Here is a 55989-nt window from a genome sequence, read left to right on the forward strand (position 1 = left end):
TGGTGGACCGCACACCGGTCCCCCGGCGAACGGTGAGCGAAGCATTGTCGCGGCTCGACCTGACCGGCAGGCAATTCGAATTCTTCGCCGACAAGGCGACCGGCCGGGCCCGTGTCGTCTACGCCAGGTACGACGGCCACTACGCCATGCTCAGTGCGGCTGTGCCCCTTTCTCAGCGGCGCTGAGGTTTCAGAGGGAGGATCATGATGAGGAACTATCCGATCCGGATCGAGGGCAACCTCGACCCGTCCGTCAGCCGTGGGCTCTGGCTCGTCAAGTGGTTGCTGGCGATACCGCACTACGTCGTGCTCGCCTTCCTCTGGCTCGCGTTCGGAGTACTGAGCATCGTGGCGTTCTTCGCGATCCTCTTCACCGGTCGCTACCCCCGGCCGATCTTCACCTTCACCACGGGCGTACTGCGGTGGAGCTGGCGGGTCGCGTTCTACGCGTACGGCGTCCTCGGCACGGACCGGTATCCCCCGTTCACGCTGGACGACGTACCGGACTACCCGGCGAGACTTCACGTCGACTATCCACCGCAACTGTCTCGGGGACTCGTCCTGGTGAAGTGGTTGCTGGCAGTACCGCATCTCCTCGTGGCCACCATCCTGCTGGGCGGCGGGACCTACCTGAGCTACCACATCGGTGACTCGGCCTGGTCCTTCGAGGGCGGCGGCCTGATCGGGCTGCTCGTGCTGATCGCCGGTTTCACCCTGCTGTTCACCGGTCGCTACCCCCGCGATCTGTTCGACCTCGTCGTCGGCTTGAACCGCTGGGTCTGCCGGGTCGCCGGCTACTTCCTTCTGATGACCGACGAGTACCCGCCGTTCCGGCTGGACACCGGCAGTGGGAGGGGTGAGGACGAGCGGCAGATCGATTCCACGGACAGTCCTCGACCGACCGCGACACTCGAGCACGGCCAACCAGACCCCGCACCCGTGGTCCTGGCCCGGCCTCTCGCCCCGAGCCCTGCCACTCCCACGGCCCACCGCTGGACAGCTGGTCGAGTGATCAGTGTCGTCGCCGGAGCAGTACTCGTCCTCGCCGGCATGGTTGCCTTGCCGGCCGGCGGGACGGCGCTCTGGTTCGACCAGGCGGGCCGCGACTCCGGTGGCTACGTCAGTACGGACCTCCAACAGTTCTCCAGCCCGGGGTACGCCCTCACCACCGAGGCAGGTGCCCTGCGCTTCGACGGACCCGGCTGGGTGATGAACCGGGTGCTCGGCGAGGTACGGCTCACCGGTACCAGCGCGACGGACGCTCCGCTGTTCATCGGGATCGCGGCTGACCGGGACGTCTCGGCGTACCTGTCGACCGTCGAGCACAGCGTGGTGTCGCGCCTCGCTGGCCGTCGAGTCGAGCCGGTGTACCGCCAGTACGCCGGTCAGGCGCCGGCCCAGTTGCCCAGCGACGAACAGTTCTGGGTGGCCAGCACCGCGGGCACCGGTACTCAGACCCTCGACTGGCGACCGCGAGCGGGCGACTGGAGTGTCGTGGTCCTGAACGCGGACGGGAGCCGCGCGGTACAGGCCGATCTCGCCGTCGGCGCCACGCTGCCCTGGCTGGACGATTTGGCCTACTCGCTGATCGGACTCGGGCTGATCTTCCTCCTGGCGGGCGCCCTGCTCATCTCCCTGGCGCTGCGTACGTCGCACCGCGGTACCGTCCCCCCGTCGGCGCCGCTGCCCGACGCGCACGCCGGAGCAGCACGATGAGCGCACCGGACCCCACCCGGCAGCAGGATCGGCTGCGAAGAGTGCGGCGCCTCTCGATCGCCGCAGCGATACTCGCCGTCCTCGCACTGGCCACCGTGATCGGCGTCATCGTCTTCAGCGACACCGACCAGGGTGCCAGTACCAGCCCGTTGCCGACGGCAAGCAAGCCGCCGGCCACCAGTACCGTTCCGTCGACCGGCACCAGCTCGCCTGTGTCGCCCACGACGACGAAACCGTCCTCCGCGCCGAGCGACCGGGTGTTCCGGTACCTGCCGATCTGGCCGTTCGGCTCAGAACAGGATGCCGCGGTGTGGCAGCAGGCCTACCGCACCGAAGGAAAGCAACCGTGGCATCTGGACGCCGGGCAGACGGCCCTGTCGTTCACGACCGGTTTCCTCGGCTTCGACGAGGTGAACACCATCGTCTCCAGGTCGGTACGTGGCGACGACGCGACAGTCGCGGTGGGTTACCGGACCGACTCCGCCACCCCGTCTGTCGCCGCGGTCGTCCACCTGCGGCGGATAGGTCAAGGTGACGACGCGCCCTGGGAGGTCGTCGGCACCCGGGACAGCACGTTCACTCTCGACCGTCCACGGTACGGCGCCGCCGCCACCTCACCGCTCGTGGTCGGAGGGCGGATCACCGGGGTCGACGAGTCGATCCGGGTCGACGTACGGCAGGTGTCGTCCGAGAACCCGCTCGGCACCTTCTGCTGCGTGCCGGCCGGCGGCGAGCGGAGTGCATGGTCCGCCCGGGTGTCCTTCCGCGGCGCGACCGACGGTGTCCTGGTGATCGTCGCCTCGACCGGCGGGCACTACCAGGGCGTCGAGCAGTTCACGGTCACCGCGGTCCGCCTGCGTGACTGATCGAAAGGTGGCCAGGTCAGCGATCGTCCTCCCAGCCGCGGCGGGGTGAATGGCTGGCGATCCGGTCATCCCTGCTGCGATAGACGATGTAGGGCCTCGTCAGGTAGCCGACCGGCGCGCTGAAGACATGGACGAGGCGGGTGAACGGCCAGAGGGCGAAGAGGGCGATCGCGGCCAGTCCGTGCAACTGGAAGCTGAGTGGTGCCTCCGCCATCAGCTCGGGATGCAGGTCGAAACGGAAGATGCCGCGGAACCAGACGGACACCCCGTCCCGGTAGTCGTAGTGACCGAAGATGTTGGCGACCACGGTGTTCACCAGTCCCAGCACGATCACCGTGGCGAGGAACAGGTACATCACCTTGTCCATCCTGGTCGTCGCGGAGAAGACCGGTCCCACCGTCCGCCGTCGGTAGATCAGGATCGCCAGGCCGACCACCGTGCCGAAGCCGGCGATCGCGCCGATCGACACGGCCAGGAAGTGGTAGAGCCCCTCGGAGATGCCGACCGCCTCGGTCCAGCTCTTCGGGATGCCGAGGCCCATCACATGGCCGAGGAAGACGGCCAGGATGCCGAAGTGGAACAGCGGACTACCCCAGCGCAGGAGCCTGTCCTCGTACAGCTGTGAGGAGCGTGTGGTCCACCCGAACTTGTCGTACCGGTACCGCCAGAAATGCCCGACCACGAACACCGTGAGGCAGATGTAAGGGAAGACCACCCACAGGATCTCGTTCATCGACGACCTCCCGGGAACGAGGGCATCGGCAACGGCTGTGGCGATCCGGGCGGCCGCGTGGCCGGGTCGAAAGCAGGAGTGGCGTACGGCGTCAGACCGACCTCTTCCTGCGGCGGACCTTCAGCCGCGAGCCGCCTGACAGCGGCCGACTCATCACCTCTCAGAGGCGGCAGGGTGGCAGTCACGGATTGCACCGCACCGAACCAGCGAGAGTCGGCGTCCCGCAGCGCCAGCCTCAGCAGTTCGAGGCCGGCACGATGATCGAGCAGGAGATTCCATCCGAGCCGCTGGTCGACCGTGGCGGCATACTCGAGCACTACGCAGAGGTGGTCGGGCAGTTCGGTGTCGTCCAGGACGAAACCTGATCGAAGATAGGTCTGCTTGAAGCGCAGGAGGGCGACTCCGCGACGCCGGGTGTCCCCGTGCGCGAAGTACGTCAGGAAGAGGTTGTGACGACGCCGGGTGTCGAAGGTGTCGACGTAATCCTCCTGCGCCGTCGACAGGCTCCCGGACTCCAGGCGGCCGATGCAGGCACGCAAGGGATCCCCCACTGTGCCGGTCAGAGTCTCAGAGAGCCGACGCAGCATTCCCAGCCGGGCCAGCAAACTCTCGTCCGGGTAATCGAGCAACAGCGAGGCGGTCTGCCACGCGATCGCGAGCTGCTCGCCGGGCAATGCCGGTGCCGGATGCCTGCCGCTCATCGATGATCAGCCTCCGGCTCCGAATCCTCCGGTTTGGGTGGGAAGAGACCACTCGGTGCTCCGCGGCCGTCCCAGTTCAGCAGATTCACGCGCGCTCTCTTGCCCGCTGGGGCAGCCGCCGTGTCCGCCGTCTGGCGGTCCTGCAGCATGTGGAAGTTCTCGACAGCAATCGGAGTGGTCGCTCCAGACCCTTCACCGAACGGCCCGGACCCACCCATTCCCGGGCCGCCTTCGTAATCGAGCGAGCACTCGGTGGCGAGCTCTTCCAGCGAGTGCGCCTGCTCCGCGTGAGCCGGCGGGATCACGTAGCGCTCGTCGTACTTCGCCAGCGCCAGCAGGCGGAACATGTCGTACAGCTCCTCCTCACTCATCCCGACCGCCTGCGGAATCGTCGGGTCCGGATCGCGGCCGAGGTTGATGTCGCGCATGTACGAGCGCATCGCGGCCAGCTTGCGCAGTACCAGGTCGACCGGAGCGACATCGCCGGCCGTGAACAGCTCCGCCAGGTACTCGATCGGGATCCGCAGGGCTTCGATCGCGGCGAACAGATTGGCCCGATCCTCGGGATCCTCGCCGGTCTCCTTGATCACGTCCACGACCGGCGACAGGGGCGGGATGTACCAGACCATCGGCATCGTGCGGTACTCCGGATGCAGCGGCAGCGCGACCTTGTACCGGTTGATCAACGCGTAGATCGGCGACCGCTGAGCCGCCTCCACCCAGTCGTGAGGGATGCCGGCCCGCTCAGCCTCTCGCCGCACCGCTGGGTCGGACGGATCGAGGAACACCTCGCGCTGCGCCTCGTACAGTCCCTGCTCGTCAGTCGTCGAGGCGGCTTCCAGCACCTTGTCCGCGTCGTACAGCATCAGGCCGATGTAGCGCAGCCGGCCGACGCAGGTCTCGGAGCAGACCGTCGGAAGACCCACTTCGACGCGTGGGAAGCAGAACGTGCACTTCTCCGCCTTGCCGGTCCGGTGGTTGAAGTACACCTTCTTGTAGGGGCATCCCGAGATGCACATCCGCCAGCCACGGCAACGGTCCTGGTCCACCAGAACGATGCCGTCCTCCGACCGCTTGTAGATCGCACCGCTGGGACATGACGCGGCACACGACGGGTTCAGGCAGTGCTCGCAGATCCGCGGCAGGTAGAACATGAAGGTCTGCTCGAACTCGAACCTGACCTTGTCGCCCACCTTCTTCAGGATCGGGTCGCGTTCCGCGGTGGCCGCCGAGCCGCCCAGGTCGTCGTCCCAGTTCGCCGACCAGGTCACCTTCATGTCCTGGCCGGAGATCAGCGACTTGGGCCGGGCCACCGGGGTGTGCTCCTGGGCCGGGGCGTCGGTCAAGGTCGAGTAGTCGTAGGTCCAGGGCTCGTAGTAGTCCTGGATCGACGGCATCTTGGGATTGGAGAAGATGGTCAGCAGCTTCTTGAGCCGGCCACCGCCCTTGAGCGTCAGGCGGCCGCGCCGGTTCAGCTGCCAGCCGCCCTTCCAGGTCTCCTGGTCCTCGTAGGTGCGCGGATACCCCTGCCCCGGCCGGGTCTCGACATTGTTGAACCACACGTACTCCGTGCCGCTGCGGTTGGTCCAGGCTTGCTTGCAGGTCACCGAGCAGGTGTGACACCCGATGCACTTGTCGAGGTTCATCACCATCGCCATCTGTGCCATCACTCGCATCAGTACCGCACCTCCTGGGACCGCTTACGGATGACGGTGACCTCGTCGCGCTGGTTGCCGGTGGGGCCGAGGTAGTTGAAGGCGAAGGACAGTTGCGCGTAGCCCCCAACCAGATGAGTCGGTTTGATCAGCAGCCGGGTCAACGAGTTGTGGATGCCGCCACGCTTCTTCGAGGCCTCCGCGATCGGAACGTCGATCAGCCGGTCCTGGGCGTGATGCATGTAGACGGTTCCCTCCGGCATCCGGTGGGACACGATCGCCCGGGCCACCACCACACCGTTGCGATTGACCGCCTCGATCCAGTCGTTGTCCACGACACCGACCTTGGCCGCGTCCTGGTCGCTCATCCAGATGGTCTGGCCACCGCGGGACAGCGACAGCATGAAGAGGTTGTCCTGGTACTCGGAGTGGATCGACCACTTGCTGTGCGGGGTGAGATAGCGAACGGTCACGCCGTGCTCTGTGACGGAGCCGATCTCCGGTTCGGCGAACAGCGCACCCATGTCCAGCGGTGGACGGTAGACAGGGAGGTTCTCGCCGAGCTCGGCGATCAGGTCGTGGTCGAGGAAGAAGTGCTGCCTCCCGGTCAGGGTGTGCCACGGTTTGAGGCGTTCGACGTTGATCGTGAAGGGCGAGTAGCGTCGGCCACCGGTCTCGGACCCGGACCACTCCGGCGAGGTGATGACCGGGGTCGGTGCTGCCTGGGTGTCGGCGAAGGTGATCCGCTTGCCCTCGTGCTCTGCTGCCAGATCGTGCAGCGGTTTGCCGACCCTCTTCTCCAGTGTCTTGAACCCCTCGGTGGCGAGCTGACCGTTCGTCGTACCGGACAACGCCAGGATCGCCTCGCAGGCGTGCACGTCGCGTTTCAGCGACGGCCTGCCGTCACCGGGGCCACCGCGGACGGCTCCGTTCTTCGCCCGCAGGTAGTCGACGGAATCCTTCACGTCGTAGGTGACACCCTTGGTCGTCGCGCCGAGCTTCTCCATCAGCGGTCCGAGGGCCGACATCTTGGCCGCGACCGCGCCGTAGTCCCGTTCGACCTCGACCAGCTTCGGCATCGTGACCCCTGGCACCGGCTCACACTCGCCGGCTTTCCAGTCCCGGACGACGCCGTGTGGATTCGCCATCTCGTCAGGAGTGTCGTGCAGCAGCGGTACGGCGACCACGTCGTACCGCGTGCCGAGGTGCTCGGCGGCGAGCTCGCTGAACTTCTCCGCGATCGTCTGCCAGGCGTCCCAGTCGGTCCGGGTCTGCCAAGGTGGCGCGATCGCCGGGTTGAACGAGTGGATGAACGGATGCATGTCGGTGGTGTTCAGGTCATGCTTCTCGTACCACGTCGCCGCGGGCAGCACGACATCGGAGAAGAGCGTCGTACTCGTCTGCCGGAAGTCCAGGGTCAGCAGCAGGTCCAGCTTTCCCTCCGGTGCCTGCTCGTGCCAGTCGACCTCGCTCGGCCGACGACCCTCGGGCGCCTCGCCGGCCCGCAGCGACGACCCTGCCCCGAGCAGATGCTTCAGGAAGTACTCGTTGCCCTTGGCCGAGGAGCCGAGCAGATTCGCCCGCCAGATCGACAGGATCCGCGGGAAGTTCTCCGGCGAGTCGGGATCCTCGCAGGCGAAGCGGAGCTCACCCGACTTGAGCTGGTCCACCACGTGGTCGGCCACCGGCCGACCGGACGCGCGCGCCTCGTCCGCGAGATCGTGTGGATTCCTGTTGAAGGTCGGGTACGACGGCATCCAGCCCAGCCGCGCGCTCAGGGCGATCAGATCCGCGGTCGTCTTCCCCGCTAGCCGTCCCTCGCCTGTCTTGGCGGCCAGCGTGTCAGCCCCGAAGTGGTCATAGCGGAACTGATCCGTGTGCAGGTACCAGTACGCCGTCTGGATCATCTGCCGCGGCGGGCGTGACCAGTCCAGCCCGAACGCCAACTGAGCCCAGCCGGTCACCGGCCGGCACTTCTCCTGGCCGACGTAGTGCGCCCAGCCGCCGCCGTTCACGCCCTGGCAACCGGTCAGCGTGGTGAGGGCCAGAAACGCCCGGTAGATCGTGTCTGAATGGAACCAATGGTTCGTGCCGGCTCCCATGATGATCATCGACCGGCCGTTGGAATCCTCCGCGTTCTGAGCGAACTCGCGGGCGATCCGGGCCGCGGCGGAGGCCGGCACACCGGTGATGCGCTCCTGCCAGGCCGGCGTGTACGGCGCGGTCGCGTCGTCGTATGACGTCGGCCAGTCCCCAGGGAGTCCTGACCTGGCGACGCCGTACTGCGCGAGCATCAGGTCGTACACGGTCGTCACGAGAAGTCCGCCCACGCGGCGAGCAGGCACCCCACGCGCCACGTTCCCGGCCGAGCCGTCGGCGGTGTCGAAACGCGGCAACCGGACGAGTACGGCGTCCGCCTCGTCACCGGCCATCGTCAGGGCGGGATCGACCTCCCCCAGATCCAGGTTCCAGCTGCCCGCTCCGGACGGCCCGAAGCGGTGACCGAGCGAACCGTTCGGCACCACGGGAAGGCCCGTCCGGGAGTCCATCACGACAGTCCTGAAGTGTGCGTTCTCCTCGCCCTCGAAGGCGGGAAGGTCGGCTGCGGTGAGGAACTTGCCCGGCTGGTAGGTGCCGCCGCCGTCTTCGTCGAGCTGGATCAGATACGGCAGATCCGTGTACGCCTTGCCGTACGCCGTGAAGTACGGCGTCTGCCGGTCGACGAAGAACTCCTTCAGGATCACGTGTCCCATCGCCATCGCCAGAGCGCCGTCGGTTCCCGGTGCCGCCGGCAACCACTCGTCGGCGAACTTCACGTTGTCCGCATAATCGGGGGCGACGGCAACGACCTTCTGGCCGCGGTACCGCGCCTCGGCCATCCAGTGCGCGTCGGGCGTCCGGGTGACCGGCAGGTTCGACCCCCACATGATCAGGTAGCCGGCGTCCCACCAGTCCCCCGACTCCGGGACATCCGTCTGGTCCCCGAAGACCTGCGGCGACGCGACCGGCAGATCGGCGTACCAGTCGTAGAACGACAGCATCGTGCCGCCGATCAGCGAGGTGAACCTGGCGCCGGAGGCGTGCGAGACCATCGACATCGCCGGAATCGGCGAGAACCCGGCGATCCGGTCCGGTCCCCACTTCCTCAGCGTGTGGACGTAGGCGGCGGCCACCATCTCGGTCGCTTCGTCCCAGCTCGCCCGTACCAGTCCGCCCTTGCCACGAGCCGACTTGTACTGCGCCGCGCGGGCCGGGTTGTCGACGATGTGCGCCCAGGCGGCCACCGGATCACCGTGCTGCGACTTGGCCTCCCGGTACATCTTCAGCAGCACACCCCGGATGTAGGGGTAGCGGATCCGCGTCGGCGAGTAGGTGTACCAGGAGAACGCCGCGCCACGGGGGCAACCGCGCGGCTCGTACTCCGGTTTGTCCGGGCCCACCGACGGATAGTCGGTCTGCTGGGTCTCCCAGGTGATGATGCCGTCCTTGACGTACACCTTCCAGGAGCAGGAGCCGGTGCAGTTCACACCATGGGTCGACCGCACCACCTTGTCGTGGCTCCATCGATCCCGGTAGAAGTCGTCGGCGCCGCGCCCTCCCTGCTTGTGCAACGTCCGCAGATCGTCCGAGACCACCCCTTTGGTGAAGTAGCGGCGGGTTCGGACGAGTGCCTCGCTCAGTCCTCCGTCCAGGCCGATCTCGCGGTCGGGCCGGTTCGGGTCCGGACGATCCCCAGTACTCATGCAGTGTCCCTCGCTGGTCGGGTAACGCTACGCGTGGTGAAGGGCGTCCTGAGTGGCGCGGTTCGCCGTGTTTCTCACAATCGTCAGGGTGAGCAGCAGCGTCAAGGCCGCGGTGACCGAGAGCAACACGAGGCCGATGCCGTACGAGTCGGTGCGTCCGTAGACGTAGCCCATGATCAGCGGCGGGACGAACCCGCCGAGGCCCCCGGCAGCGCCGACGAGGCCGGTCACTCCGCCGACCCGCGACGGATCGGTGACCTTGGCAACGAGCGCGAACGTCGCCCCGCTGCCGGCTCCGAGTGCGGCAGCCATCGCCAGGAAGGCCACCGTGCCCACGTGCTCGAGCAGCGGGGTGGTTGCTGCGACGGCCGCGCCCGCGACGACGACCGAGTACGAGGCGGCCAGCACCGGGACGGGTCCGAGCCGGTCGGACAACCATCCACCCAGCGGGCGCATCAGCACCGCCACCACGACGAAGCCTGCCATCCTGTTGGCCGCGTCCGCGGCATCCAGGCCGTAGGCCGTCTTCAAGTACGACGGAAGGTAGACGGAGAAGGCGACGTATCCGCCGAATGCGACGGCGTACAGGATGCAGGCCTGCCAGCTGATCGGCAGCTTCGCATTGGCGACGAGCCGGGTAAGCAACGAACCAACCGGCTGGGTCCGGCCGGGCGCGTCCCGAAGGAGCAACCAGGCCGCGACCGCGTAGAGCGTCAAGGCCAGGGCAGTGAGAAGGAACGGCGTCTGATGGCCCACCTTGCTGTACAGCTTGACCGTGGTCAGCGCGCTGATGGCCGTACCACCCATCCCCGCGCCGAAGATGCCGATCGCCAGCCCACGGCGCTCAGGCGGGAACCAGGCGTTCACGAACGGCACACCCACAGCGAACGCGGTACCGCCGATGCCGAGGAAGAAGCCGCCCAGCAGCAATGCGCCGAACGAGCGCAGACCGACGTACCCGATGAACAGGATCGGGATGATCGTGGCCGCCGAAACCAGCGGGAACATCACCCGGCCGCCGAACCGGTCCGTCAGTGCCCCGACCGGGATCCGGCCGAGCGACCCCACCAGGACGGGCACAGCCACCAGGAGCGCTACGTCGGACTCCGAGAGAGTCCCCAGCGTCCCCTCGGTCCGGAACAGCGGGCCGAGCGGGCTGAGCAGCGCCCACGCCCAGAAGTTCAGCGCGAATCCGAGGGTGGCGAGAGCCAGCATCAGCCAGGGCGATCTGGTAGCAGGTGATGCGGAACCAGTACCGTCACCGGCCCCGGCGACACTCGCTCGACTCACGCTCATCGTTTCCTCCGTCGTCTGCGGTCGTTCTGATCTGCCGTAGACCGAACCGTCCCAGCATCTGGCATTTCCGCATCGGCCGGGAGGGCCCAGAGGTCCTGGACCGGAATGCCCAAGGTCCCGGGCCGACGGGACCGATGCCTCCTGTACCGCCGGCGCCGCGGCGTCGACGCTGGTAACCAGGTCATCGAGTCCGCGAGTTCCAGGAGCATCAGTGCGCGAGCAGAAGCTTTCCCGGCACCAGATCGACGTCCTGGTCGGATCCGCCATCGCGGCGCCGAGCATGCACAACACGCAGCCCTGGCGGTTCGGGATCAACGGCCCGGACATCGAGGTCTTCCTGGATCGATCACGAGCGCTGCCGGCCGAGGACCCGACGGGGCGAGCGTTGCTGATCGCGGCCGGTGCAGCGGTCTTCAACCTCAGATGTGCGGCTGCGTCACTGGGCCTCGACAGCTGGTACCGCCTGGCCCCTGTACCCGAGGAGCCCGATCTGGTCGCCCGGATCATCGTCGCACCCACAGCGACACCGGACCCCGACCTCGCCGCGCTCCACCCGCAGGTCAGCCGACGTCATACCAGCCGTGAACCCGGGCGTCCGGCTGCTCTGACCGCGGAGGCCCGCGACAGCTTGATCCACGCCGCACTGAGTGAGGGTGCCGACCTCTCCTGGCTGGCTCCGCAGGGCGCTCAGGACGCCCTGAGATCAGGTGCGACCGCCCTGCTCCACGGCTGGGCGGACCACGCGCGGACGGCCGAACGCGCGCGCTGGATCGGGGGCGAGCGCAAAGAGGACGGCATCCCCATCAGCGCTCTCGGACCTCGTCCGACCGTCTTCCCTCCGCCGGTGCGGGACCTCGGCGCCGGCCTACCCGGACGCGGCAGGTCCCGGAAGACCTTCGAGGACGACCCGGTGCTAGCCGTGCTGTCGACTGCCGCAGACGGGACGGTTGACCGGTTGGTGGCGGGAATGGCGCTCGAGCGCGTCCTGCTCACGGTCACCCAGAATGACGTCCAGGCGTCGTTCCTCAACCAGGCTCTGGAGTACGACGACCCGCGCTCCGCGGTCCAGCAACTCACCGGCAGGCCGGGCTTCGCCCAGATGGTGATCCGTTTCAGCCACAGCCCGGTCAGCGCCGCCACTCCCAGACGCACCATCGCCGACGTCCTCGCCCCTGATTCCTGAAACAGGTGCCGCCGCCACCCCCCCCGCCGGCGAGCGAACTGATCCGCACTGTCCAGACTGCGGCAATCGGGCACCGCGGCTATCGTCTGATAGATCGGGCAGCCCGCAAGGCAGGAGGCCTTTCATGGATTTGGGCCGAGGGCCGGTCGCACGGACACAGTGGATCGTGCGAACGATCGTCGCCAGCCGCACCGTCCGGATCACAGCACTCCTGGCCGCAGTCGGACTCTCGCTGTGGAACGTCGACCGTGTTCCACACACCTCGGTCCTGCCTGCGATGGCCGGCTTGCTGCCGTTCGCGGTCGGCAAGTACTTGTTGTGCCCCTTGCGCTGGCACGCGCTGTCGAGAAGCGGCCGCTCGCGGCGCTGGCACCTCCGTGCTTATGCGGAGAGCGAGGTCCTCGGACTCGTCTCACCTTGGCACGCCGGCGCGGATCTGTGGCGGATCCACCGGCTGGAGCGCATCGGAGCACGGCGTCCAGCCGCTGTCTCCGAGGTCGCGCTCGATCGATTCGTCGGCGCCGTCGGGCTGGTGGTCGCCGTCGCGGTCTGTGGCGTGGCGATGCCCCGGGCCGTGCTCGCGGTCGCGCTGGGCGCCGCCGCCGTGGTCCTCGCGGCCGCCCTTGTCGTGAACCGCCGGCGGCCGGGTCTGGCCGGCCGCTGGCCGTGGCCGTCCCCAAAGATCTTCGCGATGGGCGTCCTGCTGTCGATCGGCTATCAGCTCACCATCCTCGGGTTGCTGATCGGGGCGATCAACGCGGTCGGCGACTCGGTGTCGGCGATGCAACTCGTCGCCATCTTCGGGGTCAGCCAGCTCGCCGGCGTGCTTCCCGGCGTCCACGGGGCAAGTCCTCGAGAGGGTGCTCTTGTCGCCGGTCTGGCCTCCATCGGTGTCTCGTGGACGGCGGCCTTCGGCGCGGTGGCGTTGACCGCGTTGCTCTATTGGATCCCGGCCCTGCTCCTGGGGGGCGGCGCGCTGCTCCTGCGGTGGCGTGGATGGTTCACCGAGCCGCGACCGGGTACTACGTGACCCGCTTCCGGGTCGTCGTCGCGCACCGGGCCGGCAATGACCTCGGCTCGCTGCGGGTCGCACTGGACGCAGGCGCCGACCTGGTCGAGGCCGACGTCCACGCGTTCCGGGGGCGCCTGGAGATACGGCATCTGAAGTCACTCGGACCGCGGTGGCTCTGGGATGAGGGCAGGTTCGTCCGCCGCCGCGACACACCATTGCTCGAGCTCACAGAACTGCTGACGGCACTGGACGGCGACCCTCGGCTCCTGCTCGACCTGAAGGGAATCCATCCCCTTCTCGCCGGCAGACTCGCAGCCGCACTACGCGAGGCACTGCCGAACGGCACAGTGATCGTATGCACGCAGCATTGGTGGATGCTCGACGCCTTCCGCGAACTGCCGCAGGTACGACTCGTGCTGTCAGCAGGCAGCCGTCACGGACTGCACCGGCTGCGAAGGCGTCTCCGCACACTTCCGGCGTACGGAGCGTGCGTCCACCGCCGGCTGCTCACTCCAGCACTCGTCACAGAACTCCGTCAGGGGGCCGAGTTCGTCTTCACCTGGCCGGTGGACACCGAAGACGCGCTCCGGCACGCAACCCACCTCGCCGTGGACGGCGTAATCGGAAAGAACCTCCCCCTACTCGGCGCCGCCGACTGACTCCAGCCTCCAGTGCCGCACGGCTGGGACCGACCCGGCAGTGCGGTTCAGGCCAGGGCGAGGAAGAGTTTCTCCAGTTTGGCCACGTCGATGTCGCTGTTTTCGTCGGCGAGACAGCGCTGCAGACCGGTGGCGACGATGGCATAGCCGGACCGGGACAGCGCCTTGTTCACGGCGGCGAGCTGGGTGAGGACCGACTCGCAGTCGGCCCCCTCCTCCATCATCCGGATCACGCTGGCCAGGTGCCCGTTCGCGCGCTTCATCCGGGTGATGATCGCCTTCATCTCGGTGGGTTCGAGGTCCATCGGTGTCCTGCCTTCTGATCGGGTCGCGTCGGGCAGTGTATCCCCCCAGGGGGATATGTTACCTTGATCAGCATCCCCCCGGGGGGATCAGAGACTCAACGTGCCGCAGCCAGGGAGGACGCATCGATGCGAGAGCCGGACCACGACGCCACCGTCGTCGGCATCCGCGAGTTGTCCGAGCAGGGGCCGGTCGAGGACGCGGACCGCCGCCCCCAGGGACCGGAGCTGACCGTCCGCGCCTTGGAGACTCCCTCGCTGGGTGACCGCAGCTACCTCGTCCACGATGGCGAGGTGGCGTTCGTCGTCGACCCCCAGCGTGACGTCGACCGCTTGCTGACGATCCTCGACAGCGACCAGGTCCGGCTGACCCACGTCTTCGAGACACACATCCACAACGACTACGTCACCGGCGGCTTGGCGCTGGCGCGAGCCACCGGAGCGCAGTACCTGGTCAACGGCGACGACGCGGTCTCCTTCGACCGCACGCCGATCCACGACGGCGAGACCGTCGAGGTCGGCCAACGCATACGTGTGCGGGCGATCCACACGCCCGGCCACACCTTCACCCACCTGTCCTACGCGTTGACGGACGCCGGGCGGGGCAACGAGCCGATCGGGGTCTTCACCGGCGGGTCACTGCTGTACGGCGCGACCGGGCGCCCAGACCTGCTGGGCACAGAGAACACCGACAAACTGGTGCGCCACCAGCATGCCTCGGCGCACCGGCTGGCCGGCGCGCTTCCCGACGGGACCCGGGTCTACCCGACCCACGGCTTCGGCTCCTTCTGCTCCGCCACCCAGACCAACGCCACCGAGTCCACGATCGGGCAGGAGAGACGGACCAACCCGGTCCTGACCCAGGACGAGGAGACCTATGTCCGCGAACTGCTCGACGGTCTGGGCGCCTGGCCTGCCTACTACATCCACATGGGCCCGGCCAACGCCGCAGGCCCCGCAGCCCCCGACCTGTCCCCACCCGAGCATGCCGATGCCACCGAGCTCCGCCGCCGGATCGAAGCCGGCGAGTGGGTCGTCGACCTGCGCAATCGCATCGCCTTCGCAGCCGGCCACGCTCGCGGCACCCTCAACTTCGGACTCGACGGCGCTTTCTCGACCTACCTCGGCTGGCTCATCGAGTGGGGCACGCCGGTGACCTTGCTCGGAGAGACTGCCGGCGACGTCGCCCAGGCGCAGCGTGAGCTGGTCCGCATCGGTGTCGACCGGCCGGTGGCACACGCCACCGGCGGTCCGGAGCGGTGGACCACCGGCCCACTGGCGGCGTTCCCGACCGGCACCTTCGCCGACCTCGAGCAGGTCCGTCACCACCGCGACGTGGTCGTCCTGGACGTCCGCCGCACAGACGAGCATCGCTCCGCGCGGATCTCGGGTGCGGTCAACATCCCGATCCACGAACTGCCGCGCCGGCTGAACGAGGTCCCCGCCGGCGAGGTGTGGGTGCACTGCGCCGCCGGCTACCGCGCCTCGATCGCCGCGTCGTTCCTCGACGCCGCCGGACGCACGCCCGTCGCGATCGACGACGACTTCCAGAACGCCGAGCAAGCCGGACTCCAGTTGCTGCGACCCGAGGCCTGACCAACTCCGCCAAGCCCTGAACGATCCCTGAAACAGGAGAACACCGTGTGCCGACCTGTCATCTGCAAGACCTGCGCCAAGACCACCTGGGCCGGTTGCGGCCAGCACGTCGGACAGGTCAAGGCAATGGTCCCCGCCGACCAGTGGTGTCCCGGACACCCCAAGACCGAACGCCAGGGCAGCCTGCTCCACAAACTTTTCGGCCGCTGACGCCATCAGCGGCAACCGCGGTCGCGGAACGGCAGGAAGGCTTTCATCTGCTCAACCGCTCCTACAGCAGGTCGTACCTGAGCCGGCACTTCGCCGCGATCGTGGCCGCACGCCTCAGCTGTGCAGACGGACGTGCTCCTTGGTGATCTGCTCGATGTCGCCAGCCGCGGCGTGGATCAACTCGTGGGACAGATTCGACAGCGCCCGCGCCACCGCGAGTTCGTCGCCGATCTCCGCGACCTCCGCGTCGTCCGGGTGCCGGTGTGCGGTGCCCCGTCCGACCAGGTGCGTCTCGTCGTTCGTGTGCAGCCGAGCCTCCGCATGGGTGATCCGCTCGTCCTCGTGCTCGTCGATGAAGATCTCGACGTTCCAGCGTCTGGTCGCAGTCATGGTCCTCGGCCTTTCTCGCTCGGCAGACCTACTTCTTGCCATCGTCGGGCCGCCGCGGCGATCCGGCCTAGGGCCATCCGGTCCGTAACACCAGGGGACTTCAGCCCTTTTCGCCACCCGCCGGGTGCGGTGGCCGCAGCATCACTCACCCGCAGCAGGGGTCGAAGGTCCCGGTTCGCAGGGACCGATCGGCCGGTGCGGGCTGCAACGGCCAGGCACATGCTCGAAGCAGACAGGTTCGATCGGAGGTGGCGTCGTGCTTCAGCGGGGCTCGAAGGTCGTGCCGGTGCCCTGGGTCCGGCGGCTCGTCATGGACGCCGGCCGGGCGGCACACCGGCGGCACGCGGTCCACGGCCTGTTCGAGGTCGATGTGACCACGGCCCGCGAGGCGCTGCGCCGCCATCGGTCCGCGACCGGTGAGGAACTGTCCTTCACCGCGTTCGTGATCGCCTGCGTGGGACGCGCGGTGGCCGCCGAGCCGGCAGTCCAGGCGTATCGCGATCTCCACGGCCGGGAGGTCATCTTCGGCCAAGTCGACATCGGCCTCCCGATCGAGGCCACTCTGGACGGGGTTCCCTTCGCCTTCACCCACGTGATCCGCGACGCCGGCCGACGTTCGGTACGAGACATTCACCGCGAGATCCGTGCGGTCAAGGCCGACCCGAACCGAAGCCCCTCGGTCCGCAAGGCTGCCTGGGCACGCGCCTACCTGCTCCTGCCCGGGATCGTGCGCACCGGGTTGCTCGGGGCCCTTCACCGGCTGCCGGAACGCCAGCGCGCTCTGGCCGGCACCGTAGGTGTCACCGCCGTCGGCATGTTCGGCGCGGGTGGCGGGTGGGGCATCGCCTTCCAGTTGCACACCCTCGGCATCGTCATCGGCGGCATCACCGTTCGGCCCGCGCTCCGCGCGGGGCAGTTGGTCGAACGAGAGTGGCTGCAGCTGACCGTCAGCGTCGACCACGACATCGTCGACGGCGCGCCGACCGCGCGGTTCATCAGCCGTCTGCGCAGCCTCCTCACGTTCGCCGACGGATTGCCGGCCGCCCCACCACCAGCCGCGTCAACGGAAGCCGGAGGACAGAACCATGACTGACATCGACAAAGCTCGCGCCCAGCGAGAGGCACTGGCGAACGCGGCCGGTCGGCGCACCGCGGGCCCATCACGGACCGCGCAAGCAACCGAGCGGTACCTCGGCGCCGCCCTCTACGAAGCCCGGCACGGTCATCACGAGAAGGCGGCCGACGAGCAGGACACAGAACAGCCGCCCGACGCTCCGCCGACCACCCAGGAGCCACCCCACAGCCAGACGACATGACCGGCGCACCGCAGCGCCTGCTCGCCGTACTGCTGGCCGAACACGACGAGGACCTGGCACCAGGAGATGCGCAGCGAGGTGCCCGACCGGGATCTTCCCTGGCCGGGCACCTGGGTTGAGAGCGTTACGGTGTGTGCTCGATCTTGATGGTCCGCGCCTCGGCCGTCATCGCCGTGATCGGCACCCTCACCTCGAGGATCCCGGCCGCGTACTTCGCCTCGACCTTGGCTTCGTCCGCGCCGTCGGGCAACAGCACCCGCCGGGTCAGCGAACCGTAGTGGAACTCCGAGCGAGCACCGTCGTGCTCCTCCTGCTGACGAGTCGCCGTGATGGTCATCATGCCGTTCGCGACCTCGACCTTGATGTCCTTCGCGGGGTCGAGCCCGGGCAGCTCCGCCCGGACGACGTACGCGTTGTCGTCGGCGAACTCCTCGATCCGGACACCGCGCATCGCTGCCGGCCAGGTGAACAGGCTCGGCAGGCTATCGGCCCAGTCGAACAGGTCGGCGAACTGACGTCGGCTGTCCTTGTGCTCCAACGAGGTCATCGTTTCCCCTTTCCGTAGTTCTTCCTTCACCTCCACAGCACTGCGGCGCACGGGCTCGCAGAAGGGGCGTAGGGACCGGGTGGCAGGGACCTTCGACCCTGATCGGCAACCTGTCCACCAACAGAGGACTGGCGGGTCTGACCGCCCAGGACTTGAGGGACTTACGCCTCTGCTGTCCCCCTCTCCGTCAAGTGATGCTGGAGGTCGAAGGCGCGTCACCGGGCGAGCGCCGTTGGTGGACGACATGGGTACGAACGTGGTCAGCCGAGCGTCATGCCGGCTGGGCAAAGCCTTGAGAGGGGCCTTGGCTGCGGGCCTCCTTCTTGGATCCGCCACGTCGATCGTCCCTCTCGGGTCGGCGCTACCTGCCTCCGCCGCCGACGCTCCGGCGACGGTGATCGCCCGGTACCAGGAGCTGATCCCTCAGCTCATGGCCGAGCAGGGAGTACCGGGTCTGGCCGTCGCGCTCGTGGACCGCGAGCGGGCGCTGTGGGTCGAAGGATTCGGGTACCGGGACCACCAGGGCGGTGCCCCGGTCACCGCTGACACGATCTTCAGCATCCAGTCGATCTCGAAGTTGTTCACGGCAACGGCAGTCCTGCGGGCCGTCGCGGCCGGACGACTGGATCTCGACGAGCCGATCACGACCTACTTGCCCAGGTTCACTGTCCGCAGCGCGTTCGAGGCGCATCCCGAGCGGAAGATCACGCTCCGGATGCTGCTGAGCCACACCGCCGGCTTCATCCACGAGGCCCCGGTGGGCAACAACAACGACCTCGAACCCGGCGACTTCGACTCGCACGTTCGCAGCATCTCCGACACCTGGCTGCGCTTCCCCGTCGGCAGCGGGTACGCGTACTCGAACCTGGGGATCGACCTCGCCGGCTACATCTTGCAGGTAGTCGAGGGCAAGCCTTTCGCGGCGGCCATGCGCGACTCGCTGCTCGGTCCGCTCCGCATGGCCCACAGCACGTTCGATCGGGCGGTGATCCGGTCGAACGACAATCGCGCTGTAGGACACGTCCAGCCCTTTCCCGAGCCGATGCTCGACGTACCGATGACCGCGGCCGGTGGCCTGTACACGAGCGCCGAGGACATGACCCGCTTCCTTCGCTTCCAGCTGGACGACGGCTCCATCGACGGTCGCGCTGTCCTCGATCCGAAGCCGATGGAGGAGCTGCGCACCGTCCGTGCGCCCAAGGTCGGCGCACCGTCCGGCTATGCGCTCGGCGTGCTCCGCACCCGCTGGAATCGCTGGGACGAAAGGCCCGATCTCTTCACCCACGGCGGCGGTGGCTTCGGGTTCATCTCCGACCTGTGGTGGCTGCCGCAGCTCCGGCTTGGGATCGCCATCTTGACCAATTCCCAGGATCACCAGCTCCAGCAAGACCTCGCACTGTCGATTCTGCGTGACCTCCTCACGGAGCCGGGCGCGTATCGCGATCGGCTGCTTGCGCTGCCGCCGCGGCCACCGGTCGTCGATCCGGATCTGTCCGAGCCCCCGGCCGGGATGGCGAACTTCGTCGCCGACGCCGCCATGCCCACCACGGGTGATGAAGCCACCCGCTGGGCGACCTACTCGGGCTCCTACCGAACGCCGGCATGGGGCGTGCTCCCCCCGACTGGTCTGCCGGACCGGTTCGTCGTCGACGGGGGCGTCCCGTACTTCGAGGACAACGCGACGGGATCGCTCGTCCGGCACCGTCTCGTCGAAGTCGCACCCGGCGTGTTCCTCGCAGACAACGGTGAGACGCTCGACCTGCGAGACCCGGTCCCGAGGTGGCAGGGCCTCAGGCTCGTTCGAGTGGCAGGTGGTCCGGCTCTCTGGCAGTGGGGCGTTCTCGGGACCGCCGCCCTCCTTGGAGCCGCGTGGCTCGTCGGCGCCGCCGTTCGCGAGGTACGTCGCCACGTGTCACGCTCGGCATCAGACCAGCAGCCCTCCGCCTCGCGCCGCTGGCGCCGGATCGCCGCACTCGCGGCGCTCTTCACGGCGGTGCTGACGCTCGGAAACGCCGTCCGGATCGCGCGGATGCCTACTCTCGTGGATTCCGGCTTCCTCGGCTGGCTCGACCTCCCCGCAGCCGAGCGCTTGGCGGCGCACTTGCCGCTGGCGCTGGCCGCTCTGGGCGCGTGCACGCTTGTTCTTGTGGCGGCAGGGTGGGTACTCCACTGGTGGTCGAGGGCGCTCAGACTCCAGTACGCGGTACTAGCCATCGCCTCAGTTGCCGTGGTCGCTCAACTCGCCGCCTGGCAGCTCATCGGCTGGGGAGTCAGTTGACCGGTGCGCTCAGGTGGTCGGCACGCGGCCTCGCGCTACCGCTGGGTCGCGCATAGCCCTCAGCGACGTACCGATGCCGTAGGTCAGAAAGTATCCCTCGGGGAAGATCTCGACGATCCGGCAGTTGGCGAGCCGTTCTGCGGGCATCAGCGCGGCCAACTCTGATGCCGGTGATCCGTCGGCGAGCGAGCCCCGCGGATGGACGACGGCCCTGGCGTGGAAGCTGATTGTCGCGGGTGGAATCGGTAGCAGCAGCGACAGGAGTCCACCCCGCCGCACCGGAATCGTCACCGCGACCCGACCGGTGGCAGGTATGTGCAGGGCTTTCCAGCTCTCGGGCGCGACGGCAACGTAGAGGCGGTGCCGCGCGGCGGTGTACACGACACCACTCGACCGCGGCTCCCCCGCCGGGGTCACGTAGCTGAGCACCGCGAAGGACCTCTTCGCGATCTGCCGCCAGACTTGTTCGCCGGCCAGTCCGAAGTCGACCGCAGCCGGTCCGTGTGTCTCCACCATCGCTCTGCCTCCCGAGGTGTGGTCGTCTCTCGGCAGCGAGGGCGGCTGCCGGGTCAACTCAACCGTCCTTCGTGCTCCTTAGCCCGGGCAGAGGCGTCGTACCCCCGATCCACGGGACTTTCGCCCACTGCGTAGAAGGTCGGCCATCTGGCTCGCACATCGGCATCGACTACAGCCACAAGGCGACCCAACATCTGATCGCTCAAGCTGAGTCTGTTGATGTTCGGTGAATTCGGGACCCGCGTCACCACCCTGTTTCAAGACTTCGGTGGAGGGCCTGCGAGCTGAGTCGATCTCTTGAATCATTGAGAAGGGGCCGACCGCGGCGGCCGGCGATGTTGGCACCCGGCAGCGGCCCGTCGGCGACTCAGGTTGCGGACTCGGATTCGTCGTGCCAGCCGGCGCTCATCTGCCGCGGTGCGGGGATTCCCGCCGCCTTGCAAAAGTGCTCAGACGTGGCTAACGTACAACCACATGGTTGTACTTAGCGAAGAGAGCGAAGACGAGCTCAACCAGCTTTTCCGTGCCTTGGCCGATGGCACGCGACGTGACATCTTGGCGCGGTCGCTCACGGAGACGCCGTCGGTGTCCGATCTTGCTGCGCGCTACGAGATGAGCTTCGCCGCCGTGCAAAAGCACGTCGCCGTGCTCGAGCGCGCGGGTCTCATTCAGAAGCGTGCAAGCGGCCGCGAGCAGCTGGTCTCCACCAACCACGAGCGGCTCCAGCGCGCTGCCGAGGTCCTCGAATACTTCGAATCCATTTGGCGCCAGCGCATGGCGCAGCTCGACGATGTTCTTCTACCGAAAGGAAAATGATTATGCCGCTTACCTCGGTCACTAAAGACGCCGCAGAGCTCACCCTCACCGTCGTGGGCGACTATCCCGTTCCGCAAAAACGCCTTTGGGACGCCTTTGCCGACCCGCGCCAACTCGAGCGCTTTTGGGGGCCACCCGCCATGCCCGCCACCTTCACGCGTTATGACATGAAAGTCGGCGGTCGCGCCGAGTACTTCCTGACCGGGCCGACGGGAGAAAAGTGGAGCGGCTCCTGGAAGTTCACCGCGGTGAATCCAATAAGATCGTTCGAGGCGCAGGACGGCGAAGATAACGCCGAGGACGAGAACATGCCGTCGTCGATGAAGTTCGCCTTCGAAGCCACGCCGACGGGATCGCGCATGACCTGCGTCACGAAGTTTTCAAGCGTTGAAGCAATGGAGCAAACGATTCCCGGCATGGAAGAAGGGCTACGCGCAGCAATACCCCAACTCGACGCAGTGCTTGCCGAACGGAGCGCGTCCGCTGCGCATACTTAGGACTGACCACCCATCTCATAGCGATCGAGCTCTTCTTGAACACGGACGTAGTGGGTGATGTCAGCGATCGCCCGCTTTCGCTACGCGCGAGCATCCTGATGGGAAAGCGGTCACATAAGACTCAACCTGTCATCCGCGTGATGGGGTGGGGCCACGATGCGCACCCATGGACGCCGTGGACGGCCATCATCGTGGGCGCAAGTGGATGAGGCACAAGGCGTGTCCACCGAGGAGAGCGCTGGATGCCAAGGGTCAGATGGTCGGGTTTCCTACCCTTGCGAATCGGTCGAGGTGCGCTGGTTCGTCGCAATGCCAACAGAATAGAAACCCCAACCCCAGGACAAGGAGACTCAAATGAGAAAGCTCAAAATCATCGAACACATCTCGCTCGACGGCGTGATCCAGCACTCCGCCGATGATGACGATTTCCCCTACAGCGAATGGACCGTGCCCTATCGAACTCCCGCTGGCCGGGACGCAATGCTCGCCGCGCATGGCGAGAGCTTCGATCTCCTGCTCGGCCGTCGCACCTACGATGCCTGGTCGGGCTTCTGGCCAAAGGCACCGAGCAGTCCGATGGCGGACCGCCTCAATGCGGCAAAGAAATTTGTCGCTACCCACCGTCCGGAAAGTCTTGAATGGGGCCCGTTCGAGGGCCTCGCACCGGACATCGTCGAGGGCGTGCGCCGCATCAAACCGCAGGACGGCCCGGACCTGATCCTCTCGGGTAGCTCCACGCTGACATCGACGATGCTCGAACACGGGCTTGCCGATGAAATCCTGCTGGCCGTCTATCCGGTCCTGCTGGGCACGGGGAAGCGCCTCTTTGCGGACGGAATCCCGGCACGCACATTCGAACTCGTCAGCACGAAAGCATTTCCGTCCGGCATCATCTTCAGTACTTACAAGGTCGCCGGGCCCTTGAAGACCGGATAGCTCGACGATGCCCGCTCAATGAGGTCCGCCACCTTGTCGGGCTGCGAAACGGCCACCGCATGCGAAGCCCCGGGAACCTCGACCACCACCTTGGTGTGGGCGGGCTCGCAGACGTCCGCCGCAAACTGGCCGCGGTACTTGGCCGGCTGGATGCTGAGGTCGTTGCTCCCGTCACCGAGCGGTGTGCTCTGCAAGGTGCCGCCGAGTGTGCTGCCGGGGCACTTGTTCGCCAACTCCAGGGCGCTTTCTCCTTCGGCCGGGGCGAATGCCGCGATGTAGACCAGCGCCTTCACCTGCAGATTCCCGGTCGCGGCTTCTGACATCACCTGCATCCGTACGAGTGTCCTGGCGGATGCCGAGGTCGGCCTCTGTAGGACCGACGCGGCTCGTACGCCGAACGTCTGCCCCCACGGCGTCATCCGGCGTAACTCAAGCGGCACTACCCGGTCCACTGTCCACTGCGGGGATATACGAACGATCGATGCCTGCTGCAACGTTCTGTAGACCCGCGAACCGCGTCCTCATTTCGTCAACAATCTCAGCACAGCATGGGCTTTGGCTGTCCGGGTTGGGCAGCACCGACCCGGCCGCGCGTGGGCGACGGGTCTGCCAGAGGGACCTTCTTGATCGACGGACAGAAAACAGTAGGCATGACCACCGAAAACAACGACCAGCTCATCGACGAGTTGCGTGACGCGATCATGGGCCGAGTGGTGTCGCCCGCCGACGACGGCTGGCACACCGAGCGGATCGCCTGGCACCTGCTGGTTCCTCAAGAGCCGGCCGCGATCGTCCACGTTGCGGATGTCGAGGAGGTTCACCATGCGATCCGGATCGCGGCCCGGCACGGACTTGCGGTGACGGCGCAGCCTCGTGGACACGGCGCCCATCAGATCCGTGCCGTCGAGCTGGTCGGTGCCATGGCTGAGCAGTACCTTGTGCTCCTCGGTGCGATCGCGCCGGCTCCAGAACTCCCCGCATTGATCAAACAGCCTTCGACGGCATCACGTCGAGGCTGGGATCCTCTATCAGCAACCGGTACCGATTACCCTGTCGGAAGACAAGCCGATCGAGCAGATCTTCGAGCCCTCCCCACTGGCCCGTCTCCGCGAGATCAAGGAGCGTGTCGATCCCGGCCATCGCGTCCGAGGCAACCACCCGCTGTTCTGACCGGGCGCCGACCCGAACGCTGGAGGGTGCCTGCCACACGACCGGCAGGCACCCTCTCCTTCTGCCCGGAATCGGCCGAGGAAGACTCTGACGACGGCGGAGAACAGGACCGTCGCGTGAATGCCGAGCGTGTACCCGCACCACGACCTCCGGATGTGTCCCGGCCACCGCGGTAGACCGCAGGTAGCGTCATCACCCGACGGGCTGCCGGGTTCCGTCAACCCGTCCGGAATTGCTGTGCGGCTGCGCAGCCTGCTGGCCAGTGCCCCGGTAAAGGACGATGACGTTGATGACGGCCGCAGGCACCAGCAGGCAGAGGACCACGACCAGCGTCCATGGCGGGACATCGGCGCTTGAGTCGATGAGGTCCCAGCGGCCGACCGCGATCGCTGCGCCGATGCAAGCCAGGAGTGAGGTCTCGAGTACGTTGAGATGTTCGTTGGCGCGCACGTGGAACCCGGCCGCCATCAGCCCGATGACAGCGAGCCCGATGGCCGCCAGTGGGGTCAGCCACGGCAGGATCCCGGTCACCTCAGGCAGCACCAGACCCGCGGCTGCGAGGACCTCCGCAACGCCAACGAGGATCACTTGGCCGCGGGGAAGGCCGGAGAACCCGATCCAGTTGTCGAGGCCGCGGCCGAGGACCTTCGGGGCGCCACCCGCGAGGAAGAAGAGGGCCAGGAAGCCTTGGGCGATCCAGAGAACGACGTGCGACATTGTGTTCATAGTGCTGCTCCTTCGCGTACGGGAAGGTCGGGGCTCGTTGCCGTTTCCCCTGCCCACCTTCGCTGATGCCGAAATTCGCAAATGCGATAATATGATAACCATATCATATGTGTTCAGCATCAGCAGGTGCGCGCAAGTTACGACGGCGACAGGTCGGACCAGACAGTCATGGCGTCCCTCCGCTACAGGGATGAAAGGTGAGGGTGATCATGGGGCTGGGGGGTTGGATCACCCGGCCGGTCTCGATGACGAACGCGTCGATCAGCGCCGACCGGTACTGGATGTACGTCGGGTTGCTGAGGCGGCGGCGGCGCCGACCGGGCCGGACGCGCTGCACGTCACGTCGCCGAGTCGAGCAGGTACCCGTTCGCGGCGTGCACCTCAACGCCGTCGAACCCCACGACCCGGGTGTTCAGCGCCTGTACGAGTCTGTCGACCACGGTGTTCAGGTCGTCCCCAGTCAACTCGCGGGACCGCCCAGGGACTGGTTCCGCCGTAGTTCGGCATCATCTCCCTGGGCGGCTGGACGGCGGACGGTTCGCCGGCGGACTCGCAGTACGGGTGCCCTGTGAGAGCGAGAGCGGTCGGAACCGCGCCGTTGATGAGGTCAGGTTAGGTGGGAGGCAGCTAGCGAGACGACGCACTCCAGCTCCGCCCGGAAGATGGTCGAGTCATCAATCATGATTGCTGCAGGCGACCACTTCAGGTGCCTACAGGGCTTTCTAGGTTTGGGCCACTAGGTTGCCGAACTGTGCGGGGAGGAGGCCGCCGTCAGCCGTGCAGGCCTCGCCGGAGCGTTGCGTCATTTCAACGGTAGGCGGCGATGTTGCGCTTCGCCCAGTCGGCGAAGGTTCGGGGTGCACGGCCGAGGACCTGTTCGACGTCGGGGCTGATCCGCAGTTCGGCGGGGGTGGGCTCGGCGAACACATCGAGGGTGGTCTCGACCACGGGCTCCGGCATGAACTGCAGCATCTGCGTTCGGGCCTCGTCGCGAGTCTGGTCGACGAACCGGATCGGTTCGCCGAGCGCGTCGCCGATCGCCTCGGCTCGTTGCCGCGGTGTGGTGAGGGCAGGCCCGGTCAACTCGTAGACCTGCCCAGCGTGACCGTCCTCGCGCAGGGCCGCGGCGGCGACCTCGGCAATGTCGGCCGGATCGATGGTCGGCACGCCGACGTCCCCGAAGGGCGCGGCGACGGTCCGTTCGGAACGGACCGTCTCGATCCAGGCGTACGCGTTGGAGTTGAAGCCGCTGGGGCGCAGGATCGTCCATTCCATGCCCAATTGCCGGACAGCATCCTCGATGGACTGCATCATGCCTCCATGCGATGCCGACTGGGGTCGGGTGACCACTCCGATGGAGGACAGCAAGACGATACGGCCGACTCCGCCGGCTTTCGCCACGTCGACGATGTCCCGCGGGCTCAACAGGTGAGCACTAGCGCCGCCATCATGGAGGAACAGCGCGTCAGCGCCGTCCATGATGGGCCGAAGGCTCTCCGAGTCGGTCAGGTCCGCCTGCCGGATTCGCACACCCTTCGGCACCGCCGCGTCCGAGACCCGTCGGGACACCGCCGTCACCTGCTCGCCGGCTGCTGCGAGGGTCTGCACGAGCGGTCGGCCAACATTGCCGGTCGCTCCCGTTACTACGATCATGAATAGCTCCCGTGTCGTTTCGTCGTGGTTGCGCACGCCCGAGCGGGCGAGAAGATCGCGGGCGGGGCGGCCTCGCTGCTCTCCCCGGAGAAGCTAACACCGCCGGTATAGTAGGTACCTACAGGAAAGTGACTACCCACAAGGAGCGCGTATGGCCGGCAAAGCGACCCAGACGGCACTCCCATCGATCGATCCCGAAGAGGCCTGTCCGATCGCCCCGGTCGTCGACATCGTGTTCAGCCGGTGGACGACACCGATTCTCTGGACCCTCAACATGCACGGCCGGCAACGGTTTGTTGAGCTGGAACGCCGGATCGCCGCGATCACGCCGAAGGTGTTGACCCAGCGGCTGCGTCAACTCGAACGCGACGGCATGATCGTGCGCACCTACCACCCAGAGGTCCCGCCGCGGGTCGAGTACGAGATCACCGAGCTCGGCCGCAGCCTCGCCCCGCTGTTCGCGAATCTCGCTGAATGGGCCAGCACCAACCTAGCCAAAGTCGACCTGGCCCGGCACGACTACGACACCGCTGCAGCCAGGTAACGCATCGTCAAGGACGCCACCACCGCTCCCTCGCCTCGTTGCTCCAAGCAATGACTTGGCCGAGCATCGTGGCATTTCCAACGTTCTGGTTGCCATCATCGGCAACGGCGGTGTTGTCCACTCGAGGAGGAGGAGGAGGGCTCAACTGCGGCAGAGAGTTGGTGGTTGAGCAACGATGGGTTCTCAGACAGTAAGGATCAGACGCCCGGTCACTTCTTTGGCGTCCATCCGACGGTGAGCCTCCGCGGCCTCCGCGAGCGGCAACTCGGTGACGGGAAGCACGAGGCGCCCGTCGGCGAGCGGCGGCAGCACTGCTACGCCGGCAGGCACGCCCCGTTCGGGCTCGGCGGCGAGCAGGCCACCCACATTGAACCCGAGGACAGCGATGTTGCTGACCCAGATGTGATTGGTGTCGACCACATCGAGCCCGAGCGCCAGGGCGGCATCCGCCTTGTCGGCGCTGCGCACAGTGCCAACCACCCGTGAAGCACCCAGAAGCCGGGCGACCGCCGGAAACGCGGAGGCCAAGCCACCGATGACGCCGTGCACGAGCAATTTCTCGCCCTTGCGAAAGTGGCCGACCTCCGTGAGAGCGAGGTAGGCGGTTGCCGCGTTGGCCAAGCCGGCAACCGCTTGTACGGCGGTCACCCCGGTATCCTCGATCGAGACGGTCAAGTGAGCCGGGGCGACAGCAATCTCGGCGTACCCGCCTTGGTGGGAAAGCGTGAGGGTGGTTACGTGTTCGCCGACGCGCAACCCGGACACGCCCTCACCGAGAGCCCGGATGGTGCCGGCAACCTCGAGCCCTGGGATGAACGGCGGTTTGACGACTCCCTCACGGGCCGCGTACACGCCACGGCGGATGATGCCCTCGACGAGGCCCACCGAGGCGTGGGTGACGTCGATGGTCACCTCTCCGGGCCCGGGCTGCGGTTCAGGAAGTATGACCTCATCGATAACTTCCGGACCGCCGTACCTGGTGATGGACATGGCTTTCACCCGAACTCCTCCGCTGAACTGCTGGGCAGCCGGGTTCCCAGCCTGCCACTGACGTTGGGCGCTGTGGGCAGCCGGGTGTCCGGCCGCCCGCGGGGTGGTGCTCAGTCGACGAAGGTCGCCTGGGTCTCGAGGTAGGCCTGCAGACCGTGGGTCCCGAATCCTTCTTGGCTGGTCCCGACTCGTCGTACGTCACCGGCGAGGTCATCACCGTAGATGGCGGGCTGACGGCCTTGAGTTCGCCCTCGACCGATTCCTTTTCGGCTCTGCGCGGTCTCTATGTCATGACTGAAAACAACACCCGCCGACTGGTGCAGTCCGTTCTCGTATCGCTCAACGGAGTCATCAGTGAGCCCATGACGTGGGCCGGGCCATACTTCGGGGCGGGAAGTGCTGCACACTCGCTGGCCGTCCTTACACGGAGTGACGCGTTCCTGATGGGTCGGCGCACGTACGAGATCTTCGCGCGACAGTGGCCGACCGCGACGGGTCCGTACGCCGACTTCCTCAACCGGATGCCTAAGTATGTGTTCTCGTCGACCCTGGCCGAGGCGGAGTGGGATAACACCACCGTCATCGCCGGTGACGTTGTCGAGGGGGTCCGCGCACTGAAGCAGGCCGGTGGCAACGACCTCGTGGTCTATGGCCACGGTCGCTTCGGGCAGGCACTCGTGGACGCGGGCCTCGTCGACGAGTTGACCCTCACGATCGTGCCGGTCTTCGTCTCCAGCGGCACTGCCCTCTTCCGCGACAGTGAGGAGAGTCACCGCTGGGAACTCCTGCGAGCAGGCCGAGGCCACGATCCCGGCCTGGCGAGCCTCACCTACCGCCCCGCAACCGCCAACGGCCGGCCGGGCGATGCACCGCAGGTGTAACGCAGCAGGAAGACGTGACGACCTGACCGATCACTTTCGGCCGTCAGGCCGGTCTGTATTCATGGACGCCCCGATCGGGTCCCAGACGATGGCGACGGAGGTCTTCGGGTATGGAAACAGCACAAATCGCGGTCACATCGGATGACGAGGAGTTTGCTCGTCGGATCGATCCGTTCCGGCAGGAGCTGCTCTCCCATTGCTATCGGATGCTCGGCTCGATCAACGACGCCGAGGACCTGGTCCAGGAGACCTACCTGCGCGCCTGGCGTTCGTACGGACGTTTCGAGGGACGCTCCTCGCTGCGCGTCTGGCTCTACCGGATCGCGACCAATGTGTGCCTGTCCGCCCTGGAGCATCGCAGTCAACGTCTCCTGCCGTCGGGCCTGGGTGCGCCGAGCGACGATCCCGAGCGGCCGTTGACCATCGCGCCGGTGGAGACCGCATGGGTGCAGCCGTTACCAGGCTCGCCTGCCGAGCCGCCGACTGATCCGGCCGTCATCGTGGCGGCACGGGACAGCGTCCGGCTTGCCCTCATCGCGGCCCTCCAGCACTTGCCGGCCAAGCAGCGTGTCGTACTGATCCTGCGCGACGTGCTGGCCTGGCGGGCAGCTGAAGTCGCTGACCTGCTGGGAAACACCACCGTCGCGGTCAACAGCCTGCTGCAACGCGCGCGGGCTCAGTTGGAGCGGGTGGCACCGACTGAGGACGGGCAGACCGACCCCACCGATCCTCGAGTGCGCGCCCTACTCGACCAATACGTCTCGGCTTTCGAGGGTGCGGACATCACTGCGCTGATGGCCGTACTGCGGGATGACGCGGCGCTGGAGATGCCACCGAACCTGACCTGGTTCTCCGGACGCGCCGCAGTAGTCCGATTCCTCGAGAAGAACGTCTTCACAGGTCACGCGGCCATTCGGATGATCCGCATCACCGCGAACGCTCAACCCGCCGTAGCGACGTACTGGCTCGACGACGGTGTCTACCGACCCCACGCGCTGCAGGTGCTCACGATCACCTCCTCTGGTATCTCGCGCATCGTGTCCTTCAACGACCCGCAACTGTTCCCCACCTTCGACCTCCCTGTCACCTTGGCGCCGGAGGAACACAGGTGATGCTGTGGCGGGCATGAGCGGTTCGCTTCGCCTGCTGGAGCGGGCGATCTGCTACACCCAGGAGAGCATGGACGCTGTCGTCGCGGGCTTCGGTCCCCTGCCGACTCCCTGCAGCGGCTGGGATCTCCACGACTTGCTGGTGCATGTCAACGACTCTCTTACGGTCCTCCAACAGGGTGCCGACCTGGGATTCATCGACCGCTATCCGCTGCGGGACGGGCTGGATGGATGTCGCGATCCAACGAGCGTACTGGTGACGACATTCCCGGCGCGGGCCCGACGGCTACTCCATGCGTGTGCTGACGCCGCGCAGTCCGATGGCCGGATCGCCGTTGGCGGCATGCAGATCGCGCCCGCCCTTGTGATGGTTTCCGGCGCCGTGGAGATCGCAGTACACGGGTGGGACATTTCTGTTGCCTGCGGCTACCACCACCCGATTCCGGCGACGCTCGCCCTCGGCATGCTGAGTCTGTCGCAGCTGGTGGTCGACAACTGGATGCGGGAGTCGCTGTTCAACGCGCCGGTCCGCGTGTCACCTTTGGCCAGCCCGAGTGACCAGCTCATCGCATTCCTCGGGCGCCGCCCGGTCGCTTAGCCGGTCGCTTCTGCACGCGGTGGGAGCGCGCGGCCGAGCGCCGTCATGCGGGTGCGATGAGTTTCTTGTCGCTGCGAGGTCTTTACCAGGGTGACCACTCATCAGATTGATCAAGATCACCCGATACCAAGCGGGCCGTCAGTCGGTGCCGCCCCGGCCGCACGGAAAGGATGGACGCTGGCGCTGGCCGCGCTCGGCGTCTTCCTCACTTCCCTGGACGTCGTCGTTGTGGCAACCGCGCTACCGACCTTGCGGTCGGACCTGCACGCGAGCCTGTCCGATTTGGAATGGACGATCAACGCTTACAACCTGGTTTTCGCCTGCCTGATGCTCACCGGGGCATCGCTGGGTGATCGTTTCGGGCGTCGCCGGCTCTACGTTCTCGGCCTTCTCGTGTTTACGGCCGGTTCCGCGGCGGCCGCATTGTCTTCGACAGCAGGCGAGCTGATCGCCTCGCGTGTCCTGCAGGGCGTCGGTGCCGCAGTTCTGATGCCGCTGACCTTGACGTTGATCAGTAACGCCTTCCCGGTCGAGAAGCGCGGCGCCGCGATCGGCATCTGGGGCGGTGTCTCCGGCCTCGGTGTGGCGGCCGGTCCGGTGCTGGGCGGAGCGATCGTGGACGGGATCTCCTGGCAATGGATCTTCTGGATCAACGTCCCAGTGGGGCTTGTCGTCGCCGCCCTGTCCACCCGGTTGCTGAAGGAGAGCCGTGGTCCTCGGCAGCAGCTGGATCTCCCCGGCCTCGTGATGGTTGGCGCTGCGCTGTTCGGACTGACCTGGGCGCCTGTCCGGGCGCCGATCGCCGGCTGGGGCAGCGCCGAGGTGATCGGCGCACTCCTCGCCGGGGTGGTCTTGCTGGCCGCATTCCTGGCCTGGGAATCGCGGACCCGTACGCCGATGCTGCCGCTCGTCTACTTCAAGCGTCGCGCATTCACGGCCGCGAACGGGGTGACGTTCTTCCAGTTCATCTCACTGCTCGGGTCACTGTTCATGATCACCCAGCTGTTCCAGATCGGGCTGGGCTACTCGCCGTTGGAGGCCGGCCTACGGATCCTGGTATGGATGGCGATGCCGATGTTGGTGGCGCCGATCGCCGGCGGGCTCGCGGACAGGTTCGGCAACAAGCCGTTCATGCTGGCCGGGTTGTTGCTGCAGGCGGCGGGTGCGGGCTGGCTGGCCGCCGTGGTGGAGCCTGCGGTCGGCTACGGGACTCTGGTGGGACCGCTCATCGTGTCCGGGGTCGGCATCGCGATGTGCTTCCCGACGGTCGCGAACGCGGTCGTCGGATCGGTGCCCGCCGCGGACTCAGGTGTTGCTGCCGGGACGAACAGTGCCTTGCGCGAGCTGGGTGGAGTCTTCGGGATCGCGATCGTTGCCGCGGTCTTCGCCGCGCAGGGCGGCTACGGGTCGGCGACGGACTTCATCGACGGGTTCAAGCCGGCGATCGCGGTGGCGGCTGCAGTACCGGTGCTCGGTGCGGTGTTCGCGGCACTGGCACCTTCACGCGCCCAGGAGCAGCTCGAAAGGTCTGCCGCGACGGCCTGACTGGCCGGGCCCGGCGGCATCCGTCGCCCGGCGATTTCTGAAACATGAGAGGTGATCTGTGAATCCGGATCTGTTGCGTGACTATATGACAAAGCATGACGTCAGCCGCCGTGGCGTGCTGGGGCTGGCGGCAACGGCAGGGATCATCGCCGCAGGGACCGCGGGTGGGTTGTCGGCCAGCGACGCCGCCAAGGCCGTACCGGGTAGTGCTGCAGGACCGGCTGATGATGTGCCATTCGACTATGCGGATCCTGCGAACCTGCAGGACTGGGCGCCGGGCCCGTACGGCGCCGACGACCAGCGAGGCACCTTGAACGAGGTGACGCCGGAGAAGACAGCTCGTATTCTGCGTCAGACGCTGGACCCGAAGCATCCGGTCACCACCTATAACCTGGGCGCATTGATGTGGAGCGGGTTCCCGGCCCTGCAGCCCTATCCCCCGAAGCGGATCCATGAACTGCGACTGGTTCTTGGCGGATATGAGCCGCCGGAGAACTTCCGCGCCGAAGGAGGATACGTCGCCTTCACAGAGCCGATCGGCGCCAACAAGCTCAGCGTGCATGAGGAGCGGTTCACGGCCGAGCAGCCGCCCGGTTATCCCGCGCCGCTGTCCACGACATTTCAGCTCGGTTCGCAGTTGGATGGTCTGAACCACGTCGGCGCCGCCGGCCTGTTCTACAACGGTCTACGTGGCCGGGACATCGCTCGAGGACATGGCACCACGCGACTGGGCAGCGAGAACATAGGCCCGATCGTGACCCGCGGCGTTCTGCTGGATGTGCTGGGCGTCAAGGTCGCCACCCGGCAGAGCAGCGACCTCGGGTCCCCGGCGTCCAACGGCGCGCCCGTACTGCGGCCGAACTACCGGATCACCGTCAATGACATCAAGCAGGCAATGGATTTCGGCCGCATCGACCGGATCGAACCAGGTGATGCCGTGCTGTTGCGCACCGGCTGGAACCAACTGCTGGCCCGACGGGATGCGGGCGACCTCGCGCGCTGGGGAGGTTCCGGCGGAGTACCGGGGATCTATCTCCGGGAGGCACGGTACCTGGCCAAGTTCCGGCCCGCGATCATCGGCAGCGACACCTGGACTCTCGAGGTTTTCGGAAACCCGGTCAACGAGGACGGCACGATCATTCCAGTGCACCAGGAACTGCTGATGCGTCATGGCATTCGGATTGGCGAGTCGTATGCCCTCGATGAGCTCGCTCGTGATCGCGTGTACGAGTTCGCATTCATCGTGACGCCCCAGTTCGTCGAAGGCGCCACAGCCGGCAACACACCACCGGCAGCGCTCGGCCAACCCAAGCACGGCTGAACACCCGCGTGTATCCCCACCACCGGCGTGATGACTGGCCGGGGTGGGGATACGCGGCTCTTCGAGGTTAGCCGGACATCGCCTCGTGACTGGCTGTGCTTCGGCGTGACTACCGGTGTCATGACCGGTCAAGCCGCGCTCCCGGCCGGAGGGCGCCGTTCTGATGGTGTTACGACAACCCGTTGCGCGCCCGGGAGTCGCCGCCGGCCTTGGTGTCGGCAACCTCTGGCCCGGTCGAGCCGCCGTACGTGGCGATCTTGTACTCGGTTGCGGTGAGGGAGAGGGTCAATTCGCGGATGCGGCGCCGGATGGTGTCGCGGTGCTCGAGCAGCATGTCGAGCCGCTCGGGCACCGTCTCCTCCCCTGCGTCGACGAGGGACACGTAGTGCTGCAGGTCGCGCATCGGCATACCGGACAGCCGCATCCTGGTGATGAACACCAGGCGGCGCACCGCTTGGGTGTCGTAGACGCGATGACCGTTGCTGTCGCGGGCCACGTCGACCAGCCCGGCTCTCTCGTAGTAGCGCAGCGTGTGGGGCGAGATATCGAGGAGGTCGGCGACTTCGGTGATCACCATTGACTCGGGGACGTCGGCCAGGTCGGCGAGGCGGAGGATCGCTTCGACCGACCCAGCACCGTCGTCACCAAGTGCCTCAAGCGCCCTGGTCATCAGCTCGTCCGTGGCCATGACAACCAGTCTAGACCGGCCGTACCGGCGGCGGTACGTCGTCGAAGTCGGCGCTGCGGGCGACCTCGGCCCACCGCTCGACCTCGTCCAGGCCACTCCGATAGGCGCCCGAGATGCGCTCGACCGCCTCCCGTCCGAGGGGCAACCGCAGCGGCACCTCGTCGCTGTACGCGAGGGACAAGATGATCTCGGCCGCCCGCACCGGATCACCTTCCTGACGGCCGTCGGCCCCGGCCATGTCAGCACGGACGCCGGCGAGCAGGTCACGATAGGTCTCGGACGCCTCGGTGAACTCGAGCACATCGGCCCCATTGAAGTCGGTGCGGAACCGGCTCGGTTCGACGATCATCACCCGGATGCCGAAGGGCGCGACCTCCCCGGCCAGCGCCTCGGACCAGCCTTCGAGGGCGAACTTCGAGGCGGAGTACGCCGACACCCCGGGGAACGAAGTCCGCCCACCCTGGCTGCTCATCTGCACAATCGTCCCCTCACCCCTCGCGTGCATCGCAGGCAGTGCCGCGCGAACCAGTGCCGCAGGGCCGAACAAGTGCAGGTCCATCAACTCACGCAACTGCCGATCGCTGACCTCCTCGACTGCACCCACCACAGCCCGGCCCGCGTTGTTGACCAGCACATCGAGCTGACCGAAGCGGTCAAGGGTGGCCGCCACGAGACCCGCCGCCCGAGTCGCATCCCCCGCATCGAACTCCACGATCAGGCAGCTGTCCGGGTACTTCGCCCCCAACTCGGCCACACTCTCCGGCCGGCGCACCGCCGCCACCACATTGTTGCCCGCCGCAAGCACCGACTCCGCCAACGCACGCCCGAGACCACGCGACGCGCCGGTGATGATCCATGTCTGTTTTCTCATGCCGGCGACGCTATGGCTTCGAGCGCGCTCCAACGCAAACCCAGGTCGAGCTACAGCGCGGAGCCGCCAGAGACATCGACGGTCTGACCGGTGGTCCAGCGGGACGTCGCCGACGCGAGAAACACGCCGAGGTCGGCCTCCCACCTGCTACTTCAGCTCAGCGGACGTCTTCCCGAGTAACCTGCGCGCGACGATCAGCTGCTGGATCTGCTGCGCGCCTTCGAAGAGGTCCAAGATCTGTTGCAGCGCGGCGGTCGCCTCGGTGCGGATCGGCGAACCTGGGCTTTGACCTGCGGTTTCACCTGTCATCGATGATCAACGGTGACCAGGGTTTGTCACCGTCTCACGGAGCTGTGACAGCGTAAAAATTTGCCTACGGCAACATTTTGAACGCAATACGGCCGAGTAGCACCCAGTGTACTGTCTCCACTCCACGACGCAGTCATCTCGAGCCGTCACCCGGTGAGACGATCTGCGTACGCCACACACAATCGCCCGATTCCCCGTCCGCCGGACCGGGGATCACAGTCACGGTTCTTGCACTCAAGGCGTTTCAGCTACGCGCAACGGGTATTCCCGCATGCTGCCGGGCCAGCCGTTGAGCGTTTATGGACGATCTCCCACCCCCGTTCGGCACTGATACCACCGCACGTCGGCACGTCTGTGCGCACTGCGCCGCCGCCTACATGGCAGCCAGATCCGACCAACGCTTCTGCTCAGATCGAGCGATCGAGGCAGATGACCTCGAACGCTTGACCACATTGCTTGCAGAAGTCCAACGGCTGCAGCGCCAAGTCACCGAACTTCAGAGTGCCAACACCGGCCTCCGCGACGCCCTCTCTCGCGCCCAGATGCGTCTGCTCGCACGCCACGCCGGGTCGCGCAGGTGGAATTTGATCGACGGCTCGCGGAGCTGAGAAGGGCAGCCTTCTGCACGCAGCTCTCACAAACCCGCACTGGTCCGCGGCTGGAGCTCATAAGGGTCAGCACCAACCGGACCAGGCCGAGGAGCCTGCCACCCGCGGTCCGTGAGGAGACCGACGGTGACAGGCTCCGGTGGAGGGCGGAACGGGCGCGGAACGCAGGGGTCATTGAGGAGAGGGGAACCCCTCAGCACACCCGCCCCGCCTGATTGGGGATCTCAGAGAGCAGGATTTCGATCTGATAGCTCTGAAGACGTTGGCGGAACTCGATGGGATTGCCGATCCCCGCGAAGTGCAGGAGGCTCGGCACGATCAACACCCGGTCGTCGAATTCCATGACTGCGGCGAGCGCCTTGTGTAGCTCCGTCGGAGCGGTCTCGATCTCGTCGATGAACAGTGCGGCAAGCTCGCAACCACGTACCGTTGCGCAAGCAACGATTGCTTCTCGACGCGCCACGACCTCGGCATTGCTCATGAGGAAGTGCTTCCTGAAGTACCCAAAGGCCACTCGCATGTGTCCCTAACCCCGTTGATATCTGGACTTGCCGTCGTGGGATTAGCCTCGGGCAGAGACCTTCGCGGTCACCATGGACTGCCGCTGACGCAGCACCGAACTTTCACTGACCCACACGCCTGGAGTTCAAGTAGAAGCCTCGCCCCGCGGGTGCGACACTTAGGCCCGTGATGGTGCAGCTCTGGTCCGGTCGCGAGGTACGGGCGCTGCGCGAATGCCTGAGACTGAGCATCCGCGAGTTCGCCACACGCATCGGCGTGAGCGAGCGGATGGTCTCTCGATGGGAGGCCGGCGGAGCGAACATCCGCCCAAGACCGATCAACCAAGAAGGCCTGGATTCACTCCTGGCGGCGGCGAGCGACGACGAGAAGTCGCGGTTCGCCGCTCGCCTCCAGACCGTCGAACAGCAACTGCCGGATGAGACACCCGAGCCCGTTTCGGCCGTTCCACTCCCGTCACTTCAACCTGACGCCAGTCCGCGGCGACCATCAGTCGTCGGGCCGCTGCCGGAGCGCTCTCACGGCCTGGACGTGCTCGCGATGCAATCCTTCCGGTCCGCCGACCTGCAAGTCGGCGGCGGTCACCTGTACGGCGCGGTGGTCAAGTACCTGCACACGCAGGTTGGTCCTCGGCTGTTCGGTGGCGATGTCGTCGTCGAAGACCCCGCCGTTTTCACCGCAGCCGCAGGGCTGACAGAGATGGCCGGCTGGATGGCCCATGACGCCGGCCGCGACGACCGCGCGTACAGCCATTTCCTTCGGGCGTTCCACCTCTCCAAGGCGGGCCAGGACCGCCAACTCGGCATCCACATCCTCGCCAGTCTCAGCCACCTCGCCCACCACCGAGCTGATCCAAATGGGGCCATCCGGTTCGCCAGAGCTGGCGAAACCTCACTGGCAGAAGGTCCGGCAAACCCTGAACTCAGCGCGCGACTCCTTTCGATGCAGGCGCGAGGTCGAGCAGCGCTAGGAGACGATCAGGAAACGCGGACGCTGTTGGGGCGAGCCGAGTCTGCGCTCCACCGAAACCACGAGGAACCCCCATCTGAATGGGTCAGCCGCTTCGATCTCGGCAGCCTGGCCAGCGAGGCCGCACGATGCATGCGGGAACTCGGGCGGCCCTCGGAGACCCAGGCGCACGCACAGCAAATCCTCGATCTCCGGCCATCGAACCGAACCCGTAGTCGCGCATTCGGACAGTTGTTCCTGATCACCGCGCTGATCGACCAGGGCGAGCCAGCAGAGGCCTGCCGCATCACTCGAGAGGTCATGGAAGCGACACAGTCACTCGGCTCCCAGTTGGTCGCCCAGCAGTTCGAGCAGATCCACCAACAACTCGCGCCGTACACAGATCTGCCATTCGTAGCCGAGACGAGAAAACTCCTGTCGGACACGGTGCGTCAGCGAGTCTGGCTCCAAGAGTGGATCACGTCCGACGCCTTCGAATCACAGGTGACGCCACGATGAGCACAGACGAACCGCTCTACCGTCGCGACCCGCACGCATGGCAGGAACACCTGGCCGAGGGAAACGCCCGACAAGCCAGAAAGCGCGTGGGAGCCGACGCGATCCTCCGCGACAGCCAGGGTCGAATCCTCCTCGTCGACCCCGACTACAAGCCTGACTGGGACCTGCCCGGTGGCATGGTCGAGGCAAACGAACCACCACTCAACGGCGTCATCCGCGAACTGAAGGAAGAACTGAACCTCGAACTGTCGACGAGCCAGCTGGCGCTGGCGTGTGTTGATTGGGTCTCTCCTCACGGTCCCTGGGACGACTCGTTAATGCTCATTTTCGACGGCGGACAACTCGACACCGACCAGATCTCGCGCCTCCAGCCCGACCACAATGAGTTGAAGCGATTCGCCTTCCTCGCACCGGACACCGCCCGACAGCGACTGCGGCCGTACATCTGGCTTCGCCTAGAGGCGGCTCTCAAAGCCGTCGAGTCGCATACAGTCGCCTATCTCCACGACGGCAATACCGGCTGACGGCTCCGACCCGAGACCACGACGTCGCGCACACCGGTGGCTGATGGGTTCGCCGAACGCGGTCCGCTCGTTCACGTACGGCGTGACGTAGTCGAGCACCGCCTTTGCAGCACCGAGGGAGAGCGCGCACCAGCCGAGTCGCGAGAGGCGGACGCAGACGGCGTAGTCCTCGAGGGTTCCGAGTTGCACGGCCGGCACGTCCTCCAGCACCACCCGGGTGAGACTTGCCGCGCGCAACCCCATCGCCGGCTCGGCCTCGATCGTCACGCCCGGGTGGTCCGACTTGATCAGGAACAACGCCGGGCCCTGGTCCTCCAACTGCGGGCGATCACGAACAACTCGGCCTCGGCGCCGCGAGGAACCAGCGACTTCACTCCGTTCAGGAGGTGACCGGTTCGTTGCCTCGTCGCCCTGGTCCTGAGCTCGAACGGATCGAAGAGCGGCCGGGGTTCCACGCTCGCCAGCGCGGCCGCAGGCACGGAATCGCCAGTAAAAGCAGGAAGATTACGTGGCTTGCTGGGTCTCGTCACCCCACCACGAGATCGCCGTACTGACGGCCGCCGGCGCGAGGCACGCGACCGACCGCCTGACCCATGTCGCCGTGCGCCATCGCCTCGGCGACCAGTACTCCGGTCATCGCCGACCGCTCGGTCGCGATCCCGACGAGATCCTCCGGTACTTCGATGAGGCTCAACCCGAGCTCGGCGGACTGCGCCAGCCCCTTCGGGTCCGTAGTACTGGCGTCGTTGGCTGCTGCGGCTCCGGGGCCACAGCACCTCGGCCGCGAACTCGGTCAGGACGCCGACCACTAGCTGCTGGTCCTCGGTCGGCGTCAGGTCGAACCGGCCGGTCCCCTTCGCCGAGGGCAGTCGCGACAGCTTCGCCAGTTTCGTCGCCGCGGTGAAGCTCCGCGTGAGCGCGCCCGCGGTCCGGAACCCGGTCTTCGTCGCCTCGAACACCACCCGCTCGCTCCGCTTCCGCAGTCCCAGCCGGTCGACCACCCGCGACTTCGCCAGCCGGTTCAGCAGCGCGACCCCCACCCCGATCGCGTCGCGCCGGCTCCTGGCCACTGCCTGCAAGCTCAGGTCGCAACTGTAAACCGAAGTTACAACTCAAGTCGTGACTCGGCTCACGGCAGGGTGAGGCCGGCGGCTTTGCCCGTCAGGTAGCGCTGCTCCGGCAGGCTCGTCGTACGGCGGGCTGCGGCGAGGTAGTGCTCGCGGGCCTCCGGGAGGCGGCCGAGGCGCTCGAGGAGGTGCGCGCGGACGGAATCCAGCCGGTGGTTGTCGGTCATCCGGTGGTCGTCGTCCAGGGTGGCGAGCAGGTCTAGGCCGGCCTGGGCGCCTTCCACCTGGGCGAGGGCGATCGCGCGGTTGAGCTTGACCATCGGGTTCGGCGAGATCCTCTCGAGCAGCAGGTACAGCGCCAGGATCTGCGGCCAGTCGGTCTCGTCGGCGCTCGGGGCCTCCGCGTGGATCGCGGCGATGGCGGCCTGCAGTTGGTACGGGCCGACCTCGCCGCTGGCTAGCGTGCGCAGGATCAGCGCGGCGCCTTCGGCGATCGGTTCTTGCAACCAGAGGCTGCGGTCCTGCTCGTCGATCGGGATCAGGCTGCCGTCCGGGCCCGAGCGCGCGAGGCGGCGGGAGTCGGTCAACAGCATCAGCGCGAGCAGGCCGGCGACCTCGCCCTCGTCCGGCAGGAGTTGGTAGAGCAGTCGCGTGAGCCGGATCGCCTCGGCGGTCAGCTCGACGCGTTGCAGGTCGGCGCCCGAGGTGGCCGTATAGCCCTCGTTGAAGATCAGGTAGAGCACCTGGAGGACCACCCGGAGGCGGTCGGCGCGCTCCTCCGCGGGCGGCATCGCGAACCGGCTGCCGGCCGCCTTGATGCTCTTCTTCGCGCGACTGATCCGCGGTGCCATCGTGGCGTCGGGCACCATGAACGCCTTCGCGATCTCGGCCGTGGTCAGACCGCCGACCGCCCGGAGCGTCAGCGCGACCTGGGAGGCCGGGGTGACTGCCGGATGGCAGCAGAGGAAGAGCAGGGTGAGCGTGTCGTCGGACTCCGGCGGCTGGTCCTGATCGGCGCCAGGCGCAACGAACTCCTCAGGGCCGGCCATCGCGGCGACCGTGTCCTCACGGCGGCGACGGGCGTGCTCACTCCTGAACAGGTCTGTCAGCCGCCGGGTCGCGACGGTGATCAACCAGCCGCGCGGGTTCGTCGGCACCCCATCCACCGGCCACTGTGTCGCGGCTGCGAGCAGAGCCTCCTGTACTGCGTCCTCGCACGCGTCGAACTGCCCGTTCCGCCGAGCCAGGAACCCCAGCACCTGAGGCGCCAACTCCCGCAGCAGGTCCTCTACCCGATACTCCTCGTTCCCCTCCATACCTCCACCCTCGCACTCCCCCGGCGCAACCCCAACCACACCCGCCCCGCAGGCGCCGCGGCCTAAGGTGATGGGGTGGAACTCGAGGGGGCGACGGTTGTCCTGACCGGCGCGACGACGGGTATCGGTCGCACTACCGCGGTCGCGTTGGCTCCGCGGACTCGGCGACTGATCGTCCACGGACCACAGTCGCCGGCTGAAGTCGCGGAGTTGCTGGCTCAGCTCCGGGGTGGGACGCGGCCAGGCGGTGAGATCGTCTACCTGCAGGCCGACTACGGAGAGCTAGAGGCGATCGAGCGGTTGGCTGAGGGAATCCGGTCCGCGACGGATCGGGTCGACGCACTGATCAACAACGCTGCCCGGCCCGGCGCGCCCGCTCGTACGCTGAGCCGCGACGGCATCGAGCTCACGCTACAGACGAACTACCTGGCACCCGTCGCGCTCACCACCGCGCTCCTCGACCTGATGCCATCCGGCCGGATCGTCAACGTGGCGTCGGCGACTCACCTGTCCGCGACGCTCCACCTGGATGATCTCGAGCTCGCGCGGCACGCATATGCTCCGTCCACCGCCTACGCACACTCGAAGCTCGCGCTCGTGACGTACACCTGCTGGCTCGCGAAGAACCTGCCAAGCCCATCCATCGAGGTGGTCAGCATGCACCCCGGGGTGATCGCGACGGACCTGTTGCACGCGATGTTCTCCATCGGCGGCGACAGCGTCGAGTACGCCGCCGCGAACCTGCTCGAGGTCGCCTCACTCACCGGAGACAACGGCACGTACTACGACGAGCGCGTGCCCGCACCTCCGAACCCGACCGCCCAGGACCCCGAAGCGCAGTCCCGACTCCACCAGCTCACCACCAACCTCCTCGGACGGCGGGCCTGACGCCAGGCTGCTCAGCGTTGGAGGCGGCGGAGGGCAGTTGTGGTGGGGATCCGGGTCAGGGGGCCCACGAGGGAGGCGTCGCGCAGGGCTGTTCGGGCAGCAAGGTGACCGCAGGCGCCGTGGACTCCAGGGCCGGGGTGAATGGCCGAGCTGCCGAGGTAGAGCCCGGAGACGACAGTGCGAGGACTGCCCAAGCCGATGGTCGGGCGGAAGATCAGCTGCTGGTGGAGTTGGGAGGTGCCGCCACCCAGAGCACCCATCCCCAGCGAGGCGTTGCCGGCCGCGAAGTCGCTGGGGCGTTGGAGATCGCGGTCCACCACCAGGTCGAGGAATCCGGGCGCATGACGTTCGATCGCGCGGTCCATCCGGCCGGCGAGCTTGTCCGCGGACGCGTCGTCGGCGATTCCCCGCGGCAGGTGTGAGTAGGCCCAGACGGCCTCCGAACCGGCCGGTGATCGAGTGGGATCCGCCTTGCTGGTCTGGCCGATCAGCAGGAAGGGTGCTGACGGCAACCGCCCGGTGTCGAGATCCGCGGACAGGTGGACCAGGTCGTCCGCGGTACCGCCGAGATGGATCACCCCGGCCGAGTGTGCCTCCGCCGCGCGCCACGGGATCGGCCCCCTGAGCCGGTAGTTCACCTTGACCGTCGGGTAGTCCCACTCGAACCGCTCGAGATCCCGCCGCAGCCCGGAAGGAACACTTGCTGCTGGCAACAGTTCGCCGTACAGGGTCGGGGCGGAGACGTCGGCGATCACCGCGCGGCGGACGGAGATCGTCTCGCCCGAGGCAGTGCGGACTCCCGTCACTTTCCCGGCGGCGACGTCGATGCCCGTGACCGGAGTACCCGAGGCGAGGAGGACGCCGGCGAGCTCGGCGCGGCGGACCAGGGCCTTCGACAGTGAACTGGATCCGCCGGCGGCGACAGGGAAGCCGACGTCCTGGGCGAGCATCGCGAGCAGCCAGCCCATGGTGCCGCTGACGCTCCCGCTCAGGGACGCGTCGGCGTGGAACGCGTTCCCGGCCAAGAGAGCGCGCCCGCGTGGACCCTCGAAGAGTTCCTGGCCCATCCGGTGCATCGGCATCGCCATGAACCGCGCGAACCGGGCCAGCTCCCCCACCGACCCGAGCTTGCGAGCCAGCTGAAGGCCCGGCCCGACCGGCGGCCAGGAGGTGAGCAACGACTTCAGGAAAGGCTCGCGGATCTTCACGTAGAACTGGTAGAGCCGAAGCCAGGCGTCGCCGTCAGCCGGGTGATCGACAGCCAGAGAGCCGGCGGTGTCGGTCGGGTCAGGATGGATCGTGGCCGCGGTCTCATCGTCCGGATGCATCAGATGCGCCAGCGGCGCGGGAGCGTGCGCCCAGCGGAGCCCGTACTTCTCCAACTCCAGTGCCCGGAGCACCGGCGAGGCCACGCCCAGGGGATAGCTGGAGCTGAACCGATCACTGATCCAGCCGTCGCTCTCCTCCGAGCGCACTGCTCCACCGAAGAGATCCGCCGCCTCCAGGACGAGCACATCCCAGCCGGCGTCGGCCAGCCCGATCGCGCTCACCAGCCCGTTCGGCCCTGAACCGATCACCACGGCATCAACAGTGCGCGGCAGCATACGGTCGACTCTAGCGCCCTGCGTCGGATGTTGTTTGAGTGATTGCGGTGGTCAGGTGCGTGCATCGCGGTGCTGGACGAGCGTCCTCGATGCGGAGCATCGTGGATGATTGGCCAGTGCCGCGAGGTGCGTGCCTGGGCACCGCAAGCGCCAAAGAACATCCGACGCAGGGCGCTAATTCTGGCGGGACTCGATCTCTTGCATCAAGGTGGTGAGTTCGTGGGCGCGCCCGAGCATTGCGGGGTCGACCATCCGGCCGTCGGGAAGCACGATCACGCCACCGTCCGCTACTCCGGCCTTGGCGACCGCGGCCAGGAGAGCCGCCGCGTCGGCGACCTGCGAGGCCGACGGCGTGAAGCACTCGACGATCGTCGGCAACTGCCGCGGATGAATCGCCGTCCGGCCGACGAAGCCCAGCGCGCGGCCTTCGAGACAGGTACGCCGCAGGCCTTCCTCGTCCTTCACGTGCGGGTAGGCCGACAGCATCGGCGCACCAAGGCCGGCCGCGCGCGAAGCCGACACGATCCGACCGCGCGCCCAGGCGAGGCCTTCCGGCCCATCGACACCGAGTGAACTCGCCAGATCGGCCTCGCCCAGCGCCACCGCGACCACCCGACGGTCAGCGGACGCGATCTCGAAGGCACGCTCCAGCCCGAGCGGCGACTCGATCAGCGCCGTGATCCTTGCCGACGGCACCTGCTGGAGCACCTGCCGGACGTCATCGGCGCTCTCCACCTTCGGCAGCCGGATCCGGACCGCCGGTACTGCGGCCAGCGCGGCCAGGTCGTCCTCGATCCACGGCGTCCCGGGCGCGTTCACCCGGACCTCGATCGCCGTGGACCCCTTGAACGCCGCGACCCAGGCAACCGCCCAGCCCCGAGCATCCACCTTGTCGGCCACGGGTACGGCGTCCTCGAGGTCGAACACCACAAGATCGGGGCCGGAGGCAACAGCCTTGGCAAACCGGTCCGGCCTGTTCGCCGGCACATACAGAGCGGTGAGCACCTACACGACACCAGCCTCACGCAGCGCGGCCAGTTGCTCGGCGGTGACACCGATCTCGGCCAGTACGGCGTCCGTGTCCGCGCCATGCGGGCGACCCGCCCAGCGGATCGACCCGGGCGACTCCGACAACCGGAACAACACGTTCTGCATCTGCACCGGCCCGCCGAGCTCGTCGTCCTCGACGGCCACGATCGTGTTCAGCGCGGCGTACTGCGGGTCCGTCATGATGCCGCGGATGTCGTGCACGGGGCCGACCGCCGCCTCGGCCTTCTCGAAGGCGAGCATGACCTCGTCCAGAGAGCGCTCCCTGATCCAGGAACCGACGGCCTCGTCCAGCTCGTCCGCATGCTCGGCCCGCTCCCGACCGGTCCCGAACCACGGCTGCGCGACCAGATCCGGACGCCCGACCAGGGTGACGACGCGTTCGGCGATGCTCTGCGAACTCGTGGACACCGCGACCCACCGACCGTCGGCGGTCTGGTAGACGTTGCGCGGCGCGTTGTTCGACGAGCGGTTGCCCAGCCGGGGCTGGACGTAGCCGGTCTGCTGGTACGCCGTGATCTGGCCGCCGAGCATCATCAGGATCGGCTCGATGATGGCCACGTCGATCACCTGGCCGGCCCCGGACCGGTCCCGCTCGCGCAGGGCCACCAGTACGGCGTACGCGGTGGCCAGGGCGGTGATGCCGTCAGCGAGACCGAACGGCGGCAGGGTCGGCGGGCCGTCGGGTTCACCCGTGACGGCCGCGAATCCGCTCATCGCTTCGGCGAGCGACCCGAAGCCGGGGCGGCTCGACCATGGCCCGACCTGGCCGAAAGCGGTCACCCGGGCGATCACCAGGCGCGGGTTGGCCTCGAGCAGTACGTCGGGTCCGAGTCCCCAGCGCTCCAGCGTGCCGGGCCGGAAGTTCTCAACCAGGACGTCGTTCGCCCGGACCAGGTCGAGGAACAGTTCGCGGCCCTGGGACAGGTCGAGCGTCGCGAGCCGCTTGTTCCGGCCGAGCGTCTTGAACCACAGCCCGACGCCGTCCTTGCTGGTCCCGTGACCGCGCGCCGCGTCCGGCCGGGACGGGTGCTCGATCTTCGTCACGTCCGCGCCGAAGTCCCCCAGGAACGTCGCCGCCAGCGGTCCCGCGAACAGCGTCGCCGCCTCCAGCACCTTCACTCCTTCGAGTGGCGCCGCCCTCATCCCGCCCCGCCTCTCACAACTCCACGAACAGCGATCATGCCGAGCACCGGAAGACTCCAGGTGTCATCCCGCGCACCGGAAGCCGATGGTCTCCGAGCGGTCCAGGCCGCCGCCGGTGAGGACCAGCTTGAAGCTGACCTCCGGCTCCTGCGGCCCACCGTCGGAGTACCAGTCGGAGCCCTCGGCGACATAGTGCGAGCCGCCCTTGACGATGCAGAACCGGCTGCGCCCGTCGCGGTGCTCGCTCTCGGTCAGGTTCCACACCAGCGGTTCGGCGCGCGTGAACCCGTCCAGCCCGGCGGCCACCTGCCACTCGTCCTCGGTGGGCAGCCGCCCGCCACGCCAGGCCGCGTAGGCCCGGGCGTCCGGCAGGTCGACATACGTCACCGGCTCGTCCTCGGTGCCGGCCGCGGGCGCGCCGTCCACCCAGTGCGCCAGGAACCGGTTCGCGACCTTCGGCTGGTACCCCGTTGCCGCCAGGAACTCGGCGTACTCGGCGTTGGTCACCTCGCGGACCGCCACCGGGATCTCGGAGAGCGTGACCTCGCGCTGAACCGTCTGGATGTCGTGCAGACGAGGAGGCAACGGCTTCCACTCCTCGACGTACGGCGCCTGGTCGTACAGCCCGGTCTCACGCCGCCGGTGCCGAACAGTCAGAGAGCGCTCCCCGGCCGGTACGACGACCGTCGGGCCGAACGTGGCTCCACCGGTCACCTCCGGTACGGCGACACGCTCCGTCCGAGCGACCGGGAACGCCGAGTCCTCGACGTGCGGCCGGGAGAACGTCCCGAGCCGGCGAGCGGTCGCCCGGCAGGTCTGGCCCGCCGTCGCACCGATCCGAACGATCCCGGCGACCCCACGCCCCGGCACGACCAGGTGCACCCCGTCGTCGTCCGCGGTGATCGGCACGCCCGAGGTCACGTCGTACCAGTCGCCGACCTGGTCATCGGAGTGCAGCACGACGCCTTCGAAGTCCTCGTCGTGGCGGTTGATCAGGGTCCAGAAGGTGACGTCGGCCAGCTCGAACCGCGAGGCGAAGACGCCGTGCGCCCGGGCCTTGTCCGGGATCTCCGGGGTCAGCGGGATCCAGTCGCCGTTGATCAGAACGGGCGAGAACGCTCTCTGGGCCGCGACCATCCGGCGCAGCGTGGCCCGGTCCCGCGCGTTCCAGCCGACCCAGGCGGAGAACACCGACTCCCAGACCAGGATGCCGACGCCGTTCACCCAGGCGGACTGCAGTTCGTCGCTGTGGTCGCGATTCCAGCGGCGGGTGTGGTGCATCATGTGCCGGCGCTCGAACAGGTGCGCCCGTAGGACGCCGGGCGCGCGGGTGTCGGCGAACCACTGCGCCCAGGACAGCGCATGGTCCGCGATCCTTGCCAACGGCAACCTCGACTCGCCCTCGAGGGCGATCGCCGGGTTCACCTTGCGCAGCGCCCGGGTGAAGGCCGGGTCGCCCTCCTTCAACGTGTCGAGAAAGGCGCCGTCGGCACCGAAGTCCGCGACCAGCGCGGCGAACTCCTCGGCGTCGGACCGGGCGGCCCGGCGAGTGCCGACGTCCCATGGGTTGTAGTCGAAGAAGACCTTGAGCCCGAGGTCGTGCAATGCGTCGATCAGTTCCTTCAGCCCTGGCACATCACGGTAGAAGTCGAACTGGTTGCGCGAGTCGATCCCGATCACCGGGTACGCGTGCCACAGCACCACCGCGTCGTACCCGCCGAAGTCCTCGATCCCGTGCCGGACGAACTTCTCCGGCGTGAACCGGCCCGCGTCCACGTCGTACAGCTGGTCGTCCCAAAGCCAGACCAGCGCCACCGAGTACGCCGTCTGGGTCCACTCGCGGCCGGGCACCTCGTAGTGCGTGCCGCCGTCGTACCGGGTCCGGTCGTAGGCGCCCATCAACCACTCGGCGAGCTTGCCGCGCCAGCGGGGCAGGTCGGCCGGGTCGTCGGGGGCGCCGAGGATCTTGGCGTCGTCGAGGAAGGCCAGGTCCGCCCGCAGACCGAGATCGACCTTGGCGGGCTGGTCGATCGGCCTGGGCTCGAGGGGGTTCACAGGTATACCTCCGCATAACGCGCGTCGATGACTTCCCCGTGAGGCACCGATGGGATCGCTCCCCCGGTTTGAACGCTCAATGAAGCAGCAACGTTAGCGCGTCGGACAGCATTCGTCAGGTCGCGGCCAGTAATTGGCCCGGTCGTTGATACGGCAGCCAATGTCGCCGCCAGTACTCCGCAGAAGGTGTCGCCGGCCGCGGTCGTGTCGACCACCTCCACCGACACACCTGGGACCCGGATTTCCGCGGCGTCCCGGGTCAGGATCACCGCCCCCTCGGCGCCCAGTGTGACCACCGCGGCGGGCACCCGTTCCAGCAGTGCCGACAGTTTCGGGCCCCCCACAGCCTCGGCCTCCGTCTCGTTCACCACCAGCAGGTCGACGTGCGCGAGCAACTCGTCCGAGAGCTCCGCCGCGGGCGCCGCGTTGAGCACGAAGTACGAGCTCGCCGCGGCTGCCGCCTGCACCGTACCGAACGGGATCTCCAGTTGGGAAAGGACTATTCTCGCCTCGCGGACGGCGTAGAGCGCCTGCTCGGACAGCTCGAGCGTCGCGTTGGCCGACGGTGCGACGACGATCGAGTTCTCCCCGTCCTCGGCGACCGTGATGATCGCCGTACCGGTCGGCTGGTCGGAAGTCGAGACGAGGGACAGGTCGACCCCGGCCTCGCCGAGCGCGTCCCGCAGCAACGACCCGCCGTCGTCCGCGCCGAGCGCGGCGATGAACGCGGTCGAGGCGCCGGCCCGCGCGGCCGCGACCGCCTGGTTGGCACCCTTCCCGCCCGGGCCGCGGGTCAGCCCGCCGGCCAGCACGGTCTCGCCGGGCCGGGGGATCCGCTGGACCGGCAGCACCAGATCCACGTTCGCGCTCCCCACGACTACGACGTCAGCCACGCCGCTCCCCCTCGTCACTCGTCGCCGCCGCCACGGTCCGGGCGGCCAGTTCGTCGATCGCCACCTGGTTCATCCCGGGCAGGCTGGTGGCGATCCGGTTGTCCATTGGTCTGGACCACTCTGCCGGAACTCCGAGCACTGCGCCAAGTACCGCCCCGACAGTCGCACCGGCCGAGTCGGTGTCCCACCCGCCCATCACGGCGCGACCGATCCCGGTGGCGAAGTCCGGCGCGGTCAACGCGTACGCCGTGAGGGCGCTGTTGTTGACCGAGTGCACCCAGTGCAAGTGACCGTACGCCGAGTGCAGGGCGTCGAGCGCCTCGTCCAGCGGAGCATCGGCGAGGGACAACCCCAACCGAACGGCCCGGGCGAGCTCACCATCAGGGTCGACCACCTCGAGACCGGCCAGCGCGACCTCGCGGGGATCGTCGAGCACCATGGCCGCCGCCGACATCGCCGCCACCCACAGAGCACCATCGACACCCGCGCCGGTGTGACTCAGCCGCGCGTCCGCCAGGGCGAGCTGGGCCGCGGCCGTCCGGTCCCCCGGGCGCGTCCAGCCATAGGCATCGGTCCGGATCTGCGCGCCGATCCACTCGCGGAACGGATTCCGCACCAGCGCCGCCTGCAGTGGATCGACCCCCTCGAGAAGGTTGCGATAGGCAACCCGCTCGGCGGTGAACACCCGGCCGGCCGGCAGATCGCCGAGCCACGCCTGCGCCACGTCCTCGGTGCTCAACGCGGAGCCATGCCGCTCCACCAGCTGCAGCGCCAGGATCGCGAAGTTCAGGTCGTCGTCCTCGGGCATCCCGTCGATGACCTCCCGCAGACTGGTCGGCTTCGACCGCCGGTTCCACGGCCACTTCGCCTGCACATCGTCGGGGACTCCGACCGCGGTGATGTACTGCCTCAGCGGCCACTGCCCGGAGATCTCCAAGATCTCGCGGATGCCCTCACGCGGGATCTTCTCCACCGGCTTGCCGAGCAGGTTGCCGGCGGCCCGGCCGAGCCACGCGTTCAGCACGCGCTCCGACAGGTCGGCCGATCCGGTCAGCTTGTCCAGCACCGGGATCACTGGCGGCGTCCACGCGGGAGTCCGCGAGTCCAGTTCGGCCAGCAACTCGCGGGCCAGCTCCCGCAGCTCCGCCGTCGCCGGCTTGTCGGAGGCACCCGACACAGGAGCGTCCGCAGTACCGCCGGCTCGGCGCCAGCGGTCCTCGACATCGGCGACGTCGACACCTTCTGCACGACCCTGGACCAGCTGGTGCGGCAGCAGGTCCTCCGGCTGCACCCAGGTCAGTCTCATCGGAGCATTTCCTTCCACATTTCCGGTAGCGCCAGGTGAAACGCCCCTGACATCAGGCCAGGGCGTCCAGCGCGGCCGTACGCCGGGCCCACCGCTCGGCGTCGGCCTGGTGCAGATCCTTCGCGACCGAGGCCATCACCCGTCCGGGCTGCTCCAGGTCGGTCTTGCTCGCCTCGGCGACGGTCGTCGCCCAGTCCGCCGGTACGCCGGCCCGGCCGCTCAACGCGCCGGTGATCGCGCCCGCCATCGACGCGATCGAGTCGGCGTCGCGACCGTAGTTCGTGCCGCCCAGGACAGCCTGGCGCACGTCGCCACCCGACACGAGCACGAATCCGAGCGCGACCGGCAGTTCCTCGATCGCCTTGGTACGGCTCGGCCGCCGGGCGTCCAGCGACTGGTCCCGGTAGTCGGGCCCGACCGAGTCGAACGGCTCGACCGCCTTGCGCAGCACGGGAATCGCCTCCTCCCAGTCCGTCACCCCGTCGGCGGCGTCGACGATCGCCTCCACCGCGGACCGGGTGCCGTCCTTGGCCAGTGCCAGTGCCTGCTCGACGGCGGACGAGGCTGTTGCCCCGGGCACCATCGCGGCCGCGACCGCCGCGGCGAACACCCCGGCGGCCTCCCGTCCATAGCTCGACTGGTGGGCGCCGGCCAGGTCGATCGCCTCGGCGTAGGCCCCGGCGGGATCACCGGCATTGGCGATCCCGACCGGCGCCACGTACATCGCCGCGCCACAGTTCACGATGTTGCCGACGCCCGCCTCGCGCGGGTCGATGTGCCCGTAGTGCAACCGCGCGACGAGCCACTTCTCGGCCAGGAACACCCGCTGCAGCAGCAACGCGTCGGCCTCGAGCTCGGGGACCCACCGGCGGCCCGACAGCATCTTCGGGACCAGCGACTCCGCGATCGCGTACGCGTCCAGGTGCGCGCGGCGTTCGTCGTACACCTCGACCAGCGCGTGCGTCATCAACGTGTCGTCGGTGATGTGCCCGTCACCCTTGTGGTACGGCGCGATCGGCCGGGCGTTGCGCCAGTCGTCGTACCAGGGGCCGACGATGCCGGTCACCCAGCCACCGTGCCGCTCGCGGATCGCCTCGGGGGTCCAGCCCTCGACGGCGCCACCGATCGCGTCGCCGACCGCCGAGCCGACGAGAGCCCCTACCGACTTGTCTTCGAGCACTGTGCTGGTCTCCTCGGGCATCAGCTGTTGACCTGGCCCCAACCGTCGCTGAGCTTCTTGCCGAGCGTCGCCAGATCGATCTTGTTCGCCAGGAACTGCTGCAGCGCCGGAGTGGCGATCTGATCCTTCCACCTCGGGTAGTTCTCCACACTCTGGAACGGCGCCTTGGTCAGCTCGGCCCCGCTGGCCAGCGTCTGGGTCCAGCCGTTCTTGCCACCGGTCGCCTGCTGGATCGCGTCCCGGGCGGCCTGGGTGGTCGGGATCAGCCAGTCACCCTGACCGACGGCGGCCAGGTTCTCGGCCTTCATGAAGAAGTCGATGAACTGCGCGGACTGCTTGATGTGCTTGCCCTCGGCCGGCACCGACAGCGTCTGCGGGTTCGCGGCCTGCTTCTCCGAGCTGCCCTTCAGCGGCGGCAGCACCTCCCACTGGAAGCCCTTCGGGGCCTGCTCGACGATCTGCTGGGCGGCGTAGTTGCCACCGACGATCATCGCGTACTTGCCGCCGTAGAAGCCCGGCAGCACGTCCGAGCCGCTCTGGGTCAGCGAGGTCGGGTCGATCGACTTGTCCGTGTAGGCCATCGCGTCGATCCGCTTCGGCACCTCGAGCTCGGGGTCTCCGATCTTCACCTCGGCGTCCCGGCCGGTGCCCTCGAAGAAGGTCGCGTCGAAGTTCATCCCAAGGTTCAGCACGGTCGCGGTCGGGCTCTTCAGGCCCCAGCCGAGCCCGTACCTGCCACCGGCGGTGAGCTTCTTGGCATCCGCCTGCAGCTGGTCCCAGCTGAGCGAGTCACCCGCGGTCGAGACACCCGCCTGCTTGAGCAGCGCGGAGTTGCCGAACACGACGTACGACTGCAGCAGGGTCGGCGCGGCGAACACCTTGCCGTCGCTGGACACCGTGTCCCAGACACCCTGTGGTACGGCGTCCTTCGTCTCCTGGCTCAGGTACTGCGAGAGGTCCGCGAGGTACCCCTGGTTCGCGAAGCCGGTGATGTCGGCGGACTCGTCCTGGATCACGTCCGGCGCGGTACCACCCTTGAACTGGGTGACGAGCTGGTCGTGCACCGAGTCCCAGCTGCCCTGCACATACTCGACCTGGATGTTCGGGTTCGCCGCGTTCCAGTCCGCGACGATCTTCTTGGTCGCCGCGACGGTGGTCTTCTGGAAGGCGAGGCTCTGGAACTTCAGCGTCACCTTCTCCGTGGACCCGCTGTCACCGGAGCTGTCGTCACTGCCTCCACCACAGGCCGCGAGCGCCACCAGTGCGCCCGCCGCCATCAGGGCGGTCACTACTTTCTTCATGTTTTCTCCTCGGGGGGAAGGGACTCAGCCCTTGACAGCGCCACTCAGCAGACCGGAAGTCAGCCGGCGCTGCAGGAAGGCGAAGAACACCAGGCTCGGCACGGTGGCCAGGACGGACGCGGCCGCGAGTGGTCCGAACTGGACCTGGCCCTCGGCCCCGACGAAGCGGGCGAGCACCAACGGCAGCGTCTTCAGTTGCGGGTCCTGCAGCAGGACCAGGGCGAAGAAGAACTCGTTCCACGCCGAGATGAAGGTGAACATCGCGGTCGCGATCAGGCCCGGCCGCAGCAGCGGCATCACGATCGACACGATCGTGCGGACCCGGCTCGCGCCGTCCACCGACGCCGCCTCCTCCAGCTCCCGCGGTACGGCGGCGACGTAGCCCTGCAGCATCCACAGCGCGAACGGCAGCGACCAGACCATGTAGACGATCACCACCCCGGGGATCGTGTTGGTCAGGTGCAGCGGCCGCAGGATCAGGAACAGCGGGATCACGATCAGGATCACCGGGAACACCTGGCTGACCAGGATCCAGCCGTTCGTGACCGGGCGCAGCCTGCTGCGGAACCGCGCCAGCGCGTACGCGACCGGCAGCGAGACGACCAGCACCAGCACGGTGGTGGCGACCGAGATCTGCAGCGAGTTCAGCATCGACCGGACCAGGCCCTGCTCCTCCAGCGCGTCGCTGAAGTTCGACAGGTCCGGGTGCTTGGGCAGGAACGACGGCGTGATGCTGGCGAACTCCTGCGGCGACTTCAGCGAGCTGGAGATCAGCCACAGCAGCGGGAACGCCAGGAACACCAGATAGCAGAGCACGGCGAGGTACTGCAGTGCCCGGGTGGTCGGCCTGGTTCTCATGCCTCACTCCTCAACCGGCTGCGCAGGTAGAAGGCGAGGAAGACGATGATGATCACGACCATCACGTCGCCCATCGCCGCCGCCATGCCGAAGTTCCCGTACCGGAACGCCTCGTTGTAGGCGAAGAGCATCGGCAGCATCGTCTTGCCGCCCGGGCCACCCGCGGTGAGCACGTAGACCAGCCCGAACGAGTTGAAGTTCCAGATCATGTCGAGGCTGGTGATCGCGATGATGACGGTCCGCAGCTGCGGCAGCGTGATGGACCAGAACTGGTGCCACGCCCCCGCGCCGTCGACCGCGGCCGCCTCGTACAGGGAGCGGTCGATGCCCTGGAGTCCGGCCAGCAGCGTCACGGTCGTCATCGGCATGCCGACCCAGACACCGACCACGATCACCGCCGGCAGCGCGGTACTGAAGTCGCCGAGGAAGTTGATCGGGTGATCGGTCAGGTGCAGGCTCTGCAGGATCTCGTTGACCGGGCCGTTGGTCGGGTGCAGCAGCAGTCGCCACATGATCGCGACCACCACGGGCGGCATCGCCCAGGGGATCAGCGCCAGCGTCCGGGCCACGCCGCGGAACTTCAGGTTCGTGTTCAGCAGCAGGGCCAGGCCGAGTGCCGCGACGAACTGCAGGATGGTCACCGACAGGGTCCAGATCAGGCCGATCCGGAACGAGTCCCAGAACAGCTCGTTGTGCAGCAACTTGGCGAAGTTGTCGAAGCCGATGAAGTTGGTGTCGACGTTCAGCCCGGCCCGCGCGTCGGTGAAGCCGAGCGCGATGCCGCGCAGCAGCGGGTAGACGCTGAGCAGCAGGACCGGCAACAGCGCGGGCAGGAACAGGAAGATCGCTTCCCGGTTCTGCTTCGGCCGTCCGGGCGGCTTCGCCTCGCCGGCCTGCTCGGGAGCGCTGGTCAGAGTGGCAGTGCTCATGGCGTCGACCTCCGAACGCTCAGGGTCGGCTGGACGACGATCCGCTTCGGCTTCCGGGTGTCGTCGTCGATCCTTGCCAACAGCAACTCAGCGGCCCGGCGGCCTCGTTCGGCCGATCCCAGGTTGACGCTGGTCAGCGGCGGGAAGGACTGCTCGGCCAGCTCGCTGTCGTCCATCCCGATCACCGCGACGTCCGCCGGTACCGCGAGGCCGTACGCGGCGAGCTCATGCATCACCCCGACGGCGAGCAGATCGTTCGCACAGATCACCGCGTTCGGGCGGTTCGTCTCGAAGAACTCCCGGCCGGCGGCACGCCCGGCGGCAAAGGTGAAGTCGTCGGCCTCGATGGTACCGGCGGCCTCGAGCTTGTACTGCTTCACAGCGTCGGCGAACCCCTTGGCCCGAGCGGCACCCGGGACAGTGTCCACCGGGCCGTTCACGAAGGCGATCCGGTCGCGGCCCTTGGCCAGCAGGTGTTCCACGGCCAAGGCCATTCCTTTCGGCGAGTTCGCGCGGACGGTGTCGACCCCTGCCGAGGCGGGCACGTTACCGGCGACGACCACCGGCACGTCGCACTCGCGGATCGACTTGATCAGGTCGTCGTCCACCCGCAGCGGACTGATCACCAGGCCGTCGGCGTAACCGCGCGCCATACCGCGGACCAGGGCGACCTCGTCGACCACGTCGGAGCCGGTGGTCGTCACGACGAGGCGATAACCGGCGGCGGAGACGACCTCCTCGACCGCGCGCATCATCGTCACGTAGACCGGGTTACCGACGTCGGCGACGGCCAGCGTCAGCTGGAAGGTGCGGCCCACCTTGAGCGATCTCGCCCGCGAGTCCGGCACGTAGCCGAGCTCCTGGACCGCGCGTTGCACCCGCACGACCATCTCCTCGGTCGCGGGCAGGCCGTTGAGGACCCGCGACACCGAGGCCACCGAAACCCCGGCGGCCCGGGCCACTTCCGCGATCGTCGGCCGGCTCACGCAGTCTCCTGTAATCGTTCTTGTAATCGTTTACAGCGCAGACTCTAGAACCCCCACCCAAACCCCGTCAACACCGGACCACCCGTCCCGTGGTCCACACCCACGGCAACCGCCCACCAGCCGGACAGCTGATGGGCGGTTGAGGTATTCGGAGGAGGTTACTCGTCCTGTTCGTCGGCGCCCGGGCGCTCGGCCCAGGGGGTTTCCTTGGCCGGGCGGACGACGATGAGCTTGTCGCCCGCGGCGAGCACCGAGACGGAGGAGTCGTAGTACCGGTGGACCTTGCCGTCGCGGACGACCGAGACGACCCGGTCCGGGACCGAGGAGGGCGCCTTGCCGACCTCGCGGCCGAGCACCGGGCGCTCGGCGACCTCGAGGCCCTCGCCGTAGGTGAGCAGGTCCTCCATCACCTCGCCGAGGTTCGGGCTGACCGCGGACAGGCCGAGCAGCCGGCCGACCGCCTCGGAGGAGGTGACCACCGCGTCCGCGCCGCTCTGCCGCAGCAGCGGGACGTTGTCCTCCTCGCGGACCGCGACGACGATGTGCGCGTTCGGGTTGAGCTGGCGGACCGCCAGGGTGACGAGCACCGCGGAGTCGTCGCGATCCGTCGTCACGATCACCTCGCGAGCGGTCATCACCTCGGCGCGCCGCAGTACGGTCCGGTTGGTCGCGTCGCCGTGGAAGGCGGCCATCTGGTCGTTGCCCGCGTCCCCGACCGCCTGCGCGCGGGGATCGATCACCACGATGGTCTCGCGCTTCACCCCGTTGCTCAGCAGCGTCTGCACGGCCGAGCGGCCCTTGGTGCCGTACCCGACCACCACGACATGGTCCTTCATGCGCTTCCTCCATCGCGAGTCGCGCATGATGCGACGACCTTCGTTCGCCAGGACTTCCAGGGTCGTGCCGACCAGTACCACCAGGAA

General features: G+C 67.6%; 60 protein-coding genes (1 of these 60 only partly in view). 25 read left to right on the forward strand and 35 right to left on the reverse strand.

From position 1 onward, the window contains the following. The 3 genes from EV644_RS35685 to EV644_RS35695 all read left to right on the forward strand — a co-directional run. A partial coding sequence (locus EV644_RS35685) for a sigma 54 modulation/S30EA ribosomal C-terminal domain-containing protein (RefSeq protein WP_206751508.1) occupies positions 1-185 on the forward strand: 185 nt, incomplete at its 5' end. Positions 186-203: 18 nt separating this feature from the next. Then, on the forward strand, positions 204-1715 hold the full coding sequence (locus tag EV644_RS35690; RefSeq protein WP_132194626.1) for a DUF4389 domain-containing protein: 1512 nt from the start codon (positions 204-206) through the stop codon (positions 1713-1715). Beyond that, positions 1712-2581, forward strand: coding sequence for a hypothetical protein (locus EV644_RS35695; RefSeq protein ID WP_199240181.1), 870 nt, complete (start codon positions 1712-1714; stop codon positions 2579-2581). The genes EV644_RS35690 and EV644_RS35695 overlap by 4 nt, the downstream gene beginning before the upstream one ends. Positions 2582-2597: 16 nt before the next feature. Here the strand turns inward: EV644_RS35695 and narI are convergent, their stop codons facing one another. From narI to EV644_RS35720, 5 genes are read right to left on the reverse strand one after another with little or no spacing between them, the layout of a single operon-like run. Continuing rightward, positions 2598-3314 carry a respiratory nitrate reductase subunit gamma gene (narI, locus tag EV644_RS35700; protein WP_132194630.1) on the reverse strand — a complete coding sequence of 239 codons (717 nt, stop codon included), beginning with the start codon at positions 3312-3314 and terminating at the stop codon, positions 2598-2600. Further along, complete coding sequence (narJ, locus tag EV644_RS35705) at positions 3311-4015, reverse strand: nitrate reductase molybdenum cofactor assembly chaperone (protein WP_132194632.1); 705 nt, start codon at positions 4013-4015, stop codon at positions 3311-3313. Before narJ ends, narI begins: the two co-directional genes overlap by 4 nt. After that, entirely contained in the window at positions 4012-5691 is a 1680-nt protein-coding gene (gene narH, locus EV644_RS35710) for a nitrate reductase subunit beta (protein ID WP_132194634.1), read from the reverse strand. The genes narJ and narH overlap by 4 nt, the downstream gene beginning before the upstream one ends. Then, on the reverse strand, positions 5691-9413 hold the full coding sequence (locus EV644_RS35715; protein ID WP_132194636.1) for a nitrate reductase subunit alpha: 3723 nt from the start codon (positions 9411-9413) through the stop codon (positions 5691-5693). Before EV644_RS35715 ends, narH begins: the two co-directional genes overlap by 1 nt. Before the next feature lie 27 nt (positions 9414-9440). After that, positions 9441-10709: an MFS transporter gene (locus EV644_RS35720; RefSeq protein WP_132194638.1), complete on the reverse strand. Its 1269-nt coding sequence runs from the start codon at positions 10707-10709 to the stop codon at positions 9441-9443. Positions 10710-10920: 211 nt separating this feature from the next. Here EV644_RS35720 and EV644_RS35725 point away from each other — a divergent pair, with 211 nt between their 5' ends. The 3 genes from EV644_RS35725 (at position 10921) to EV644_RS35735 (ending at position 13563) form a co-directional block, all read left to right on the forward strand. Further along, positions 10921-11892 (forward strand): Acg family FMN-binding oxidoreductase, encoded by a 972-nt coding sequence (locus EV644_RS35725; protein ID WP_132194640.1) that lies wholly within the window; start codon positions 10921-10923, stop codon positions 11890-11892. Between the two features lie 166 nt (positions 11893-12058). Then, entirely contained in the window at positions 12059-12922 is an 864-nt protein-coding gene (locus EV644_RS35730; RefSeq protein ID WP_158293018.1) for a lysylphosphatidylglycerol synthase domain-containing protein, read from the forward strand. Further along, positions 12889-13563, forward strand: coding sequence for a PI-PLC domain-containing protein (locus EV644_RS35735; protein ID WP_132194644.1), 675 nt, complete (start codon positions 12889-12891; stop codon positions 13561-13563). The genes EV644_RS35730 and EV644_RS35735 overlap by 34 nt, the downstream gene beginning before the upstream one ends. 47 nt (positions 13564-13610) lie before the next feature. Here the strand turns inward: EV644_RS35735 and EV644_RS35740 are convergent, their stop codons facing one another. Further along, a complete protein-coding gene (locus EV644_RS35740; RefSeq protein ID WP_132194646.1) occupies positions 13611-13868 on the reverse strand; it encodes a metal-sensitive transcriptional regulator in 258 nt (85 codons plus the stop codon). A 126-nt stretch (positions 13869-13994) separates the two neighbouring features. Here EV644_RS35740 and EV644_RS35745 point away from each other — a divergent pair, with 126 nt between their 5' ends. Both EV644_RS35745 and EV644_RS48310 read left to right on the forward strand, forming a co-directional pair. Beyond that, a complete protein-coding gene (locus EV644_RS35745) occupies positions 13995-15461 on the forward strand; it encodes an MBL fold metallo-hydrolase (protein WP_132194648.1) in 1467 nt (488 codons plus the stop codon). 45 nt (positions 15462-15506) lie between these two features. Then, positions 15507-15671, forward strand: coding sequence for a DUF8730 family Cys-rich protein (locus EV644_RS48310; protein WP_500789609.1), 165 nt, complete (start codon positions 15507-15509; stop codon positions 15669-15671). 114 nt (positions 15672-15785) lie between these two features. Here EV644_RS48310 and EV644_RS35750 read toward each other — a convergent pair whose 3' ends face one another. Then, positions 15786-16061 (reverse strand): DUF1876 domain-containing protein, encoded by a 276-nt coding sequence (locus EV644_RS35750; RefSeq protein WP_132194650.1) that lies wholly within the window; start codon positions 16059-16061, stop codon positions 15786-15788. Positions 16062-16317: 256 nt separating this feature from the next. Here EV644_RS35750 and EV644_RS35755 point away from each other — a divergent pair, with 256 nt between their 5' ends. The 3 genes from EV644_RS35755 to EV644_RS47330 are packed head-to-tail and all read left to right on the forward strand — an operon-like array spanning position 16318 to position 17496. After that, positions 16318-17154, forward strand: coding sequence for a 2-oxo acid dehydrogenase subunit E2 (locus EV644_RS35755; protein WP_132194652.1), 837 nt, complete (start codon positions 16318-16320; stop codon positions 17152-17154). After that, positions 17147-17377: a hypothetical protein gene (locus EV644_RS35760; RefSeq protein ID WP_132194654.1), complete on the forward strand. Its 231-nt coding sequence runs from the start codon at positions 17147-17149 to the stop codon at positions 17375-17377. The genes EV644_RS35755 and EV644_RS35760 overlap by 8 nt, the downstream gene beginning before the upstream one ends. Next, positions 17374-17496, forward strand: a complete 123-nt coding sequence (locus EV644_RS47330; protein WP_255511427.1) for a hypothetical protein — start codon at positions 17374-17376, stop codon at positions 17494-17496. Before EV644_RS35760 ends, EV644_RS47330 begins: the two co-directional genes overlap by 4 nt. A gap of 5 nt (positions 17497-17501) precedes the next feature. Here the strand turns inward: EV644_RS47330 and EV644_RS35765 are convergent, their stop codons facing one another. Continuing rightward, a complete protein-coding gene (locus EV644_RS35765) occupies positions 17502-17924 on the reverse strand; it encodes an Hsp20/alpha crystallin family protein (RefSeq protein ID WP_132194656.1) in 423 nt (140 codons plus the stop codon). Between the two features lie 394 nt (positions 17925-18318). On the opposite strand from EV644_RS35765, the gene EV644_RS35770 reads away from it, so the two are divergent. After that, positions 18319-20202, forward strand: coding sequence for a serine hydrolase domain-containing protein (locus EV644_RS35770; RefSeq protein WP_158293019.1), 1884 nt, complete (start codon positions 18319-18321; stop codon positions 20200-20202). Positions 20203-20211: 9 nt separating this feature from the next. On the opposite strand, the gene EV644_RS35775 is transcribed toward EV644_RS35770, so the two are convergent. Continuing rightward, the gene (locus tag EV644_RS35775; protein ID WP_132194660.1) at positions 20212-20718 is read right to left on the reverse strand and encodes a pyridoxamine 5'-phosphate oxidase family protein; all 507 of its coding nucleotides are present in this window, start codon (positions 20716-20718) and stop codon (positions 20212-20214) included. Positions 20719-21192: 474 nt separating this feature from the next. On the opposite strand from EV644_RS35775, the gene EV644_RS35780 reads away from it, so the two are divergent. From EV644_RS35780 to EV644_RS35790, 3 genes are all read left to right on the forward strand, one after another. After that, positions 21193-21534 carry an ArsR/SmtB family transcription factor gene (locus tag EV644_RS35780; RefSeq protein ID WP_132194662.1) on the forward strand — a complete coding sequence of 114 codons (342 nt, stop codon included), beginning with the start codon at positions 21193-21195 and terminating at the stop codon, positions 21532-21534. Continuing rightward, a complete protein-coding gene (locus EV644_RS35785) occupies positions 21531-22031 on the forward strand; it encodes an SRPBCC family protein (RefSeq protein ID WP_132194664.1) in 501 nt (166 codons plus the stop codon). The genes EV644_RS35780 and EV644_RS35785 overlap by 4 nt, the downstream gene beginning before the upstream one ends. 354 nt (positions 22032-22385) lie before the next feature. Further along, positions 22386-22967 carry a dihydrofolate reductase family protein gene (locus EV644_RS35790; protein ID WP_132194666.1) on the forward strand — a complete coding sequence of 194 codons (582 nt, stop codon included), beginning with the start codon at positions 22386-22388 and terminating at the stop codon, positions 22965-22967. Here EV644_RS35790 and EV644_RS35795 read toward each other — a convergent pair. The 6 genes from EV644_RS35795 to EV644_RS35815 form a co-directional block, all read right to left on the reverse strand. Then, on the reverse strand, positions 22934-23299 hold the full coding sequence (locus EV644_RS35795; RefSeq protein WP_158293020.1) for a hypothetical protein: 366 nt from the start codon (positions 23297-23299) through the stop codon (positions 22934-22936). The genes EV644_RS35790 and EV644_RS35795 overlap by 34 nt on opposite strands. Before the next feature lie 189 nt (positions 23300-23488). After that, positions 23489-23848, reverse strand: a complete 360-nt coding sequence (locus EV644_RS35800) for a hypothetical protein (RefSeq protein WP_132194670.1) — start codon at positions 23846-23848, stop codon at positions 23489-23491. Positions 23849-23951: 103 nt separating this feature from the next. Then, a complete protein-coding gene (locus EV644_RS44860; RefSeq protein WP_158293021.1) occupies positions 23952-24107 on the reverse strand; it encodes a hypothetical protein in 156 nt (51 codons plus the stop codon). Between the two features lie 222 nt (positions 24108-24329). Then, positions 24330-24863 carry a DoxX family protein gene (locus EV644_RS35805; RefSeq protein WP_132194672.1) on the reverse strand — a complete coding sequence of 178 codons (534 nt, stop codon included), beginning with the start codon at positions 24861-24863 and terminating at the stop codon, positions 24330-24332. Between the two features lie 338 nt (positions 24864-25201). Beyond that, entirely contained in the window at positions 25202-25327 is a 126-nt protein-coding gene (locus EV644_RS35810) for an oxidoreductase (protein WP_199240182.1), read from the reverse strand. A 343-nt stretch (positions 25328-25670) separates the two neighbouring features. Beyond that, the gene (locus EV644_RS35815; RefSeq protein WP_132194674.1) at positions 25671-26516 is read right to left on the reverse strand and encodes an NAD(P)H-binding protein; all 846 of its coding nucleotides are present in this window, start codon (positions 26514-26516) and stop codon (positions 25671-25673) included. A 151-nt stretch (positions 26517-26667) separates the two neighbouring features. Between EV644_RS35815 and EV644_RS35820 the strand changes: the two genes are divergently transcribed. Continuing rightward, the gene (locus EV644_RS35820; protein WP_132194676.1) at positions 26668-27060 is read left to right on the forward strand and encodes a winged helix-turn-helix transcriptional regulator; all 393 of its coding nucleotides are present in this window, start codon (positions 26668-26670) and stop codon (positions 27058-27060) included. A 183-nt stretch (positions 27061-27243) separates the two neighbouring features. On the opposite strand, the gene EV644_RS35825 is transcribed toward EV644_RS35820, so the two are convergent. Beyond that, complete coding sequence (locus EV644_RS35825) at positions 27244-27972, reverse strand: alcohol dehydrogenase catalytic domain-containing protein (protein ID WP_241999243.1); 729 nt, start codon at positions 27970-27972, stop codon at positions 27244-27246. Positions 27973-28412: 440 nt separating this feature from the next. Between EV644_RS35825 and EV644_RS35830 the strand changes: the two genes are divergently transcribed. The 5 genes from EV644_RS35830 to EV644_RS35850 all read left to right on the forward strand — a co-directional run bounded on the left by EV644_RS35830 (position 28413) and on the right by EV644_RS35850 (position 33504). Next, positions 28413-28931, forward strand: a complete 519-nt coding sequence (locus EV644_RS35830) for a dihydrofolate reductase family protein (protein WP_255511436.1) — start codon at positions 28413-28415, stop codon at positions 28929-28931. A gap of 110 nt (positions 28932-29041) precedes the next feature. After that, positions 29042-30043 (forward strand): sigma-70 family RNA polymerase sigma factor, encoded by a 1002-nt coding sequence (locus tag EV644_RS35835; RefSeq protein ID WP_132194682.1) that lies wholly within the window; start codon positions 29042-29044, stop codon positions 30041-30043. Positions 30044-30056: 13 nt separating this feature from the next. After that, complete coding sequence (locus EV644_RS35840; protein ID WP_132194684.1) at positions 30057-30638, forward strand: maleylpyruvate isomerase family mycothiol-dependent enzyme; 582 nt, start codon at positions 30057-30059, stop codon at positions 30636-30638. A 90-nt stretch (positions 30639-30728) separates the two neighbouring features. After that, positions 30729-32183, forward strand: coding sequence for an MFS transporter (locus EV644_RS35845; protein ID WP_199240183.1), 1455 nt, complete (start codon positions 30729-30731; stop codon positions 32181-32183). A gap of 319 nt (positions 32184-32502) precedes the next feature. Then, positions 32503-33504, forward strand: coding sequence for a cyclase family protein (locus tag EV644_RS35850; RefSeq protein WP_199240184.1), 1002 nt, complete (start codon positions 32503-32505; stop codon positions 33502-33504). Positions 33505-33673: 169 nt separating this feature from the next. On the opposite strand, the gene EV644_RS35855 is transcribed toward EV644_RS35850, so the two are convergent. The 4 genes from EV644_RS35855 to EV644_RS35870 form a co-directional block, all read right to left on the reverse strand. Beyond that, positions 33674-34192, reverse strand: coding sequence for a MerR family transcriptional regulator (locus EV644_RS35855; protein ID WP_132194688.1), 519 nt, complete (start codon positions 34190-34192; stop codon positions 33674-33676). 10 nt (positions 34193-34202) lie between these two features. Then, positions 34203-35063: an SDR family NAD(P)-dependent oxidoreductase gene (locus tag EV644_RS35860; RefSeq protein WP_132194690.1), complete on the reverse strand. Its 861-nt coding sequence runs from the start codon at positions 35061-35063 to the stop codon at positions 34203-34205. Positions 35064-35210: 147 nt separating this feature from the next. Then, positions 35211-35372: a hypothetical protein gene (locus EV644_RS44865; protein ID WP_158293022.1), complete on the reverse strand. Its 162-nt coding sequence runs from the start codon at positions 35370-35372 to the stop codon at positions 35211-35213. 801 nt (positions 35373-36173) lie between these two features. Next, positions 36174-36461 carry a hypothetical protein gene (locus EV644_RS35870; RefSeq protein ID WP_132194692.1) on the reverse strand — a complete coding sequence of 96 codons (288 nt, stop codon included), beginning with the start codon at positions 36459-36461 and terminating at the stop codon, positions 36174-36176. A 209-nt stretch (positions 36462-36670) separates the two neighbouring features. Between EV644_RS35870 and EV644_RS35875 the strand changes: the two genes are divergently transcribed. Further along, complete coding sequence (locus EV644_RS35875; protein WP_500789611.1) at positions 36671-37966, forward strand: helix-turn-helix domain-containing protein; 1296 nt, start codon at positions 36671-36673, stop codon at positions 37964-37966. Beyond that, positions 37963-38490, forward strand: coding sequence for an NUDIX domain-containing protein (locus tag EV644_RS35880; protein ID WP_132194696.1), 528 nt, complete (start codon positions 37963-37965; stop codon positions 38488-38490). Before EV644_RS35875 ends, EV644_RS35880 begins: the two co-directional genes overlap by 4 nt. Here the strand turns inward: EV644_RS35880 and EV644_RS46810 are convergent. Both EV644_RS46810 and EV644_RS46815 read right to left on the reverse strand, forming a co-directional pair. Then, the gene (locus tag EV644_RS46810; RefSeq protein WP_241999246.1) at positions 38422-38808 is read right to left on the reverse strand and encodes an acyl-CoA dehydrogenase family protein; all 387 of its coding nucleotides are present in this window, start codon (positions 38806-38808) and stop codon (positions 38422-38424) included. The genes EV644_RS35880 and EV644_RS46810 overlap by 69 nt on opposite strands. A 208-nt stretch (positions 38809-39016) precedes the next feature. Next, on the reverse strand, positions 39017-39184 hold the full coding sequence (locus EV644_RS46815; RefSeq protein ID WP_241999247.1) for a hypothetical protein: 168 nt from the start codon (positions 39182-39184) through the stop codon (positions 39017-39019). Between the two features lie 206 nt (positions 39185-39390). Between EV644_RS46815 and EV644_RS46820 the strand changes: the two genes are divergently transcribed. After that, positions 39391-39588: a hypothetical protein gene (locus tag EV644_RS46820; protein WP_241999248.1), complete on the forward strand. Its 198-nt coding sequence runs from the start codon at positions 39391-39393 to the stop codon at positions 39586-39588. 31 nt (positions 39589-39619) lie between these two features. Here the strand turns inward: EV644_RS46820 and EV644_RS35890 are convergent, their stop codons facing one another. Beyond that, positions 39620-40873, reverse strand: a complete 1254-nt coding sequence (locus EV644_RS35890; RefSeq protein WP_132194698.1) for an RNA polymerase sigma factor — start codon at positions 40871-40873, stop codon at positions 39620-39622. Between the two features lie 75 nt (positions 40874-40948). Between EV644_RS35890 and EV644_RS35895 the strand changes: the two genes are divergently transcribed. Next, positions 40949-41761 carry an SDR family NAD(P)-dependent oxidoreductase gene (locus EV644_RS35895; protein WP_132194700.1) on the forward strand — a complete coding sequence of 271 codons (813 nt, stop codon included), beginning with the start codon at positions 40949-40951 and terminating at the stop codon, positions 41759-41761. A gap of 11 nt (positions 41762-41772) precedes the next feature. Here EV644_RS35895 and EV644_RS35900 read toward each other — a convergent pair whose 3' ends face one another. From EV644_RS35900 to EV644_RS35955, 12 genes are all read right to left on the reverse strand, one after another. After that, positions 41773-43365 carry a phytoene desaturase family protein gene (locus EV644_RS35900; RefSeq protein ID WP_132194702.1) on the reverse strand — a complete coding sequence of 531 codons (1593 nt, stop codon included), beginning with the start codon at positions 43363-43365 and terminating at the stop codon, positions 41773-41775. Between the two features lie 174 nt (positions 43366-43539). Then, entirely contained in the window at positions 43540-44370 is an 831-nt protein-coding gene (locus EV644_RS35905) for an HpcH/HpaI aldolase/citrate lyase family protein (RefSeq protein ID WP_132194704.1), read from the reverse strand. Then, a complete protein-coding gene (locus tag EV644_RS35910) occupies positions 44371-45558 on the reverse strand; it encodes a CaiB/BaiF CoA transferase family protein (RefSeq protein WP_132194706.1) in 1188 nt (395 codons plus the stop codon). Positions 45559-45621: 63 nt separating this feature from the next. Next, positions 45622-47613 (reverse strand): SUMF1/EgtB/PvdO family nonheme iron enzyme, encoded by a 1992-nt coding sequence (locus EV644_RS35915; protein ID WP_132194708.1) that lies wholly within the window; start codon positions 47611-47613, stop codon positions 45622-45624. Then, entirely contained in the window at positions 47610-48506 is an 897-nt protein-coding gene (locus EV644_RS35920) for a ribokinase (protein WP_132194710.1), read from the reverse strand. The genes EV644_RS35915 and EV644_RS35920 overlap by 4 nt, the downstream gene beginning before the upstream one ends. Beyond that, on the reverse strand, positions 48499-49812 hold the full coding sequence (locus EV644_RS35925) for an ADP-ribosylglycohydrolase family protein (RefSeq protein ID WP_132194712.1): 1314 nt from the start codon (positions 49810-49812) through the stop codon (positions 48499-48501). Before EV644_RS35925 ends, EV644_RS35920 begins: the two co-directional genes overlap by 8 nt. A 52-nt stretch (positions 49813-49864) precedes the next feature. Continuing rightward, positions 49865-51013: an ADP-ribosylglycohydrolase family protein gene (locus EV644_RS35930; protein WP_132194714.1), complete on the reverse strand. Its 1149-nt coding sequence runs from the start codon at positions 51011-51013 to the stop codon at positions 49865-49867. Further along, positions 51013-52293, reverse strand: coding sequence for an ABC transporter substrate-binding protein (locus EV644_RS35935; RefSeq protein ID WP_132194716.1), 1281 nt, complete (start codon positions 52291-52293; stop codon positions 51013-51015). Before EV644_RS35935 ends, EV644_RS35930 begins: the two co-directional genes overlap by 1 nt. Positions 52294-52317: 24 nt before the next feature. Continuing rightward, complete coding sequence (locus EV644_RS35940; RefSeq protein WP_132194718.1) at positions 52318-53151, reverse strand: carbohydrate ABC transporter permease; 834 nt, start codon at positions 53149-53151, stop codon at positions 52318-52320. Next, positions 53148-54080 (reverse strand): carbohydrate ABC transporter permease, encoded by a 933-nt coding sequence (locus tag EV644_RS35945; RefSeq protein ID WP_132194720.1) that lies wholly within the window; start codon positions 54078-54080, stop codon positions 53148-53150. The genes EV644_RS35940 and EV644_RS35945 overlap by 4 nt, the downstream gene beginning before the upstream one ends. Continuing rightward, on the reverse strand, positions 54077-55066 hold the full coding sequence (locus EV644_RS35950; RefSeq protein ID WP_132194722.1) for a LacI family DNA-binding transcriptional regulator: 990 nt from the start codon (positions 55064-55066) through the stop codon (positions 54077-54079). Before EV644_RS35950 ends, EV644_RS35945 begins: the two co-directional genes overlap by 4 nt. A 158-nt stretch (positions 55067-55224) precedes the next feature. Next, a protein-coding gene (locus EV644_RS35955; RefSeq protein WP_241999249.1) for a potassium channel family protein crosses the window boundary here: on the reverse strand, positions 55225-55989 show its 3' portion. It continues 234 nt past the right edge of the window; only the last 765 of its 999 coding nucleotides appear in the window; the start codon falls outside the window, past its right edge — the gene reads right to left on this strand; it ends in the stop codon at positions 55225-55227.

This window comes from Kribbella orskensis (assembly GCF_004342085.1).
Classification (GTDB): domain Bacteria; phylum Actinomycetota; class Actinomycetes; order Propionibacteriales; family Kribbellaceae; genus Kribbella; species Kribbella orskensis.

Excerpts from the sequence above, each read along its gene's own strand:
- EV644_RS35855 (WP_132194688.1), bottom strand. The coding sequence starts at position 34,192 with ATGGCCACGGACGAGCTGATGACCAGGGCGCTTGAGGCACTTGGTGAC.
- EV644_RS35745 (WP_132194648.1), top strand. The coding sequence starts at position 13,995 with ATGCGAGAGCCGGACCACGACGCCACCGTCGTCGGCATCCGCGAGTTG.
- EV644_RS35890 (WP_132194698.1), bottom strand. The coding sequence starts at position 40,873 with ATGGAGGGGAACGAGGAGTATCGGGTAGAGGACCTGCTGCGGGAGTTG.
- EV644_RS35785 (WP_132194664.1), top strand. The coding sequence starts at position 21,531 with ATGATTATGCCGCTTACCTCGGTCACTAAAGACGCCGCAGAGCTCACC.
- EV644_RS35830 (WP_255511436.1), top strand. The coding sequence starts at position 28,413 with ATGACGTGGGCCGGGCCATACTTCGGGGCGGGAAGTGCTGCACACTCG.
- EV644_RS35815 (WP_132194674.1), bottom strand. The coding sequence starts at position 26,516 with ATGATCGTAGTAACGGGAGCGACCGGCAATGTTGGCCGACCGCTCGTG.
- EV644_RS35740 (WP_132194646.1), bottom strand. The coding sequence starts at position 13,868 with ATGGACCTCGAACCCACCGAGATGAAGGCGATCATCACCCGGATGAAG.
- EV644_RS35880 (WP_132194696.1), top strand. The coding sequence starts at position 37,963 with ATGAGCACAGACGAACCGCTCTACCGTCGCGACCCGCACGCATGGCAG.
- EV644_RS35765 (WP_132194656.1), bottom strand. The coding sequence starts at position 17,924 with ATGACCTCGTTGGAGCACAAGGACAGCCGACGTCAGTTCGCCGACCTG.
- EV644_RS35820 (WP_132194676.1), top strand. The coding sequence starts at position 26,668 with ATGGCCGGCAAAGCGACCCAGACGGCACTCCCATCGATCGATCCCGAA.
- EV644_RS35840 (WP_132194684.1), top strand. The coding sequence starts at position 30,057 with ATGAGCGGTTCGCTTCGCCTGCTGGAGCGGGCGATCTGCTACACCCAG.
- EV644_RS35860 (WP_132194690.1), bottom strand. The coding sequence starts at position 35,063 with ATGAGAAAACAGACATGGATCATCACCGGCGCGTCGCGTGGTCTCGGG.
- EV644_RS35900 (WP_132194702.1), bottom strand. The coding sequence starts at position 43,365 with ATGCTGCCGCGCACTGTTGATGCCGTGGTGATCGGTTCAGGGCCGAAC.
- EV644_RS35835 (WP_132194682.1), top strand. The coding sequence starts at position 29,042 with ATGGAAACAGCACAAATCGCGGTCACATCGGATGACGAGGAGTTTGCT.
- EV644_RS35910 (WP_132194706.1), bottom strand. The coding sequence starts at position 45,558 with ATGAGGGCGGCGCCACTCGAAGGAGTGAAGGTGCTGGAGGCGGCGACG.
- EV644_RS35925 (WP_132194712.1), bottom strand. The coding sequence starts at position 49,812 with ATGAGACTGACCTGGGTGCAGCCGGAGGACCTGCTGCCGCACCAGCTG.
- EV644_RS35715 (WP_132194636.1), bottom strand. The coding sequence starts at position 9,413 with ATGAGTACTGGGGATCGTCCGGACCCGAACCGGCCCGACCGCGAGATC.
- EV644_RS35750 (WP_132194650.1), bottom strand. The coding sequence starts at position 16,061 with ATGACTGCGACCAGACGCTGGAACGTCGAGATCTTCATCGACGAGCAC.
- EV644_RS35695 (WP_199240181.1), top strand. The coding sequence starts at position 1,712 with ATGAGCGCACCGGACCCCACCCGGCAGCAGGATCGGCTGCGAAGAGTG.
- EV644_RS35760 (WP_132194654.1), top strand. The coding sequence starts at position 17,147 with ATGACTGACATCGACAAAGCTCGCGCCCAGCGAGAGGCACTGGCGAAC.
- EV644_RS35935 (WP_132194716.1), bottom strand. The coding sequence starts at position 52,293 with ATGAAGAAAGTAGTGACCGCCCTGATGGCGGCGGGCGCACTGGTGGCG.
- EV644_RS35940 (WP_132194718.1), bottom strand. The coding sequence starts at position 53,151 with ATGAGAACCAGGCCGACCACCCGGGCACTGCAGTACCTCGCCGTGCTC.
- EV644_RS35875 (WP_500789611.1), top strand. The coding sequence starts at position 36,671 with ATGGTGCAGCTCTGGTCCGGTCGCGAGGTACGGGCGCTGCGCGAATGC.
- EV644_RS35720 (WP_132194638.1), bottom strand. The coding sequence starts at position 10,709 with ATGAGCGTGAGTCGAGCGAGTGTCGCCGGGGCCGGTGACGGTACTGGT.
- narI (WP_132194630.1), bottom strand. The coding sequence starts at position 3,314 with ATGAACGAGATCCTGTGGGTGGTCTTCCCTTACATCTGCCTCACGGTG.
- EV644_RS35870 (WP_132194692.1), bottom strand. The coding sequence starts at position 36,461 with ATGAGCAATGCCGAGGTCGTGGCGCGTCGAGAAGCAATCGTTGCTTGC.
- EV644_RS35735 (WP_132194644.1), top strand. The coding sequence starts at position 12,889 with ATGGTTCACCGAGCCGCGACCGGGTACTACGTGACCCGCTTCCGGGTC.
- narJ (WP_132194632.1), bottom strand. The coding sequence starts at position 4,015 with ATGAGCGGCAGGCATCCGGCACCGGCATTGCCCGGCGAGCAGCTCGCG.
- EV644_RS35775 (WP_132194660.1), bottom strand. The coding sequence starts at position 20,718 with ATGGTGGAGACACACGGACCGGCTGCGGTCGACTTCGGACTGGCCGGC.
- EV644_RS35945 (WP_132194720.1), bottom strand. The coding sequence starts at position 54,080 with ATGAGCACTGCCACTCTGACCAGCGCTCCCGAGCAGGCCGGCGAGGCG.
- EV644_RS35780 (WP_132194662.1), top strand. The coding sequence starts at position 21,193 with ATGGTTGTACTTAGCGAAGAGAGCGAAGACGAGCTCAACCAGCTTTTC.
- narH (WP_132194634.1), bottom strand. The coding sequence starts at position 5,691 with ATGCGAGTGATGGCACAGATGGCGATGGTGATGAACCTCGACAAGTGC.
- EV644_RS47330 (WP_255511427.1), top strand. The coding sequence starts at position 17,374 with ATGACCGGCGCACCGCAGCGCCTGCTCGCCGTACTGCTGGCCGAACAC.
- EV644_RS35930 (WP_132194714.1), bottom strand. The coding sequence starts at position 51,013 with ATGCCCGAGGAGACCAGCACAGTGCTCGAAGACAAGTCGGTAGGGGCT.
- EV644_RS35690 (WP_132194626.1), top strand. The coding sequence starts at position 204 with ATGATGAGGAACTATCCGATCCGGATCGAGGGCAACCTCGACCCGTCC.
- EV644_RS35795 (WP_158293020.1), bottom strand. The coding sequence starts at position 23,299 with ATGCAGGTGATGTCAGAAGCCGCGACCGGGAATCTGCAGGTGAAGGCG.
- EV644_RS35790 (WP_132194666.1), top strand. The coding sequence starts at position 22,386 with ATGAGAAAGCTCAAAATCATCGAACACATCTCGCTCGACGGCGTGATC.
- EV644_RS44860 (WP_158293021.1), bottom strand. The coding sequence starts at position 24,107 with ATGGCCGGGATCGACACGCTCCTTGATCTCGCGGAGACGGGCCAGTGG.
- EV644_RS44865 (WP_158293022.1), bottom strand. The coding sequence starts at position 35,372 with ATGACAGGTGAAACCGCAGGTCAAAGCCCAGGTTCGCCGATCCGCACC.
- EV644_RS35805 (WP_132194672.1), bottom strand. The coding sequence starts at position 24,863 with ATGAACACAATGTCGCACGTCGTTCTCTGGATCGCCCAAGGCTTCCTG.